This is a genomic window from Sulfuritalea sp., from assembly GCF_017302275.1.
Lineage (GTDB): Bacteria > Pseudomonadota > Gammaproteobacteria > Burkholderiales > Rhodocyclaceae > Sulfuritalea.
In genome coordinates this window covers 1-57,671 of the sequence record NZ_JAFLDR010000012.1, presented here as the reverse complement: position 1 = coordinate 57,671, position 57,671 = coordinate 1, and the positions used below count along the sequence as shown (strand labels likewise).

Here is a 57,671-nt window from a genome sequence, read left to right as displayed (position 1 = left end):
CTTGCGCGCCGGCCAAGGCCTGGTCGCCGCGGACCTCGGGCAGCAGCGCGGCGACCTCGCCGACCTGCCGGCCGACGTGCTGACCGACCCGGCACAGGCGATCGGCAAGACCCTTGCCGTGTCCCTGCCGGCCGACCGCCCCCTGCGCGCCGACATACTGCGCCAGCCGACAGTGGTAAGGCAGGGGCAAAACATCAAGGTGATCGCCGGCGGAACCGGATTCCAGGTGTCCGGCGAGGGCCGGGCCATGGCCAACGCACTGGCCGGGCAGGTGGTTCAGGTCCGCCTCGCTTCGGGCCAGGTGATCAGCGGCATCGCGCAAAGCGATGGGTCGGTGGCCGTTGCGCATTGAATCCTCGAACACTCGTGGCAGCCAGAACCACGCTCCTATGATGAATCGGGCCAAACGCCGAAGATAGGCCCGCCGCTCCTACCTCGCGAGGCGGCGATTTGCCGGTTCGCCGCCCGCGATGGTCGCCCCGAGGCCAACAAGGCTATCCCATTACACGGGTTGCTGAGTCCCTCGCCGGTCGCCCCGGCTGGCGATGGTGCTTCCGGTTCTTCGCGCCGCCTGACGTTTTTTCGCGATTCAGGGCGAGATAAATCCGCTTTTCATCGAAAACCTGTCATTTCTGACAGGTGTATTTATTTGTCCGAACTGATACCGTCGAGATACCCAAAATGAAAGTCGGCGCTGGCGCGGCGGCAGCAAATGACACAACCTGGAGGCGCTCAGCATGAAACGACCAAACATAATTTTACGGTGGCTGATCACTGCCATTGCGGTGGTGGTGTTGGCGGGCTGCGCCAATGCTCAGGAACTCGTTAGCCACGGCTTCGCATTTGATTTCATCGACGACAGTCCGGACGCAGAACTAATTGATTATCGATATGGCACCTCCTACTACGGCAGGTCTGAGCGGGCGAGTTTGGGCAGGGTGGGGCAGCAGAGTGGCATCTTCGGAGAAATACGGAGAGGCGATGACCTATATGTCAAATGGCGATTGAAAGCAACGGGGGCGGTATTCGAGGAAACCGTTGACCTGAAGAGTCGCCTTCCGACCGACATCAAGGGTAGCCGAATCTATTTCATGGTTCGCGGGCCGCAACTTTTCGTCTACCTAATCACCCCCGAGAAACGCGCCAAGGACGAACCACCCAATGGGCCCGCGCGTACTCAGTATCTCAAGACCCTGACGATCTATCCAGACACCCCCAAGAACTGATTGCCGCCGAGGAGAACTCATTATGCAGACCATTGAATTGAACCCATCGCAACTTCAGGATATCTACGACACCAACATGCAGCGCGCGCAAGCGATTGCGTCAAACGCGCAGCAAGTGAGCAACGACCAGTTCATCTTCTTTGCCGCGTTCGATGGCACCACTAACGATAAGAACAATGCGCCTACTGGCGAGCAGAGTACCAATGTGTGGCAGTTATTCAATCAAGTAATCCCATCCGATAGCTTGAAAAGAGGCTACTACCCCGGCCCCGGCACCTCGGCGGCGTTGCGGCATTCCTCCTGGCTACCGTCTGCGGTAACACAACAAGTCATCAATGCGGCGGAACAGGCTTACAAGGAGTTTGCTGAATTCGCTTCCGAATGGGTTAAAGCCAACCCCAACAAACCCGTCTCTATTGCCCTGACCTCATTCAGCCGAGGCGCCGCCTCCGCAGCGATCTTCAGCCAGCTGGTGTACGAGCGGGGGGTGATCGATCCCAACGACGGAACTGTGCTGGTTCCGCCGGGCCAAGTTCAGATAGCCGGCGGCGTGATCTTCGACCCCGTCACCACCGGGGTGAACGGCAACCTGGCCTTTGCACCGAACGTACAGAACGTCGTGGTCGTTAAGGCACTGAACGAGTATCGCAACCTGTTTAGCAGCTCGGATTTCTCACAAGCCGGCGTAAGCACCATTGGCATGTATGGCAACCACGGCGATATCGGCGGCGGTTATCAAGCGGACTCCAATGTTCCCGAAGGCATAGGCGCGATAACCCTGGAAGCGGCGACCCGATACTTCCAGAATACCGGACTGAACATTGGCAACGTTCCAGCCGAGCGCGCATTCGTTCCGCCGACCGACGAACAGACGTTGCTTGCGACAATTCGAATTCACACCGAGGCTTACGACAACTACGCCAATCAGCAATGGAGCGTAACGAACACCAACGGCTTCGCCTTTGAGCATGCCGTTGAGGGTCAGCGTCTGCGCGATACTTCGTTCATATGCAACCCGGCCAGTCCCGGCAACCCATTCACCCTCTACAACGGCGACAAAGTCACCGTTACCGACACTGGCAACGGCACCGAGACCGTCGCGCGGCTCAAGACCAATGCCGACGGTAGCACGCTGAAAGAAACACTCCGTTACGCCTGGATCGGAGATGCGAACCACCCGGACAAAATCGTCGACCGCGTAACGGTGGAAATCGGTTCGGACGGAACCACCGCCAACATCAAGGTCGTTGCCTATGTCGGAAACCATCAAATCGGCATTTCGGTTCCCGACGGGGTTACATCCGCCGCAATAGACGTACAAGCGGCGGACGGAATCGATCCGGCCACGATTTCCACATCCATTCACAGCGTGGATGGGACGCCAACCAGCATTGCCAAGACAGGCGTCGGCAGTGACATCTATTACGCCGAAGTTAACGACACCATCCGCGACGCTGACGGCAAGGGGACGGTGTACCTCAACGGCAAGCAACTCAGCTTCGCCACCCGCAAGAAAGGCGAAACCACCTGGACCGACAGCGCCGGCAACACCTACGCCCTGACCAACGGCCGCCTCGAAATCAACGATCCCCTGGTCATCGAAGGCTTCGACAACGGCGAACTGGGCATTTATCTTGATGAAGAAGAAGACCCCGACGATCCCGTCAAACCGCCGCCCTACAACCCCAACAGCTCAACCCGATTTTTCAGCAGCCCGCTGGCGCTCGACCTCAACGACAACGGCGTGATCGACGATGTCAGTCTGGCCAATTCCACGGTCTACTTCGACCTCACCGACGACGGCATCGCAGAGAAGACCGGCTGGCTCGCCCCCGGCGACGGGCTGCTCGGGATGGACGTCAACGGCAATGGCGTCATCGACGACCGCGGCGAACTGTTCGGCACCACGCCCGACCTCACCGCCTTCGACCGCATGCGCGAGGTGGTCGATACCAATGGCGATGGATTCATCAACGCCAACGACCCGCTCTTTGGCGCCCTGCGCGTCTGGCAGGACGCCAACCAGGACGGCATCAGCCAGGCCGGCGAACTCAAGACCCTCGACGAACTCGGCATCACCTCGATTGACGCCAACGCCACGCGGATTCAAGAGGCCACCGCCAACGGCAACAACCTCGTCGCGACCGCCGGTTTCACCCGCAACGGCGAGCTCAAGACCATTGTCGACATCGAATTCGCCAGCAACACTGCGCTGACCAATGCCAACCCCAACCGACCGCTCGACTTGCCGCCCAGTCTGGATAGCGCGGTGTTCCAGCTCCCCTGGCTGCGAGGCTTCGGCCTCGTCAAGAGCTTGCCGCTGGCCTATCAGGAAAGCCCGGCACTGCGCCAAGCGGTGACATCCCGCAGCCGCACGTCTATGCCTTTCGTCGGATTGACGGGCTGCCATGACAAACGTATCGCCGGAACGGAAGATTGGCGCCGGCCGCGGACGGAGAGATGTAGTCGGCGTCGGCGACATGGCGAAATGAAAGTCGGCGCTGGCGTGATGGCGAATGATGGGATGTGGAGGGGCGCAGCATGAAACGAGCAAACATATTTTTACGGTGGCTAATCGCTGCCATTGCAATGGTGGTATTGACGGGTTGTGCTAGCACTGCTGGCATTGTGGACCATTCGTTTAGCTTCGATACGTTGAAGGATGGTCAAGATGCGGAGGTCATCGACTATCGGTACGGCAGTTCAAGACTTCCAGTTCGTGCGCCAGAGTGGGCGGTTAAGGAAGGCAAGACATTTACTTTTAATAGCGTCAGTGGCCCGATGCTGCGGGGAGAGTTTCTCTATGTGAAATGGCGCCTGAAAAGTACCGGCCAAATCTATGAAGACAACGTTGATCTGCGTCAGCGCTTGCCAACCGACATCAAGGATCACCGCATTCACTTTGCAATCAACGGCACACAGCTTTACATCTATTTGATCGCGCCCGAGCGGCGAGCCAAAGATATGCCGGCGATTGGGCCAGAAATGTACCGCTATCGCAAAACCACCATGATTTATCCAGATCAATCGAAACCGTAGTCACCCATTCTTGTGGAGATAGTCCATGACCACCACCGTGCAACTGAGTGATGAGAAATATCAAGAGGCGCTGCAATTCAACCAGCAAATGGCGCAGTCGATCATTGGCGAAGCCGAATCGACCATATCGACCAATGGGTTTGTGTTCTTTGCAGCTTTCGATGGCACGAACAACGACAAAAATCAACCCGAAGATCCCTATCAAACCAACGTTGGACAACTTTGGGACCAGTATCAGAGTGCCCGTGCGGGGCATTCGAATCTTGGCGGCAACTACTATGCGGGCGTAGGAACCGAGGGGACACTCGCCTTTTCTACGTGGTTTCCCCCGCAAGTGACGCAGCAGATAGTCATCACGGCGCAGCGGGCCTACGACGAGTTCTGTGATCAGGCATCCAATTGGCTAGCGAACCCTGAAAACAGCGGGAAATCGGTGACGGTCGCTCTCGCCGCATTCAGTCGTGGAAACGCTTCCGCCGCAATATTCAGCCAGATGCTCTATGAAAAGGGCCTGATAGACCCCAACGACAACAACATGTTGCTGATTCCTCCCGGCCAGATTGGTGTTTCAACAGGTGTGTTGTTCGACCCCGTGATGACAAATGTCGATGGCAATCTGGCCTTCGCACCCAATGTCCGGAATCTGATCGACATCGAGGCTTTGAACGAATATCGGAATCTCTTCAAAGGAGCGGACTATAGAAATCATCCGGGCATCACCACCATCGGCCTGTACGGAAATCACTGCGATATCGGCGGCGGCTACGACAACGGGATAGGCTCGCTGTCCCTTCAAGCAGCGACGGGTTTTTTGCAGAATTCCGGACTCATCATATCTGGCGTGCCATCTGATCGCACGTATGCATCGAATGCCTTTGGTATTCACAGCGAGCAATACGACAACAACGGACAGAAGATATGGGATGTGACAAATGAAGTCGGCTTTAGCGATACATATTTCCGAGATCTGGTTATTGTGGGAACCCCCGCAAGTCCCGGCAGCCAATTCACCCTCTACAACGGCGACAAAATCACCGTTACCGACACTGGCAACGGCACCGAGACCGTCGCGCGGCTCAAGACCAATGCCGACGGTAGCACGCTGAAAGAAACCACCCGTTACGCCTGGATCGGAGATGCGAGCCACCCGGACAAAATCGTCGACCGCGTAACGGTGGAAATCGGTTCGGACGGAACCACCGCCAACATCAAGGTCGTTGCCTATGTCGGAAACCATCAAATCGGCATTTCGGTTCCCGACGGGGTTACATCCGCCGCAATAGACGTACAAGCGGCGGACGGAATCGATCCGGCCACGATTTCCACATCCATTCACAGCGTGGATGGGACGCCAACCAGCATTGCCAAGACAGGCGTCGGCAGTGACATCTATTACGCCGAAGTTAACGACACCATCCGCGACGCTGACGGCAAGGGGACGGTGTACCTCAACGGCAAGCAACTCAGCTTCGCCACCCGCAAGAAAGGCGAAACCACCTGGACCGACAGCGCCGGCAACACCTACGCCCTGACCAACGGCCGCCTCGAAATCAACGATCCCCTGGTCATCGAAGGCTTCGACAACGGCGAACTGGGCATTTATCTTGATGAAGAAGAAGACCCCGACGATCCCGTCAAACCGCCGCCCTACAACCCCAACAGCTCAACCCGATTTTTCAGCAGCCCGCTGGCGCTCGACCTCAACGACAACGGCGTGATCGACGATGTCAGTCTGGCCAATTCCACGGTCTACTTCGACCTCACCGACGACGGCATCGCAGAGAAGACCGGCTGGCTCGCCCCCGGCGACGGGCTGCTCGGGATGGACGTCAACGGCAATGGCGTCATCGACGACCGCGGCGAACTGTTCGGCACCACGCCCGACCTCACCGCCTTCGACCGCATGCGCGAGGTGGTCGATACCAATGGCGATGGATTCATCAACGCCAACGACCCGCTCTTTGGCGCCCTGCGCGTCTGGCAGGACGCCAACCAGGACGGCATCAGCCAGGCCGGCGAACTCAAGACCCTCGACGAACTCGGCATCACCTCGATTGACGCCAACGCCACGCGGATTCAAGAGGCCACCGCCAACGGCAACAACCTCGTCGCGACCGCCGGTTTCACCCGCAACGGCGAGCTCAAGACCATTGTCGACATCGAATTCGCCAGCAACACTGCGCTGACCAATGCCAACCCCAACCGACCGCTCGACTTGCCGCCCAGTCTGGATAGCGCGGTGTTCCAGCTCCCCTGGCTGCGAGGCTTCGGCCTCGTCAAGAGCTTGCCGCTGGCCTATCAGGAAAGCCCGGCACTGCAGCAGGCGGCCAGCGACCTGATCGCCCAGGGATGGGACGGCATTGTGGCCAATTTTGATGGCTTCATGGCGAAATGGACCGGGCTTGCCGCCGCGCACGAAGCCAGGGGCGTCACGCGAACGTACCTGACCACCGAAGACAAGGTGTGGATGCTCGAAAGCCTGACCGGAACCGATGTGCGAAAGAGTGCGATTGAGGCGGCAAGTTTTGGGGCGCAAAGCTTTCCAGGCCTGCAGGTATGGGATCAGGCATATATCACCAGCCAGTGGCAAGGCTTCGTGCAACGCGAGGCGCAGGCGTTTGCAGCGCAGGCCATGGGCAAGGACTGGCTCAAGGGCGTTTATTACTCGCTCAATCAGGACCGTTTTGTTGCTACCGATGCAGTAGGCCTGCAAGCCAGCCTGCTGCAAAGAATGAATGGCGCGACCAACGGTGCTGTTGCGGCTGCCGCCGCTCGGGTCGTTGCTCAGTTGCGATTGAGCGGCGTTGCGCTCGATCTTGCGGCGCTTGAAGACGGACTGATCGATACGCCGTACAAGACTGTCTTTCAACTGGTGCTCGATGGGGTGCCGAGCAATGGCAAGGTAATGGTAGGCGATGCCCTTGCAAACCAGCTCGTCGGCGAAGGCAACGCCGACATTCTTGACGGCGGTAGCGGCAACGACTATCTGGAGGGTAGCGCCGGCAACGATATCTATGTTTTCGGCAATGGCTACGGACAGGATACGGTCAGCGATTCCGACTGGGGGGCTGGCAACGTTGACACGGTTCGCATGGCGGAAGGAGTTGTGCCAGGCGACGTAACGCTGACACGGGATTATTCGAATTTATATGTCAGCCTGAACAACGGTGCGGATCGATTGACGCTGCAGAACTGGTTCTCCGGCGACGCTTACAAGATCGAGCGACTGGTGTTTGCCGACGGAACGATTTGGAATGCGGCGGAGTTGTCCAGTCGTGTTGTGATCAGTCCGGCAACGGAGGGCGCTGATGCCCTTTTCGGGAACGATGTTGCTGACACGATCAGTGGTTTGGGCGGAAATGACCAAATTGCCGGCCTCGGTGGGGACGATACGCTGCTCGGTGGCGAGGGGAATGACAACCTCCATGGGGGCGCTGGGAACGACTCGCTGGACGGTGGCGCCGACAATGATGCACTTGACGGTGGCGCTGGCAACGACACCAATCTGTTCGGCCGAGGTGATGGTCAGGACACGATAGCGAGTTACGACGGGAACCCAACCAAGCAGGACGCGATCCAGTTCAAGGAAGGCGTCGTACCGGCGGATGTGTTGGTGAGCCGGTACGGTGACAACCTGATTCTGAAGATTGCCGGCACGGCGGACCAACTGACGGTGCAGAACTACTTCTCTTACGAGGGGAGCTTCAACCCATACGGCGTCGAGGCAATCCGGTTTGCCGACAACACGAGTTGGAACTATGCGGCGATCAAGGCGAAATCGCTGGAGGCGACGGCAGGTAACGACTGGCTTATCGGCAGTGGCGGTGACGATGCCCTGAACGGATTGGCGGGCGACGACCGCATTGAGGGGCGCGCTGGCAACGACACCCTCGACGGCGGTAGCGGCAACGATGCGCTCGACGCTGGAGTCGGCAACGACACCTACCTGTTTGGGCTGGGTGACGGCCAGGACACGATAGCGAGCTACGACGGATGCGCGACCAAGCAGGACGCAATCCAGTTCAAGGAAGGCGTCGCGCCGGCGGATGTGTTGGTGAGCCGGTATGGGGACAACCTGATCCTGAAGATTGCCGGCACGCCGGACCATCTGACGGTGCAGAACTACTTCTGGAACGAAGGCGCCCAGATGTCGTATGCCGTCGAGGCAATCCGCTTTGCCGACGACACGAGTTGGGACTATGCCGCGATCAAGGCGAAATCGCTGGAGGCGACGGCGGGTAACGACTGGCTGATTGGTGGTGGCGGTGACGACGCCTTGAACGGATTGGGCGGCGATGACCGCCTTGAGGGGCGTGCCGGAGTTGATGTGCTGGATGGTGGTACAGGTAACGACACATTGTTTGGGCAGGAAGGCCACGACACCCTGAATGGCGGCGCCGGAAATGACAATCTTCAAGGCGGTGTTGGCAACGACAGCTTGGACGGCGGCAGCGGAAACGACGGGCTCTATGGAGAAGCCGGCAACGACACCTACGTCTTCGGCAACGGCTCGGGTCAGGACTATGTCTACGACCATGACAGCACGTCAGGCAACATCGATACCGTGCGCCTGGCGACCGGGATCGGAGCGGAGCAGGTCACGGTCACGCGCGACCCGTCCCACTTGTATCTGAGCCTGAACAATGGCACCGACCGGCTGACGCTGTCGAACTGGTTCAGTGGCAACGCGTATCAGATCGAACGGGTCGAGTTCGCCGATGGCACGGCATGGGGCACCGAGGAACTTCTGGCGCGAATCCCCGGGGCCAAGGAGGGCAACGATGTCCTGGTGGGCACGACGGGCGACGACACGATCAATGGGCTGGCGGGGGATGACACGCTCTACGGTCTGGCCGGCGACGACACCCTGACTGGCAACGCCGGAAATGACAATCTTCTAGGCGGTGCTGGCGACGACAGCTTGGACGGCAGCAGTGGAAACGACGGGCTCTTTGGAGAAGCTGGCAACGACACCTACCTCTTCGGCAATGGCTCGGGACAGGACTATGTCTCTGACTATGACAGCACGGCAGGCAACATCGACATCGTGCGCTTGGCGGCGGGGATCGGACCGGAGCACGTCACGGTCACGCGCGATCTTTACAGCCTGTACCTGAGCCTCAACAACGGCGCGGATCGGCTGACGCTGTCGAACTGGTTTAGTGGCAACGCGTACCAGGTCGAACGGGTCGAGTTTGCCGATGGCACGGTATGGGGCGCGGAGGAACTCGCGGCGCGAATACCAGGCGCGACGGAAGGAAACGATGTCCTCGTTGGAGGGGCCGGTGACGATGCGATCAATGGCCTGGGCGGTATCGATACCATCTACGGGCAGGCCGGCAACGACAGCCTGGATGGCGGAGGTGGCGATGACGCACTTATCGGCTATGTAGGCAATGACGTTCTCGACGGCGGAGCCGGCAACGACGGGCTTCAAGGGGGCGCCGGCAACGACACCTACCTGTTTGGCAATGGTTCGGGGCAGGACGTCATCCACGACTACGATTCCACAGTGGGCAACTTCGACATGGTGCGCATGGCGACGGGCGTCAGCGCGGCTGATGTCCAAGTCGCACGCGACCCGTCGAATCTCTACCTGAGCTTGAGTGGCGGCGCGGATCGATTGACGTTGTCGAACTGGTTCAGCGGCGATGCCCACAAGGTTGAGCAGGTGGAGTTCGCCGACGGGACGACATGGAGCGTCCACGACCTGGTGGCCATGACCGACCATGTCGGTTCGGAGGGCTACGATTTCATTCGGGGACATGGAAGGCTTTTTGGTCTTGGCGGCAATGACAATCTCGGTGGCGCGGAGGGCAATGACTTGCTGGATGGCGGACCCGGAGACGACTATCTTAGCGGCGGCCCCGGCTCCGACACGCTGGATGGCGGTACCGGAAACGACGTGATGCAAGGGGATGAGGGCGACGACGTCTATCTATTCGGCAACGGATCGGGCCACGACGAAATTGGCGAATACGACATCACGGTGGGAAACATCGATACGGTCAGATTCGATGACGGAGTTTCGGCGGCGGACGTTCGGATAACTCGGTACTACAGCCAGCTCACCCTGAATCTCAACGATGGCACGGACACTCTGCGGTTCAGCGACGGATTGATTGAGCGCGTGGAATTCGCGGACGGCACCGTCTGGAACGCGGCCGACATGAGGACGATGATCAGCTTCGTGGTCGATGAGAACGACAACTACCTTGAAGGATCTTCGGGCAATGACGTAATGGACGGGCTAGGCGGTAACGACGGCCTGTTCGGCATGGCCGGCGCCGACGTGCTGAATGGTGGAGCCGGGAATGACTACCTCGATGGCGGGATCGGAAACGACGTCTATCTCTTCGGCTATGGTTCGGGCCAGGACATGATGTACGACTACGACGCGACGGTGGGCAACATCGACACCATACGCATGGCGGCAGGAGTGACCCCCGATGCCGTGACAGCTACCCGCGACTCGACTTTTTACTTGCGTCTGAACGGGAGTACCGACCAGTTGGCAATACCAGATTTCTTCAGCAATGACCCTGCCTTCGAGATCGAACGGGTCGAGTTCGCGGATGGCACCGTCTGGAACACTGCCGACTTGAGGGCGTTGATCAGTTACGTGGCCGATGAGAACGACAACTACCTGGAAGGATCGACAGCCGACGACGCGCTCGATGGCCTTGGCGGTAATGACCAGCTATTTGGACTGGAGGGCAACGACACTCTGAATGGTGGAGCGGGAGACGACTCACTCGAAGGCGGTTTCGGTGACGACATCTACCTTTTTGGCCACGGCGCGGGGAAAGACATCGCGACCGATTGGGACAGTTCGCCCGGAAACATCGACACCATACGAATGGCCGACGATGTAACCCCGGATCAGGTGACATTCGCCATCGACAATGGTAACAATCTTCTGCTTGGTCTCAACCAGTGGGCCGACCGACTTATCCTGAACAACTGGCTCTATGATGATTACAGGTTCGAGCGTATCGAGTTCGCCGATGGAACGGTCTGGGGCGCCGATGAACTCCTGGCGGCACCGCCCTATCTTGAAGGTGACGACTGGTTGTACGGATCTCCCTACCAGGACGACCTGTTGTCCGGTTCTGGTGGCAACGATTTCTTGGCTGGGTACGAAGGCAATGACACGCTGGACGGTGGAACAGGAAATGACACGCTTGAGGGAGGGATCGGCGAAGACATCTACCTATTCGGCAATGGATACGGTCAGGACACTGCGATTGAGACCGACTACAGTTACGACATCGACACGGTTCGCCTTGTCGGCGATGTCACTCCCGACCAAGTGGTGGTGACGAGCGACACCGGGTCTATCTATTTGAACTTGAACGATGGCGCGGACCGACTGACGTTGGGAAACTGGTACGCAGACGAAGCCGTCCAGATCGATCGGGTGGAATTTGGCGACGGCACAGTCTGGTCGCTCAGGGATTTCCAGAATCTGCCGTTTGGCGGGACCTATGGCGACGACGTCTTATCGGGATCGGAGTTCGACAGTTCGCTGATGGGGTTTGGTGGCAACGACCAACTCGTCGGCTTGACCGGCAACGACACGCTGGATGGCGGCGCGGGCGATGATTCGCTGGAGGGCGGCGCGGGTGACGACACATACAAGTTCTCGATCGGCGGCGGAGCAGATACCGTCGTCGATGCAGAGGGTAACGACCGGGTAAGCTTTGGCGTGGGCATCGTTGCGTCAGGAGTGACGGCAAGCCGTTCGGGTTCGCGAGTGACGCTCTCCGTTTCGGCGACGGAAAGCATCTCGTTCGACGAGATCGCGCCGGGACAGTACGCGGTGGAAAGTGTCGCGTTTGCCGATGACAGTGTTTGGCAAGCGAGCGATATACGGCAATTGGTGAATTCCGCGCCGAGTGGAGAAGTCGGCGCTGGCGGCACGGCGACTCAGGGTCAGATCCTGACCGCCAGCAACACCCTGGCCGATGCCGACGGCCTGGGCAGCATCGGCTATCAATGGCAGACTTCCGCCGACTCTGGCACGACTTGGAGCGACATTGCCGGCGCCACGTCTGAGCGTCTCACGTTGGTCGAAGCACAGGTGGGTCAGCAAGTGCGCGTCACCGCCAGTTACACCGATGGCCACGGCACTCTGGAGACGGTCGCCAGCGTGGCGACCGCAACGATCAACAACCTTAACGACGCCCCCACCGGAGAAGTCGGCGCTGGCGGCACGGCGATCGAGGGGCAAACCCTGACCGCCAGCAACACCCTGGCCGATGCCGACGGTCTGGGCAGCATTGGCTATCAATGGCAATCGTCCGGCGACGCCGGCGCGACCTGGAGCGACATAGCCGGCGCCACGTCTGAGAGCTTCACGTTGGTCGAAGCACAGGTGGGCAAGCAGGTACGGGTCACCGCGAGTTACACCGATGGCCACGGCACCGTCGAATCGGTCGCCAGCACAGCAACAGCGATGGTCATCAACTCAAACAAGGCACCGACGCTTGCCATCGGCCTTACCGACCAATTGGCCACGGAAGACTCTCTCTTCACCTACGTCATTCCCGCCGGCAGCTTTGTCGATATCGACGCCGGCGATGCGCTGACCTACACCGCGACGCTGGGCAGCGGCGCGGCCTTGCCATCCTGGCTTGGCTTCGATGCCGTCACGCAAACGTTCAGCGGTATACCGACGTCGACCGCGGCGGCACTGCTGAATGTGCGTGTAACCGCCAGCGACAATGCGGGCGCAAGCATCTCCGACGACTTCGTGCTGGATATCGCCAACCATATTGTTGGTACCGGCGCGATCGATGCACTCGTCGGCACGGCGTTGCGCGACGTCATTGAGGGCCTGGCCGGCAACGACACGCTGAATGGCGGTGCAGGTGCCGATACGCTGATCGGCGGGCTAGGCAACGACCGCTACACGATCGATAACATCGGCGACATGGTGGTCGAAAACCCCGGCGAAGGAACCGACACGGTTCAGAGCTCGATTGTCTACACCCTGGGGTTTGACCTGGAATACCTGACACTGACCGGCACGGCGGCCATCAATGGCACGGGCAACGAGCTCAACAACGCGCTTACCGGCAACGCAGCGGCCAACACCCTTTCCGGCGGCGCCGGCAACGACACGCTGAGCGGTGGTGCGGGTGCCGATACCCTGGTCGGCGGACTCGGCAACGACAGCTACACGGTCGACAACATCGGCGACGTGGTGGTCGAGAATTCGGGCGAAGGCACGGATATCGTCAACAGTTCGGTGGCCTACGGCTTGTCGGCCGACGTGGAGAACTTGACGCTCACCGGCACGGCGGCCCTCAACGGCACGGGCAACGACCTCAACAACGTGCTCACCGGCAACGCGGCGGCCAACATCCTTTCCGGCGGCTCCGGCAACGACACGCTGAATGGCGGCACGGGCGCCGACACCTTGATCGGCGGGCTCGGCAACGACAGCTACACGGTCGACAACATCGGCGACGTGGTGGTCGAGAATTCCGGCGAAGGCACGGACATCGTCAATAGTTCGGTGACCTACACCTTGTCGGCCGACGTGGAGAACTTGACGCTCACCGGCACGACTGGCATTAACGGCACGGGCAATGCCCTGGCCAATGTACTGACGGGAAATAGCGGCGCGAATGTTCTTGTGGGCGATGCCGGCAACGACACGCTGAATGGTGGAACGGGTGCCGACACCTTGACTGGCGGATTGGGTGACGATGTTTATTTCGTCGACAATGCCGCCGACGCAATTGTGGAGAACGCTGCGGAGGGGACGGATACTGTCCAGAGTTCGATCGCATGGACGCTGGGTGCCGCCCTGGAAAATCTGACCCTCACCGGCACGGCGGTAATCAACGGCACCGGCAATGCTCTGAACAACGTCATTGCCGGCAACAGCGCTGCCAACGTGCTGGCCGGCCTGGAAGGCAACGACTGGCTTGACGGTGGCTCAGGGAACGACACCCTGGTTGGCGGAACTGGCGACGACACCTACGTTGTCGCTCAAAGTGCGGATGTCGTCACCGAGAACGCTGATGAAGGCACCGACACGGTACGCAGTTCGATCACCTGGACGCTCGGCGCCAATCTGGAGAACCTGGTGCTCACCGGAGCAAGCGCCATCAATGGCACTGGCAACACCCTGGACAACGTCATCACCGGGAACGGCGCCAACAATACGCTCAACGGCGGCGCAGGAGCCGACACCCTGATCGGCGGCCAGGGCAATGACATTTACACGGTCGACAACATCGGCGACGTGGTGATCGAGATTGGCCGCGAAGGCACGGATACCGTCAATAGCTCGGTGACTTACACCTTGTCGGTGGATGTGGAGAAGCTGACCCTGACCGGAACAACGGCGATCAACGGCACCGGCAATGAACTCGACAACGTGCTGACGGGCAACACCGGCGCCAATACGCTGTCGGGCGGCGCTGGTAACGACACGCTCAACGGCGGCACCGGAGCGGACACCATGATCGGTGGGACGGGGGACGACAGCTATACCGTGGACAACGCCGGGGACATCGTGACCGAAGCCGCGGACGAGGGTATCGACACCGTAAATTCGTCGACAACCCATGCGTTGGGCGCAAATGTCGAAAACCTGATTCTGACCGGCACCGGGAGCATAAGCGGAACAGGCAACGCCGGCGACAACGTCATCACCGGCACAACCGGCAATAACACGCTCACCGGCAACGCCGGCAACGACAATCTGGATGGCAGGGGCGGCACGGACGTGCTGGTCGGCGGCACCGGCAACGACACCTACCTGTTTGGCGCTGGCTATGGCAGCGACACGGTGCGCGAGAACGACGCCACTGCTGGGATAGTCGATGAGGCGCGGTTCCTGGCCGGCATCGCCGCCGACCAGATCTGGCTGCGGCACGTCGGCAACCATCTGGAAGCCAGCATCATCGGCACCACGGACAAGTTGACGCTGGAGAACTGGTATCTCGGTTCCAACTACCACGTCGAGCAGTTCAAGACCGCCGACGGCAAGTTGCTGCTCGACAGCCAGGTCGAAAACCTGGTGCAGGCCATGGCGGCGTTCGCGCCCCCCGCGCCGGGGCAGACCAGTTTGCCGACTCACTATCAGGAGGTGCTGTCGCCCGTGATAGCAGCGAACTGGCAATAGACTGATCCAAAAAAGCCGCCCTTCCTGCGTCAGAGTGTGCAAAGGACACAGGGAAGGGGCGTCTGATTTCTCATTGTCGATCTGTGCTCGATGATTCTCCCGACGCCAAATCAGTCATTTCGCGTTAAAGTTCTGCCTGCCGGGGCCGTTATGTCACGCAAGCCCCGAACCGATAGCAGGTGTACACCATGAAAATCGACTCCTCGATCCCCTCGTCGCTCTCTCTGCCCAAGACACAGCCCAAGAAGGCGGCGGGCTCCCCTGCGGGCGTGCCGGCCAATGCAGCCAACGTCGGCGACACATCGGGTGTCCGTTCCGCCGAGCCGGCGACCGCACCGTTCGACAGCAAGCGCGTCGCCGAAATTCGTCAGGCCATCGCCGATGGCCGCCTGCAAATCGACGCCGACAAGATCGCCGGCCGCCTGCTGGACGGCGTGCAGGAACTCCTGGCGAAAAACCGACCGGCAGCGTGATCGCCCAGACTCCTTGGCTGCCATTGCAAACCTGCTGGACCAGACAATCGGCGCATTGAAGGAGTTTCTCGCCGCCGTCGCCGACGAGCGGCATTGCCTGGTCAAGGGCGACACCAGCCAACTACTTGCCATCGCCGAAAAAAAGTCGGCGCTGGCGACACGGCTTTCCGACCTGGATACCCGACGCGACGCGGCGCTTGGCGCCGCCGGTCTTGGCATCGGCCGTGCCGGGGTCGAAGCCTGGATCGCCGCCCGCCCCGTCGGCATGCGACCGGCGGCGCACAAATCCTGGCAGATCTACATGGACCTGGCGACCGACGCCAGGGACGAAAACGAACTAAATGGCAAGTTGATCGCGGCCCACCTGCAGCAGAACCAGCAGGCCCTCGAAGCGCTGCTTGGAAGTTCCGCCGCAGGCGGCACCTACGGCGCCGATGGCCAGCGCAGCATGGCCGCCAGCAGGCGGCCACTGGGCAGTGCCTGATCCGGGCGCGAAGGCACCGGACTACCCGCCCAGCGGCAATTCGACCTTGTTGTCGGGCAATCTCGACTCGATCGTGATGGCGACCCGGCGATTGCTCTGCCGCCCCTCTCCCGTGGCGTTGTCTGCAACCGGCCGCTGATCGGCATGGCCGGTCGCGGTCAGGCGACGCGGGTCCATGCCGGTGTCGATGAACAGGCGAACCACGCTGGCCGCGCGGGCGGCGGAAAGCTCCCAGTTCGAGGGGAACAGCGGTGTGCTGATCGGAATGTTGTCGGTGTGTCCCTCGACCACGACCGGAAAGTCGGCTGCCGCCAGGACACGGCCCACGGTGCCCAGTGCCCGCACCGCGCCAAGGTCCAGTCGCGCCTCGCCGGGCGCAAACAGCGCGCTGGCGCTGATATCGACGGTCAGGCCAAACGCACCTTCGCTCACCCTGACCTTGCCCTGCGCCATCAGCGGCGCAAGGGCCTGGTTGAGGTCCCGGGCCAGGTTGCGCAGGTGTTCCTTCTTCATCGACTGCGTTTCGTCCGTCCTTGCCTTGGGCTGGATGCGCCGGATCGGCAGCGGCATCTGGATCTGCTCGGTCGCGCGCTGCGACACCGCGGCACCCGGCGCCGTGCCCGGATCGGCGCGAAAGGCGTACACGATCGAGTCGGACATGACCCGGTACTTGCCCTCGTTGATCGAGGAAATTCCGTACATCACGACGAAGAAGGCGAACAGCAGGGTGATGAAATCGGCATAAGACACCAGCCAGCGCTCGTGGTTCTCCGGATCGTCTTCCTCCCGCCGGCGACGGCGGCGCTTGAAGTGGGCCATCAGACGAAGTAGCCCTGCAAGCGGCTTTCGAGCACGCGGGGGTTGTCGCCGTTGGCGATCCCGACCAGGCCATCCACCAGCATTTCGCGCAGAGTCACCACGCGCGCGATGTTCGCCATCAGCTTTTTCGCGACCGGAAGGAAGACCAGGTTGGCCGCGCCGACGCCGTAGATCGTGGCGACGAAAGCGACCGCGATCCCGCTGCCCAGCTTCGAGGGATCGGACAGGTTCTCCATGACATGGATCAGCCCCATCACGGCGCCGATGATCCCTATGGTCGGTGAATAACCACCCGCCGATTCCCATACCTTGGCCGCAGCCTTGAGGCTGTGTTCCCAGGCACTGATCTCGACTTCCAGCACTTCGCGCAGGCGCTCCGGTTCGGCGCCGTCTACCAGCAGCTGCAAACCCTTGGCCGCGAACGGATCGCGCACGGCCTGGATTTGCGCCTCCAGCGCCAGCAATCCCTCTTTGCGCGAGATCTGGCTCCAGCGGGATATTTCAGCGATATGCTTCTGCGGCTCTACCAGCGGCGGGTACAAAACCCAGACCCCCATTTTCATGCCTTGGCGGAACACGCTGAGCGGGCTTTGCAGCATGACGGCGCCCAGGGTGCCGCCGACGACGATGAAGAACGCGGTCGGCTGCAACAGCGAAGCGAGATGGCCGCCCTCCAGGACCTGTCCGCCAATGATCGCGGCAAGACCCAGCAGCAGGCCGGCGATGCTGATCTTGTCCATCCGCTTCAGGCTCCAGCCCTTGCCGCGGAACGGCCGCGCACTCCGGACCCCGCCGGCTTCACGGCCCCCGTCAGGACCGCGCGCAGGCGGGCCACCGCCTGGCTGTGCAACTGGCAAACACGCGATTCGGTGACGCCCAGGACTTCCCCGATTTCACGCAGGTTCAGGTCCTGCTCGTAATAGAGCGCCATCATCAGCTTTTCGCGCTCGGGCAGCGCCTCGATCGCTGCCGCCAGCGCGCTGCGGGTGCCTTCCTCTTCGAGCAATCCCAGCGGATCACGACTGGTCTCCGAAACGTGGCGCTCAAGGTAGTCGTCCCCGCTGCCTTCGGTAATATCCTCGATATAGACAAGTTGGTGGCCTCGGGCATCGAGCAGGAGCTTCTGGTAGTCCGCCAGGGACAGGCCCAGGGCATCGGCGAGTTCCTTTTCCGACGGTGCCCGGCCGCGTTCGTGTTCCAGGGTGCGGATGGCCTCCTCGACGCGCCGCATCTCGCGCCGCACGCTGCGCGGCATCCAGTCGTTCTCCCGCAAGCCATCGAGCATGGCGCCACGAATGCGCTGGACGGCATAGGTTTCGAATTGCGCGCCCAGCCCCTCTTCAAAACGCTCGAGGGCATCGAGAAGGCCGATCAGCCCGTTCTGTATCAGGTCGTCGACGTCGACGCTGGCCGGAAGCCGGGCCATCAGGAGATACGCTATGCGCCGCACCAGCGGCATGTAGTGCGCAATCTGCTGGTCCTTGGCAAGGACGCCCTGGGCTGTGTACATTTTTAGCGCGAAGCCGAAGGATAGGTCGCTGGCGCCATCGACCGCAGGGAGCCGGCCAATAGCTCCGCCCTGGGGCGGGGATTGGGGTGGGGGGCGACCAATTTGCCCTTGCGATGGTTCATGCCCAGGTGTGTGTCGTCTTCGATGATGAGCTTCGGCGCCGGACGCCTAGCCGTGATTGCCCATCAGCGGATCACCAGCTTGATGGTGCCGAGCAGTTCGTCGGCGGTGGCGGGCTTCACCAGCCAGCCCGAAGCACCGGCGGCCTTGGCTTCGAGGCGCTTGGATTGCTGCGATTCGGTGGTGAGGAAGAGGATGGGCATGAACTTGTAGTTGGGCAGGGTGCGCACCTCCTTGATGAACTCGATGCCGTTCATGCCCGGCATGTTCAGGTCGGTGATCAGCAGGTCCACCTTCATCCCGCTCTTGAACTTGGCCAGTCCCTCGGCGGCGTTGCCGGCTTTCTCGACCGCGTATCCCGCCTTGGTCAGGATGTTCGATATCGACAGCAGGATCGTTGCCGAATCGTCCACCAACATGATCGTGTTCATAGTGCCGTTCCCTGAGATGAACCCACGTGTCTTTTCATTCCGCCATGAATGGACGCCTTGCTGCCCTTGCGCTCGTGCAGGCAGTTTCTCAAAGCCGCAACATTTTGTTTATCCGTGAATTACGCGGCAAACTGCGGAATCTACGTAGCCGTGATACGGCGAACTATTGCCCGATTGTCCGCCCCCTGCCGAATGCGCAGTGATCCACTGAACGCGTAGCGCTCAGGATGACCGGACGAGCGTGGCCCCGGCCGGCGATGGCAAAAAATTTCCCTTCGCGGTTGGCAGGAAACCGAACCAGTCTCCCGTGCCGACCGACTGGGACAGGCTGCCCTGCAAGGCATCGGCAAGATGGTCCACGCTGGGCACACGGGCGCTGCCCAGGTAATCGAGGCGCACCCCGAGATGCTCCTGCGCCGTCTGGCGCATGTTGTGGAAAATCGAGAGGGCCTCCCTATCGCTCCCGGCCCGGGTGATCGCGACCTGGAATCCCTCGCGCCCGCGTTGCTGAACCAATCGCTTGACCAGCGCGTAGGCCGTGGTTATCGCCGTGCCCTGTGCCGCAACGACGACCGCCATCTGCGGCGCCGCCAGCGCCAGCGGCGAAAGATGTTGCCCCTTCCCTGCAGCGCAATCGATCAGGACATAGGAACTGCCTTCCTGCAATTGCCGGAACGCGGTATTCAGGTGCGCCGCGGTCGAGGCATCGACCTGCGGCACGGCCGCGACGAAACCGGCGGCGGAGAGAACGCTGAGGCGCGCGGCGACCGGTTGCACCAGGCTTTGCAGGGGTTGGCCGCGCTGGATCAGATCGAGCAGGTCGTGCCGCGCCTTGAGACCGAAGACCCGATGCACGTTGTCCGGGCCCGGATTCTCGTCGACGATCACCACCGACTCTCCCGCTCCGGCCAGGGCAACCGCCGTGTGCACCAGCAGCGTGGTTCGGCCGCAGGATTCGCGGCCGGAGACAAAGGCCACCGCACGCGCCGGTCGCGCCCTGAACATGCGCCGCAAACCTGCAGCCTGATCCGCGGCCGGTCCGGCGTGCCAGTCAAGCAATTCGTACTCCCAGCTTCGCATCCTGGGACGGCGGGAAGGACAGGGCGATCTCCTCGTTGCGCAGGCTGTGCGCCGTCTCGCCCGACGGCAGCTTGAAGGCGCGATGCAGCAGGTATTGGCGGTTGGGCAGGTGCAAATCCTCGGGCACGCGCTGGCCGTTGCCGACATAGCTCAGGGTCAGGCCGTGGCGAACGATGCAATCCAGCGCCGGCGCAAGGGCGGTCGCTTCATCCACCTTGGTCAGAATGCAACCGGCCAAATCCTCGCCGCCATACGCACGCACCACGTCATCCAGGGTATCGCCGCGACTTCCCGCATTGAGCAGCAGCAGGCGATTGACCTCGCCGGAGCGGGTCAGCATCGCCGCCTGCTCGGCCACCATCCGGTCGCGCTGGCTCATGCCAACGGTATCAATCAGCACCATGTGCTTGTCGCGCAGGTCCGCCAGGGTGCGGCGCAGGTCCTCGCCGTCGCGGACCACGAATACCGGCACGCCAAGTATCCGGCCATAGATGCGCAATTGCTCGTGGGCGCCGATCCGGTAACCATCGGTGGTCAGCAGCGCAAGCCGTTCCGCGCCATAGCGCACCACGCAGCGGGCGGCCAGCTTGGCGGTCGTGGTGGTCTTGCCGACCCCGGTCGGCCCGACCAGTGCATAGACACCGCCGCGATCGATGAAGTCAGCGTCCGACGACAAGGTGCGCAGGCGCCTGTTGACCGCTGCGGTAAGCCACTTGCGGCCTTCATCCTGGGTGAGGTCGGCCGCCATTTCCTGGATCAACCGACGCGTCAGGCCGCCCGAAAACCCCGCTGCCAGCATTTCGCCGAGAAGTTGCGCCCGGGTCGGTGCCTCGCGCGCCATTTCGCCCCAGGCAAAGCCGGCGAGCTGGCGTTCGAGCAGGTTCTTGATGAGCCGCATTTCGTCGACCAGTTGCGCGGTCTGGACCGGGCTTTCCACAACAGGGCGATCCGCGATCTTCCTGCCGGTCGGGGCATCGTGATGCTTGGGGTCCCCGCACTGGGGCATGGGGTCCGCATGCGTCGCGGCGACCGGCACCCCGGGGGAATAGTGCACTCGCGCGTCCGGCACGCACGAATGCGCGGGCTCGGCTTTTCGTTCGGCCGGAGCAACCGTCGGGGTGCTTGCCGCAGCGGATTTCCCATAAGTAATCCAGGGCTGCACCACCGGCGGCTCGGAGTTCTGTCTGCTGGCACGAATGCGCGCCGATGCCAGCGAAACGGTGTAATCCTCATCCGCCTGGGGCATCGATCGCGAAGGCGGAAGCGGAGCCGGCGATGGCGTGACGGCGGCGGCTGGACGCACATTCTGCGAGATGGCATCCAGACTCTCGGGCGACATGGCGACGATCTCGACGCCGTTTGGCACCGCCTTGTTCGAGATGACCACCGCATCAGGACCCAGCACTTCCTTTGCCCGCCGCAGGCAGTCGCGCGCGGTGGCGCCGACGAAGCGTTTCGCTGTCATTTTCTAGCTCCGATGATGGATGTCACCTTGATGATCTTCGAATCGGGAACCTCGCCATTCGAGATCACCCGGAGTTGCTGCACCGCGCGCCGCAGAAAGCGCGACAGAAGCCAGCGCAAATTTGGAGGTACCAGCAATACCGCCGGCAGGCCGAGGTCTTCCTGGTGCTGGGCGGCAACTGCGGTTTCCCGCAACAGCGTATCGGCCAGTCCCGGCTCGATGCCGCCGGCATCGCCCCCGCCCTGCAGGGCCTGCCCCAGCAACCGCTCGAGGCCGGGATCCAGGGCCATCACCTGCATCTCGTTGCCGGTCGGATAGAGCTGCTGGACGATGGCGCGGCCGAGGGCGATCCGCACCTGCGAAGTCAGCTCGATCGGGTCCTGCACGCGGGGCACCAGCTCGGCCAGGGTTTCGATGATGGTGCGCATGTCGCGAATATTGACGCCCTCATCGAGCAGGTTCTGCAATACCCGCTGCAGCGCGCCGAGCGCGATCTGCTTGGGCACCAGGTCTTCCACCAGCTTGGGTGATTCCGTGGCGAGATGGTCGAGCAAGGCCTGCGTTTCCTGGCGCCCGAGCAATTCGGTGGCATGCGAAAGGATCACGTGGTTGAGGTGTGTCGCGATTACCGTGCTGGCATCCACCACGGTATAGCCGAACACATGCGCCTGCTCGCGCAGGCTGGCATCGATCCAGATTGCCGGCAGGCCGAAGGCGGGATCCTTTGTCGCGGCCCCCGCGAGTTGGCCGGACACCCGCCCCGGGTTGATCGCCAGGTATTGGCCGGGGAAGGCTTCGCCTTCGCCGATCGGCACCCCCTTGAGACTCAGGCGATACACGTTCGGCCGCAGTTCGAGGTTGTCCCGGATGTGCACCTGCGCCGGCAGGAAGCCGATTTCCTGCGCAAATTTCTTGCGCAGGCCGCGTATCCTCTTCAGCAATTCGCCGGCTTGCCCGCGGTCGACCAGCGGAATCAGCCGATACCCGACTTCCAGTCCGAGCATGTCGACCGGAACCACGTCCGACCAGCTCGCCTCGACGCTTTCGGCAACCGGTGCCGCGGGCTGAGCCGCCTCCACTGAACGCTCCTTCGCGGCCGCGATCGGGCTCTTGAACTGCCGCCAGGCCAGATAGCCGAGGACCGATGCAAGCAGGAGGAACACAAGATTCGGCATGCCGGGAATCAAGCCCAGTATCCCGAGGATGCCGGCCGTCAGGGCCAGTACCATCGGGTTGCCGAACAATTGCGCCACCAATTGCTGGCCGACATCTTGTTCGGTGGCAACGCGCGTTACCACCAGGCCCGCTGCCGTGGAAATGATCAGCGCCGGAATCTGCGCCACCAGGCCATCGCCGATCGTCAGCAGGGTATAGACCTTGGCCGCATCGCCGGCGCTCATGTCGTGCTGCAGGACGCCGACGATCAGGCCGCCGATGATGTTGATGAACAGGATCAGGATGCCTGCCACGGCATCGCCGCGCACGAACTTCGAGGCGCCGTCCATCGACCCGTAGAAATCCGCCTCCAGCGCCACGTTGGAGCGACGCTTGCGCGCTTCGTCCTCGCCGATCAGGCCGGCATTGAGGTCAGCATCGATCGCCATCTGCTTGCCCGGCATGGCGTCGAGCGTGAAGCGGGCGGAGACCTCGGCGATGCGCCCGGCGCCCTTGGTGATGACGATGAAATTGATCAGGGTGAGGATGATGAACACCACGATGCCCACCGCGTAATTGCCGCCCACCAGGAAATGACCGAAGGCCTCGATCACCTTGCCGGCGGCATCCGGCCCGGTATGGCCATGCAGCAGCACCACGCGCGTCGACGCAACGTTCAGGGACAGGCGCAAGAGCGTCGTTACCAGCAGCACCGTGGGGAAGATCGCGAAATCGAGCGGCTTCATGGTGTACATCGCCACCAGCAGCACCATGATGGAAATCGCGATGTTGAAGGTGAAGAACACGTCGAGGGCGAAGGCCGGCAACGGCAGCACCATCATCGACAGGATCAGCACGATGAGCAGCGGCGCCAGCATCTGGCGCAGGTTCAGGCGACCGGCGATTCCCTGCTGGGCCAGGCTATCGTTCATGCCGGCGTCCCCGGGTCGAGACCATCGGGCACGGCGATCAGCGTCGGCGCCATGGGCAGGGCCTTCGCCGCGACATCAGCCGCATGGTCGTTCAGCTGATAAACCCAGGCCATCACTTCCGCCACCGCCGAATAGAGCGCGGCAGGAATCGCGTCGCCCACTTCGCCGTGGCGATACAGGGCGCGCGCCAATGGCGGTGCCTCGAGCAAGGGCACCCGGTTCTCCGTGGCCAGTTCGCGGATGCGATCCGCCACGAGATTCATCCCCTTGGCCACCACCACCGGCGCCGCCATGGAATCGCCGTCGTATTTGAGCGCCACCGCGAAGTGCGTCGGATTGGTCACCACCACGTCCGCTTTCGGCACTTCGGCCATCATGCGACCGCGCGCGATCTCGCGTTGCTGGCTGCGGATGCGTGCCTTGAGTTGCGGGTCGCCCTCGCTTTCCTTGTGTTCCTGGCGCAACTCCTCGCGGGTCATCTTCAGCCGGTCGTGGTATTGCCATAGCTGGAAAGGCACGTCGATCGCGGCAATGATCGCCAGGCCGGCGATCAGGGCGACGAAGCTGAAGAACAGCAGTTGCGAGAACGAGGCGAGACCGACTTCGATCGGCTGCGTGATCAGGCTGAACAGGCGATCCTGCTCGTGCCTGACGATCCACCAGAGAATTCCACCCACCAGCAGCGCCTTGAGCACGGCCTTGAGCAATTCCGCAACACTATGCCAGGAGAACATGCGGCCGAGGCCCTTGACCGGATCCAGGCGGGTGAGGTCGAGCTGGAACGCCTTGGCCGACATTGCCGGGCCACCCATGATGTAGGGCGTGGCGATGACGGCTGCGATGATCACAAGGAAGATCGGCCCAGCCAGGCGGAAGGCATCGATGGTCAGGACCAGCGCGCTCTCGTTCATTACCGACGTATCGAAGGCCGCGCCGCGACTGAAACTCAGGCCGTCGCGCACCAGACTGGCGGCGGCACCGGCAATCCAGCCGCCAAGCACCCAGAAGGTCCCGGCGCCCGCGGCAAGCACCATGAAGGCCATGAGCTCGCGGGATTGCGGAACATTGCCCTCCTCGCGCGCCTGTTCCAGCCGGCGCGCGGAGGCGGGTTCGGTTTTTTCGAGGTCGCTGTCCTCAGCCACGGCCATTGTCTCTCATGCCGGGAATTATTGCCGGCGGGGGCAATCGGGAGGACCCGAACAAACGCCGAAACCGGTACCTATTTCAGCAAGCGCCGACCTGTTCCCGTTTCATCTGCTCCGGGAAAGCCGAATCCCAATCATTTCAAGGCGCTGCGCGGTAGTCCGGACCAATGCCATGGACATCTTTCAAGGCGTCTACGGTCCATTGGCCGGGATATCCCGCCAGGCAATAAACGCCGGTTGCGAGGCGAGCGCACACCGACGAATCATGCCCCGCGCCGGGCAAGGCCAAGGCGCCGGTCGCCGCCGGAACCGGTCGCCGCCCGGTCCGCGATCGTTGCAGAGAGGAACCCCGCCTCAGCCCAGTTCGCGTGCCTTGCGCTCGCGTTCGATCTTGATGATGTAGCGCTGGATCACCGTCGTCTTGACGCGCGGCAGATCGACAAACGCAAAGCCGGCCCGCTTGGCGCGAATGCCGCTGCGGCTGACGGTTTCGTTCTGCCAGCAAGGCCGCAGGGTGGCAACGATGGGGCCGCCGTCCGGCAGGTCGATGCTGCAATCCTGAAATGTCATGTCCGACTCGAGGGGCAGATCGATGGGTAAACCGGCCAGGGAAACCCCGCCGAGACTGATATCGACCACATGGACCCGGAGCATGGAGCTTTCCCCGGCCGCCCCCGGCACACGAAACCGACAAATGACCGGATTGGCGATCGGCGTTCCAAGCCGGAAACACTCGCGCCGCTGCAGGCGCAGGATGCTGTCCGGCAGGGACGCATGAAACGCGGCGCGCCCGTTGAATTCGACCTGGTCGACGCCACGGAGGATGAACTGGATTTCGACGCGGTCGAGTTGCGCCGTGCAAAACAGCTTTTCCGCCTGCAGCGCCTTGCGGTTCATCTCGGCGGTAGCACCCAGGTCGAACACCAGCCCGTCGCTACCCCAGCTGACCAGGCTGGTCAGCACCATGTCCTGACCTTCGTTGAAGATCATGCTGACCTGCGACACGTGCTCCGCCAGACCCCGGCAGATAGCAAACATTTCGGCCTGCGACGTCAGCAGGTACTGGCTGTATTCGTCGCTGGGCAGGATTTTCGCCACCGGCCGTTTTGGCGATGCGGCGGCGGGATCATCGGCGGGAGTCGTCATTTCCGGAGGAGGCAGCGAAAGATTCGCGTTTAATTCTAGCTTGCTTTGCCCTCGCCGACGGGCAGGGAAAGCACCGGTGGCTCGCCGCGTTCGACCTGATACAGCCAGGCCAGCAACTCGGCCACCGCCAGATACAGCGCCGGTGGGATGTGCTGGTCAAGATCCAGTTGCGCGAGGAGCGCGACCAGCACCGGCGATTCATGGACGTAGACCCCGCTCTCTTTCGCCCGCGCGACTATTTCGTCGGCGATCAGCCCGCGCCCCTTCGCCACCACGGTCGGCGCGGAATCGCCGCCGGCGTACTTCAGCGCCACGGCAAGCGTGCGCTGGGACGCGGGATCAGGCTTGTCCATGGCTGGTCCTGGCATCAAGGAGATCCAGGCCGGCGGCGGCCAGCGCCTGCCGTAGCGACGGCAAGGCCAGGCGAAGGTCGGCTTCGCTGTTCGCCTTGCCGGTCTGCAGGTCAAGCCGCAGGGTCTGTCCGCTGAGTTGCACGCGAACTTCGATCTCACCCAATCGCGGCAAGGTCAGGCGCAGGTTGGTGTTCCAGGAAGGCTCACCAGCACTCGCGTCGTCCCGCTGCGGAGCGTCGCGCCGGATCTCCCAGTCCATCTCCTGCCTGGGCCAAATCTCGCCATGCCATGCCAGCCGTTGGGTTGCGGCAGCTTCGAGTTGCTGCTGCACCAAGGGGCGCAAGTCCTCGGGAATCATCCGCGTGGCGGACTGGCTCACCTGCTGGCTGGCCTCTTCAACGGCGGTGGCGGCCGCTGTCGCGCCGCCGCCGAAAAGGGTTTGGAGCAAGGTCGGGGCGGATTGGCCGGAATTCGTGTTGGGACGCCGTGCCGCCAGCGCCGACTCTTGCGGGGACGCCTCCTCGGACGACGGCACCCATCCGGCACGCGCGCCGTCACGCGAATATTCACCCTGGGGTTCGGTGAGAAGCCTGGAGCGCGGCCACTGACCAAGCACCCATTGAACCTGATGTGCTTCGTAGAACAAGCCACTGGAACCGACCGCCTGTGCCAGCTGCGCCGGCAGCATACGCGCCATCTCCGTCGCGCTGGCCGGAACCTGAGCCAGCACCGGACGGCCACGGGTCAACGCGACCGGCACCGCCGTGTCGCCCTCGCGCGGCAATAGGGCGGCAATCAGTTGTCCCGTAGACGATAGCCTCGCCTGCTGATAGGGCTCGCCCGGCGCCGCCGTACCCGCCGGGACGGACTGCGCAACGATGGCACGCGGCGTCCGGTCGACAACGACAAGTTCAAGCGTGTCGCCGGGCTTGGCGCCCTCGGGCAGCGAAAGCGTCAGCGAACGCCCCGCCACCAGAGCCTTGTAGGTGTTTTCCGGGAGCGCTTCCTGGATGCGGGCGCGGAATACCTGCCCCTGCTGCAGCTCCGGCAAGTCGGCGGGAATCTCGGCGATTGCTCGCACCGGCCCAAGTCCCGGCTCGGTCTGGGCGCGTACCTGAACGCCGACATCGGTGGGAATCATCACCATGGGGCGCCCTCACATTCGATGAAAAAGTCGGTCGACCTCACTCCCGGGCGAAACCTACCGACCGCCTCATGCCCGCGAAACGCTGTCGAAACCTGGATCCGGACTATCCGTTGCCCCATAAGCCTGTTGTACCCGGCGGCGACGGCCATGGTCGCCCAGCAGTTTGCGCACATGCTCCATCCAGGGTTCCGTGTGGCGCCGTATTTCCGCATCGTCATCAAGGAGTTGCTGGATCAAGCCGCGCTTGCGGGCGATCTCAGGAGCGACCAACCTTTCCTCGGGGGATGCCTCCGATTCGGCCATCATCCCGTCGCGCAAGGCCGCAACCCGGGCTTCCAGCGCGATCAGAAGATCCCACTCGCCGGATCGGGCGGCACGCACCATCCGTGCGGACAGGGCGCAGGCTTCTTCGTAGCGGTCGATGTGGCTGGGCATCGACAGCATGGTAAGTCTCAGGCTGCGGCTTTGCTCGTCGAAAGTACCGCGGGATCGTCTGCTATTTCTTCCCAGGCAGACTTGATCTCGCCCAGCAAACGGCCGACCTCCTGCAAGGCGCCGAGGTCGTTCTTCAGATTGGCATGGACCAGACGCAGGCCCATGTAGTCATAGAGGCCAGCCAACCTGCCTGCCAGTTCGTCGCCTGCCGAGAAGTCCAGGCTGGCCCGCAGGCCGTTGGCGATGATGTCGATTGCGCGCGAAACGGCCTCGCCTTTCTCGGCAATCATGCCCTGGCCCATGAAGCCTTCGGCCTTGGCGATGGCGAGCAAGGCCCCATCGAAGAGCATCACGATCAATTGGTGGGAATCTGCGGCGGCGACAGCGGTTTCGACGCCCACCTTTGCATAGGTCTGGGCGGAATTGCTGGAAGCGAAGGACATGATGTCTCCTTTTATGAGATCGATGGGAGGCTGGACAACTGCTGGGTCAGGTATTGGCTGGTCCGGTTCATGCTGCTGGCGAGTCCGTCCATCGCCGTAAACTGTGCGCGGTAACGGGCCTCGATCCCCACCAAGCGCACATTCAGCGCCTCACGGGCTCGGTCGATGTCCTTCAGCGAAGCCGTGATGCCGTCGGTTCGCCCGGCAATCAGGCCGTCGAAGGCGACCAGAGCCCGCGTCGAGGTCTTGAACTTCACCGCGATACCTTCATTGCCTTCGGTAGTCTGCGTAAACAAGGCGCTGACATCCTTGGTCGAATCGGCCAGCGCGGCGGCGAGTTTGGTGCTATCGACCGAAAGCTTGCCGTCGGTCTGCACCGAGATACCGATGCTGGACAGCGTCGCGATGCCTCCGGCGACACCCGTGACGGTGGTCTGCACCAGGCTGCTCAGTTCCGCCTGGATCGAGCGCACGGTACCTTCGGCATTGAGGATTGCGCCCTTTCTGGTCGCCGCATCGTAAGCCGAATTGGTCTTCAGCATGCTGACGATTGCGTTGTAGGCGCTGACGAAACTGTCGACGGCGGTTGTTGTTGCCGCGGTGTTCTTTGCGATGCTCAGGGTCGAGTTTCCAGGCGCAAGCGCAGTGCCCTTGTTGAGCGTTAGGGTGACCCCTTCGATGGCGTCACTGATCGTATTGGAGGAACGGCTGATGGACAGGCCATTGATGGTCAGCAAAGCGTTGTCTGCCGCCTGCGTCTGCACCAGCGCGGCGGAGTCCAGCCCGGCCAGCGCATGCGTGCCGCCGCTTCCCGAATCGGTGGCCGTGACGGTTATCGCACCCACCGCGCCGCTGGTGGACGAACTCAGCATCAGGCGATTGGTGGTTCCGTCGTTCACTATGGTTGCGGTAACGCCAGCGTTGGCATCATTGATTGCCTGGCGGATTCCGCCCAGCGTGTTGTTGAGGCCGTTGATCGGCACATCCACGGCAAGGCCGCCCCCGATCGAAATCGCCAGGTTGCCTGTATTGAAGGTGTCCGTCGTCGCGCCGTAATTGGTGTTGCTGCGCAGCGTGTGGTTTTTGGCCAACTGGGTGACGCTGATGCTGTAGTTGCCGGCGACCGCCGTGGTCGATGCCGCAGCTGCGAGGACCGTCGAATCGGAGACCGAGGCCGACTTGGCGGCAAACGTGGCGGTATCCGCCAGGGTGGTTGCCGCCGTTTGCAGCGTCGACAGGGCGCTTTTTACCGAACCATAGGCAGTTATCTTGGCCTGATAGTTACTCTCCTTGGTCGACAGCTTGGTCAGCGGCTGCCGCTCGAGCTCCATCAGCTTCGCGATGATCCCGTTGACGTCCAGCCCGGTCGCAAGCCCCGGTGATGAGATGGTTGGCATGGTGGTTCACTCCAGTATGGGAACTATATCGGAATCGTCCGGGAAATCTTGAGGACGAAAATACAGATCGATTCGTCGCCAGGCTGGATCGAGGCCGAGCCCGGCTTTCCATCCCTTCAGGAACAGCGAAGTCCATCCGGGCCGGGCCTCCATATACAAGGAAAGGAAAACCGTCCGGCGGAGGCATCCACGAAAATCCCTAAAGTTTTCCTGCGATCGCCCGTTAAGGCTTCCAACTGCGGTTACCAAGCCTCACCAAAGCGGGGCAAACCGAAGCGGATGGCAACCAAGCCGTCGATGAAACCAGCTAAGGAGAACCACCATGGCACAAGTAATCAACACCAACGTTGCCTCGCTGTTCGGCCAACAGGCCCTGAACAAGTCCGCCAGTGGCCTGCAAACCGCCATGCAACGCCTGTCCTCCGGCCTGCGCATCAACAGCGCCAAGGACGACCCCACCGGCATGGTCACCGCCGCCGGCTACGACAGCCAGGTGCGCGGCGCCAACCAGGCCATGCGCAACGCCAACGACGGCATCTCGACCGCCCAGATCAACGACGGTTACCACCAGCAAGTCCTCGAGAACCTGCAGCGCCAGCGTGAAATCGCCGTGCAGCTCGGCGGCACCGCCGCCGGTTCCGAGGCAACGGCGCTGGTCGCGGAAAACACCCGCATCCTGGCCCTGGCAGGCAACACCGGCACGGTCGTGGTGAATTCCAACGGCGGCACCTTCACCGGTGCCGGCACCAAGGCCACCATCGCCGCCGGCTTGGCCATCACCCAGATCGACGCCGCGATCACCGCCGTCACCACCGCCCGCGCCACCTACGGCGCCGACATGGCCACCTTCTCGTCCGCCGTCGCCAACCTCGGCGTGCAGTCGGTGAATACCGCGGCTGCCTACAGCCGGGTGATGGACACCGACTACGCCGTCGAAACCACCAACATGATCCGCAACCAGATCCTGCAACAGGCGGGTACGGCCATGCTGGCGCAAGCCAACCAGATTCCGAACAGCGTGCTCAGCTTGCTGCGCTAATAACGGAACGGTGGTCAGTCATAGGGATTGGTGACGATTCCGTGAACTCCGGGGAGTGGATGGCAACCGCTACCCCGGATTTCGGCCAAGCGGAAAAGCAGCTAAGTAGGTGACTGATCAGTACTAATGGAAACAACGCGGCTCCCGGCTGGAATTGCTCTGGAGCCGGCAAACGGTGCGAAGGAGATTCATCATGACCATCTCGCCTGCCAACGGGCCGAACCTGGATCCCCAGGTCGGCACGCGCGCCAGGGATGAGGGAGCGAGGGGAATACCCGCCGCGGGTGGCACGCGACCAGTGCGCGCCCCCGCTGCCGTCGAATCCTCGCAAACTGCCACCGTCGTGGAAGTGGCACGCCCACCAACGCCCGAGCAACTGAAGGAAGCCGTCCGGGAGATCAACAAGGTGATGCGGCAGTCCAACCGGAATCTGGAGTTCAGCATGGATGACGACACCCACCGGCTTGTCGTCCGACTGACCGATACCGAGACCGGGGAACTGATTCGACAGATACCGTCCGACGAGACCCTTGCGATCTCGCGCTCGATCGGGGAGTTCCAACAGGGCTTTCTGCTCAAGCAGAAAGCCTGAGCCTCAGGCCAGACTGCCTGGCCTATGCAGCACTTCAGCGAAATGCCGCAGCGCGGCGTTTCGCCGCATCTTGCCGCTTACCGTGCCCCCATGCCGAGCCGCCGCAATCAAGCCATCCGGATGAACAGGGCGCCGCCCATGGTGAATGCCGTTTCGACTTCGCTCCCGCGCTCGGCGAGGAAAGCATCCCCTGCCCTGCGCGGTCCATCGCCAAAGGGCCACATATAGTCGTCGAGTACGATCCAGCCACCCCTCGCCACCAGCCCGCTCCAGGCCGCGACATCGGCATTGACCGCCGCTTGCGCGTGGTTGCCGTCGATGTGCAGCAACGCGATGCGGCCTTCGTAGGCCACGCTGCCGAAACGTGGCGTCGTCACGCACCGCCGGCTCCGATAATACGTCGCGCCATCAGTCGACGGCAGGCGCAGATAGTTCACGTGGTTTGCGCTGTAGGGCAACAGATTCATCTCGAACACGGCCAGCGCCTCGCCGGCATCGACCATCGCCGAACCACTGTCGACGATGCCGGTCGCGTCGTCCTGCACCAGGTGCTCGTTCGACCATGGATCGACGCAGAGCAGATTGCCGATGTCGTAGAGCCTGGCCAGCCGCGCCAGAAGGAATGCCGACTTGCCCCACCAACTGCCGATTTCAACCAGGTCGCCGGCGACGCAATGGCGCGCGATCTCGTGCAGTGCGCAGGACTTCTCGCGGTCGCACATTCCGGGAATGACCTCGGCGTGGCGAAACATCGCGGCCAGTTCGACTTCGTCCACGGCGGGCTTGCCTGGCCGGTCAACAGTTACCGGCAGCGGGTGGTCGAGCAGTTCGCGTGCCCTCGCTCGCGCGGCGCGGAAACCGGCCAGCGCATCGTCGATCGGCGAATCGTTGACCAGGCGGACGCCCGGCGCCAGGGTATCGAGGACGGCGTGGAGGTGATTCCATACCACCGGATTCGGCGAATAGATGCCCCCGACGCCAAGCTCCCGTATTGCCTTGGCCAGCGCCGCGTCGAACTCCGGGTGATTGACATAGGGCAGTTGTATCCAGTTCGGATACTGCGTGCTGGCGACATCGTAATCGAGCGACGACGCGCCTATCGCCGCTACGCCCTCGCTGCGGCATTTCCGCAGGTAGTCGAGCGAGCGTGGCATGCCACCGGGAAAGATCAGCACGGGTTTGCCACCGGTATCCCTTTCCACGTCAGGCATCTCCGCGCTCGCAGACCAGGAAGATGCTGGCGCAAAGGTCCGGATGGTCGAGGCCCAGCGCATAGCAGCCGTCGAGATACTCGCGCGAGATGATGTCGGTGCGCAACAACCGGTCCCACTGGAAGTTCGCCAGGGCTTTGAAGAAAATCCCCGAGCGGTGCACCACATTGAGTCCGGCGGCGACCGCATCCTGCTCCAGCGTGCCGAGCGAGTAGGTGCGATGGTGGCCGTGTTGCCGCTCTGCGTCGGTGACCGCCGAGTTGTGCGCGATCAGCCCCATCCTGACCGCGATCTGGCGCGAGGCCGCGTTCGCGTTCGGACACGCCAGGAAGAATCGTCCGCCGGGAGCCAGCCATTCCGCATTGACGCGGCGCAGGACCGCGACCGGATCGGTGACATGTTCCAGGACATGGGTCATCAGGATGTTGTCGTAGAGCGCCGGCAGCGTCACTTGCTCGAACGTCGAATGCAGCAGTTCGACGCCATCGCCGAGTGCCGCCCGCGCCTTGACCAGCGACTCGGCCGATGCCTCGACGCAGGTAATGTGGTCGAACAGTGGCCGCAGCCTCCGCGTGAACGCGCCCTCGTGGCAGCCCAGTTCAAGCAGGTTTCCGGGCCGGAAAAAGTCCTCGAAGGCACGGATCATGTAGGGATGCATCACGTCGAGGTCAAAGCCATAGGCATAGCTGCCGCCCGCTGTGTCGGCGGCCGCAGAATCCGGCAGGCCGTGCTCGATACTCATTTGCGTCCGGCGCAAGGAAAAGCGCGCGGCAATGACAAGGATGGGGCTGACGTCGGCACGAACTAATCCCAGTAACGAGTCTGCTCGACCAGCTCGAAATAGTCCTTGCGCGTGATGCCTACCATGATCCGGTCCCAATAGCGTCCCTTGCGGTAGTACCAGCCTCGCTGTCGGCCCTCCTCTTTCCAGCCCAGCTTGCCGCAGTAGAAGCCGTAGGAACCCTCGTTGTACTCGATGATCGAACCGTCGAGGCGCTCGAGGTGCATTTCCTCGAAGGCATAGCGCATGGTGGTCATCACCGCTTCGGCGCCGTAACCCTTGCCGCGGATGTCGGCGTCGCCCAGCATCACGCCGTGCCAGGCATGGTTGTTGCGCCAGTCGATGTTGATGATGCTGGTGATGCCGATGATCCCCAACTTTGGCGCATCGATCGCCAGGCGCTGGTTGAGCGGGTCGCTCTTCAGGTTCTGGAACCAGGTCCGGTGGAAGTCCATCGAGCTCGGGAAATGCACGTTGCCGATCACATCCTGGGTCTCGCTGTCATTCGCCCAGCGGTGCAGGGTGACCAGGTCGCTTTCCTCGATCGCCCGCAGGATCAGGCTTTTGCCCTTGATGTTCATTTCACTCCTCCGATCTTGACCAGTGTCATGCCTTGCCGTATCGCCGGCGCCGACATTTGCATCAAGCCTCGCCTTCGAGAACCGCCAGGCCGAAACCACAGCGTCCGAACTCGTTACCGTTGTAAAGCATGTACAGCCGTCCCGCATGGTGGAAGACATGAGGATAGCAAAGCATTTCCGAATCCCAGCCGTCCGGCGATGCCGCCAATCCGCCCTCGTCGTCATCTCGCCGCCACGACACCATGTCAGCCGACGACGCGTGGCCGATACGGTAGCCGCGCGCCGGGTTGTTCCGGAAATCCGTCGCGTGCCGGTAGCAGAACCACATGTGATAACGGTCGCCAAGGCGCACAACTGTAGGCAGGGCCTGGCATTCGTCAGGTCCGAGGCGGTCGGTGACCAGTGCCTGGCCCGACCGCGTCCAGTCGATGCAGTCCACGGAACTGGCGTGCGCGATCTTGTACACCCGCTCCGGTTGGTCGCCGGGCGAGGCCTGTATCCACTTCGTGCCATGGATGTACCACATGTGGAACCGGTCGTCGAAATGGGCAACGAAGGCGTCACCGACAAGGAAGGGTTGCTCGAGCGACGCGGCAAGGATCGGGCCTGCGCCGAACTTCTCGAAGCTGCGGCCGCCATCGTGGCTGCGCGCCCAGCCGATCGCGGCATCAACTGCGACCGAGCGCCGCCGGCTCCATCCGGTGGTGAAGGCATGGATCTCGTCGCCCACGCGCAACACGTTCATGGGAAAGATTCCGTGCTCGTCGAAGCTGCCCAGCGGCCCGAGGCGGATCACGGGGCCGCGCGAGTGGTCGACGACCCGGCTCAGGCCCGGATCGAAATCGACATAGGCGACGTGGGATACGAACATGCCGTGGTGATCGCGGACCCGCGTCGAAAAGTAGATGCGCACGAAACCGTCGCAGACCAGCGCCTGTGGCGACTGCGCATAACCGCACTGCCCTTCGATCAGGGGTAACGATTCAGGATCGAATATGCGGCCAAGGCGACGCCATTTCATCGGCAAGCCGTCCCCCTATGCCTGCAGTCGAGCAAGGCCGAAACCGTATCGGCCGACTTGGTTGCCGAGGTAGAACAGGTAGGTGCTGCCGTCCAGCGCGAGGACATGGGGATAGGCGACCGATTGGTCATCCCAGCCCGACGCCGAAATATCGAGCCCGGCTTGCGTGTCGTCCCGCTGCCAGTGCAGCAGGTCGTCGGACACCGCATGTCCGATCCGGTAGCCGCGGTCGTTGTTCCTGAAATCGAGGCTGTGCTTGAAGCAGAACAGCATGTGGTAGCGTCCCGCGTGGAAGAAGACATCCGGACTTGCCTGGCATTCGTCGGCTTCCAGCCGGCTTTCCAGAAGGTCCTTTCCCGTTCGTGACCAGTTCAGGCCGTCGGTCGAGGTGGCCATCCGTATCTTGTACACCGCTTCCGGCCTGCCCCCGTTTTCAAGCCAGGCGGTACCGGCGACGTACCACAGGTACCAGCGCCCGCCGAAGCGGCGGACCTTGGGCCCGCTGAGCACAAACGGGTCGCGCGGATTGCTCGCCAGCAGGGGGCCCTTGCCGAGCCGGGAAAAGCTGACACCCTGGTCATGGCTTTCGGCGACGCCGATCGCCACCGTGAACGGAATCGATACGCAGCGGGTCCAGCCGCCGTAGTAGGCCAGCACCCGATCCCCGTCGCGAATCACCGACACCGGGTACACGCCGAATTCGTCGAACGCTCCGCGCTCACCGAGGCCCAGGATCGGCGCGTCGGCCACGCGGACGATGCGCGTCAGGTCCGACCGGTCCAGATCGACGAAGGCGGAATAGCTGACATACTGGCCCGCACTGTCGGCCGCCGGGCGGCAGGAAAAATACACCCGCACAAAATCGTCGATAACCAGGGTCGCCGGCGCCTGGGCGAACTCCTTCAGCCACGGCCGCCCGGTCACCGCGGTCGGATCGAAAACCTTTCCCAGCTTTTCCCAGTTGAATGTCACGCCGTGCGCCGCCGTGCAATCAGTAGTGCTTCTTCGCGGCGATCGCCAGCAGGCAGGCACAGTATTCGGGAATATCCTCGCCGAGCAGGTGGAAGGCCCTGACGACCTCATCCCCCAGTTCGATCATCTGCTTTTCCGACAGCGGCTTCAGGTAAAGGCCTTTCATCTGCATCACGCGCAGGCCCGCCTGATCGCAGTGGTCTGCCAGCATGCGCGTCGTGTACAGGCGTCGATGTCCCACCCGCAGATCCTTCGGCGCCAGCGTGTCGTAACTGGCCAGCAAACCCATGTGGTACCCGGCACGCCGGTTGAGCGACATGCAGTTGGGCGCGGAAATGAAGATGGCGCCTTCGTCGCGCAGCAGGGCCGCACACTGCTGGAGCGCGGCCACCGGATCTTCGACGTGTTCGATGACATTCAGGAAAAAAACGTAATCGAACTTCCGGCTGGCCCGGAAATCCTCCAACAGCACGTTGTGGCAAGGCACGGCGGGCAGCCGCTGGCGCAGCAATGCGATATTGCCCTGCGAGGGCTCGATCACTTCGAGGTCCGGGAAGATCGCCGCCAACTTCTGCGTCGAATAGCCGTCGCCGCAACCGACTTCTAGCACGGCCTTGTTTTCGGTCGCGCAAAAGCGCCTGGCGATGTCCATTTCGCGGTCGATCAACAGCCGGTCCATGGGGTCGCCTTCCTCGTAGAAGGGCGTAATCGACTCCAGGTGCCGGATTTCCTTTTCGCTCATTGCTCGTCCTCAAGCCAGCCCATGGTCCGTTCCCGAAGCCCGCCGGCATGCCGGCGTGGACCGCCTAGACCAAGTCAAAATTGCCTCGAATCGCAGCTACCACGGCATCCCGCGGGTTGAACATCATCACGTCGAGTATGGACAGCCACGGCACGAAGTCCTTGCCGAACTGATGATATTCGAAAGGTCGCGACTTGATGAATCGGAGGTCGATGCCGCGATCGCGAAAAGCGTCCGGCGAATACAGTTCTGTGCCGCCGATGGCATTCACGTAGGTGGTGGCGCCCGCCGCCTGACACAGGGCGAGGACCTTGTCCTGCGCCTTCAGTCCGTGGTCGATGGCGAACGCGGAGGAAACTGCCACTTCCGTACAGAGGCCCAGATGCCGGCAAGTAGCGACGATCGAATGATGGAGAAAGCCGAAAAGATTCCTGTCCGCGTGGCCGCAAATGCGCTCGACCAGTGGCAGTGTCTCCTCGAACCCGGGCGCCGACCGGTAGGCACCCGTAATCTGCCGCACCAGCTTGCGCGCATCGAAGTCTGCCGCGAGTTGCCGTTCGTGGACATGCAGCGAGTCGGCTCCCGCCTTGAGCGGCAGCGAGATCAAGGCTTCGTGTCCGTCGCACAGGATGCGATTGCGGTTGATCCAGCCTTTCTTGGTGTACTTGACGTTGTCGTACACGATGAACAGATCGACTGCCGCGATCAGCTGAAAGTAGCCGATGTAAGGCATGAAGTAGGGTTGCATGATCGCTACGCGGCGCATCGGCCTTCACCCCGCGATCAGCCCCGCGATGAAATCCGCCTGCTCGTCGCTCAGTTCCGGATGGATGGGCAGGCAGATCACCTGGTCCGCGACCTTCCTCGCTACCGGAAGGTTGGCGTGGGCCGCCGAGGGCATCCCGCGGTACATTGGAAAGTCGGTGATCAGCGGATAGAAATAGCGTCGCGCAAACACGTTTCGCCGGCGCATTTTTTCGAACAGCTCGTCGCGACCCAGCGGATAGTCCGCTTGCACCAGGATCGGGAAATAGGCGTGGTTCGCCCCTGCCCGGTCGGCGCTGAGGACGCATTGGATGCCCGGCGTCGACGCCAGCGCGGAACTGTAACGCGCGGCAATGACTTTGCGCCTTGCCAGCGCCGCGTCTATGCCCTTGAGCTGAAGCAGGCCGAAGGCCGCATTGATTTCGCTCATCTTGCCGTTGATGCCGGGTGCGACGACGGTGACCTCATCGACGAAGCCGAAGTTCTTCAGGTGGTCCACGCGCTGCTTGGTCTTCGCATCGTGGCAGACGATGGCGCCGCCCTCGAAGGTATTGAACACTTTCGTCGCATGGAAGCTCAGCACGGACAGATCGCCGTGGTTCAGCACGCTGGAGCCCTCGTGCTGAACGCCAAAAGCGTGCGCCGCGTCATAGATCACCTTCAGGCCATAGATGTCCGCGATATGTTCGATGCGCGCGACGTCGCAGGGCTCGCCATAGCAATGCACCGGCATGATCGCCGTGGTCTGGGGCGTGATGGCCGCCTCGATGCGGGACGGATCGAGATTGAGCGTGACCGGATCGATGTCGACGAACACCGGTTTGATGCCGTTCCATAGCAAGGAATGCGCCGTGGCGACGAAGGTGTAGGGCGTCGTGATGACTTCGCCGACGATGCGCAGTGTCTGCAGCGCCGTGATCAGGGCCACGGTCCCGCTGGTGAACAGGGCCACATGGCGGACGCCGAGATACTCCGCAAGCGCCTGTTCCAGCTGGTGGTGGAAAGGTCCGTTGTTGGTCAGCCACTTGCTGTCCCAGATCTGCCGCAGATAGGGCAGGAACTCTTCCAGGGGCGGCAGCAGCGGCCGCGTCACATAAATCGGGGCATCCTTTTCCGGTTCGTTCATTTCACAGCTCCCCGCGCAATGCCTTGCAAATCTTCGCGACGTATCTCGAAGGACTCCGCCGGCAGTCCGGCGCACCAGCGCCGCCACATCACGCGCAGCGCGCCGTCCAGCGCGGCGGCGATCAGCTCCGGCTGCCCGGGCGCCGATGCTGCGAAGCGTGCGCGCAAGCCCGCACGAATCGCGGCCAGCTCCGGCAAGCGGCCGGCCCAGGACAGCCCCATGGCCACATAGGCGTCTGCGTCGCTCGCGACAAAATCATCGAGGCCGAGATGTCCAAGAATCGCGGCGCCGGTTTGCCCGGCTGCCATGTGTCCGGCCAGGTTGATTGTCGGCACGCCCATCCAGAGCGCGTGCAGCGTCGTCGTGGCGCCATTGTAGGGAAAGGTATCCAGACACAGATCGACTCGATGATGCAGCGCGAGGTAGCTCTCCATGGCGCATCGTGGATGGAATGCAAGTCGTTCACGCGCGATGCCTTCCGCGGCGAACCAGTCGGCCACTATTCGGCTCTCGTCGGCGTCGCGCATGGCGCCCAGCAGCATGCGCGAATCCGGCAGCGCGCGCAGTATTCGCGCCCACAAGCCGATGACCGGCGCACCAAGCTTGTTCAGGCGATTGAAACTGCCGAAGGTCAGCTGTCCGCCATCCAGGGCTGGCAATGGACTGACCGGGGGCGCGTCTTCACTCGGCAGGAAGGGCGCGTTGGCGGGCAGGCGCACGATCTTTTCGGTGAACTGGTCGTCGAATCTCCCTTGCGGCAGATACAACCGATCGGCAAGATAGTAATCCATGGCCCGCAGGCCCGTGGTTCCCGGATACCCCATCCAACTCACCTGAACCGGCGCCGGCTTGCGGGCGAAAACCATCAGGCGATTTTTCGCCGTGTGTCCCGAAAGGTCGATCAGGATGTCGATACCATCGGCGGCGACCAGCTGCGCCAGGGCCTCATCGGGCACCTTGTGCACCGTGCGCCATTGCACGAAGTACTGCATGAGGCGTTTGGTGGTCGCATCCTCGACGGCGGAATTGGAGTAGGCATGCAGCGAAAGCCGCGGGTGACGCACCAGGGCCGCCAACACGGGTTCCACGTAAGAGGCTACAACATGATTGCGCAGATCGCCGGAAACAAGGCCTACGCGCAATGCACGCTCAGGATCGCGCGTCGCGGAAAACTGCGGCCAGTGATCACGCAGCGGCGCCTCGCAAAGCTCTCCGAAGCGGCAGTGCTCCTCAAAAAGGCACGGTGCATCGATATCGGCGATCAGGCTCAGGCAGTGCAGCATGTTGCTGCGCGCATGGTCGTTCATGGGGTCGATTGCCAGAGCGCGCCGATAACTGGCCACGGCCTCCTCCAGGCGGCCAAGGTGGCAAAGGATCGTACCCAGATTGCCATGCATGCCTGCGGCATTGGGCGCGATGGCGAGGGCGTGGCGCATTTGCGCTTCTGCCTCATCAGGCCGCTCCAGTTCGAGCAGCACGACGCCGAGGATGTTGCGCGCTTCGGCGCTCCCGGGCAACACCTCCAGTGCCTTGCGCAGCCATGCCTCCGCCTGCTCCGGAAAACCGGTATCCGCTAACGTGACTCCCAGGTTGCAGTTGGCATGAAAGTCGTCCGGCCGCAGCTCCAGCGCGCGCCGGTAGCTGGCCTGCGATTCGCCCATGGCGCCCTGCTTGTACTTGATGTCACCAAGTTTGCGGTGCGCGTCAGCGGAATGCGGGGCGAGCTCGACGACCCGCAAGGCATACGACTCTGCCTCCGGCATCCGATTCATTGCCGCCAGGGTGGCAGCCAGGCAGCTCAACGCCTTGACGGATTCCGGCGATACCTCCAGCGCCTTCCGCACGGTCGCTTCGGATTCCGCATGCAGGCCCAGATCCTTCAAGACGTTGCCCAGGTTGCACAGAGCCTCCACATTTTCCGATTCGAGCTCCAGCACCCGCCGAAAGCTGGCTGCCGCCTCGTCAAGACGATTCAGGTCATGGAGAATGGCGCCCAGATTGCCATGCGCCCTGGCATAATTCGGATCGATCTTCAGTGCCTGGCGATAACTGGCCTCGGCTTCGTCCAGCCGTCCGAGTTCATGCAGGCTGGCGCCCAGATTGCCATGGGCGAGGACAAGCAGGGGATCGAGGTTCAGCGCCTGTCGATAACTGGCGACCGACTCTTCCAGCCGCCCCAGTTCCTTGAGCACGATGCCCAGGTTGACGCGTGCCTCGGCATCGCCGGGTGTCAGCTCCACAGCCCTTCGCATCGCGGGCAGCGCCTCGGCATTGTTACCCATCCGCTGCAATACCACGCCCAGCATCTTCCATCCGAACCAGTTACCAGGAAACGCACCTGTCATTGCCCGGGCCCGGTTCGCGGCCTCGCCAAGACGCCCGCGATTGAACAGGGAGAGCAGGCCGTCAATCTCGCCGGGGGCAGGCGCATGCCCGGCACCTGATACCGGGTCCGGGTCCGGCAACGGGATTTTCCGACCGGTATTGGCGATCGGCAGCGGGATTTCCAGGCGCTGCGCGAGCGCATCCACCGCGCCTCCCCGCAAGCCCTGCTGTCGCGCCAGCGCAAGCACCTGGCGCGCATCGTCATCCCGTCCGGCCTGGCACAGGGCATCGATGTAGCTCAGCCAGTACTGCGCCTGCGTCGGATCGGCCTCGATCGCGGCGAGGAAGCACGGCAAGGCCTCCGCCGGCTGCGATAGTTGTACCGCGATGACTCCGAGATTGTGGTTGGCGACCGCGTGGGTCGGTTCCGCCTGCAGCACCGTGCGGTACATCCGCCGGGCCGCGTCCAGGCGCCCGGCCTGATGTTCGGCGACCGCCCAATGGAAGGCCTGTTCGATGTCCGTCACTGGCTTGGGCGGAACGGGCATGGCGTCATCCATCATGGACACCTCGCCGTCGATTCTGCTTCGCCTTGCGCAAGAGATCGCAACAAGTCGGCCAGAACTTCACCTGCATCCCGACTTTCATAAAGGAAAGAGCAGTTGTCGCGAACTCTTGTCACGAGCCTTTCCCGCAGTCGCGGATCGTTGGCTACCGCAACTGCAATGCGGACATACTCGTCCGGCCGGTTTGCGATGCAGTCCTCGGCGCCCAGCATCCTGCAGTAGTGCGCGCCGACCCGGCCGCGCATGAATGCGCCGGCCAGCGTGACCAGCGGCGTGCCGGCCGCCGCGATCACGGCAGCCGTGGACCCCAGGCCAAAATGGAACGGATCGAGCACCACGTCGGCGGCGGCAACGGCACTAAAGAACGTATCCGTGTCCTTCAGCCATGGCAGGAAGAGGATGCGCTGCCGCCGCCCGGCCTCGATCGTGCGCTCGAAACGCCCGACCAGCGCATCCTTCCAGTAAAAATGCACGTCGTCCTCGAACAGCACGACGACGCCCTTGTCATCGAGCCCGAGGATTTCGGAGATCGCCTCGTCAAAGTCCGGATGGATTTTCTGCAACTTCATCGGACACATGTAGATGTGCCGATCCTCCGGGAGCCCCAGTTCCGCCCGCGTCCGAAGCCTGGTCGGAACCGTCGGGCGCTCGAAGTAGGCCAGCGGCATGGGCAGGCGTATCAGCCGCTCGCTGTAATGGTCATCGGCATCGGCCGGCTCCATCGACGCCACGGACACGAAATGGTCGACATTGGCGACACCGGTCGTCACCGGATGCCCGCCGAGCACGCACTGTTCGCGCGCCAGGCGGGAAAAGGCCAGGAAATAGCCAAGCGGCTCCATCCCGATGTCGAGGTACACGAGGACATCGAGTTCCAGCGCGGCGATCGATCGCCGAGCCCGCTCAAGGTCATGCTGAATACGCAGGGTTCGGCCGGCAAAGCGGGGATAAAGCGCCGCATCCACCGCTTCGCTGGAAATCAGGCTGACCTCGAATCCATCATCCATCGACAGGCTTTCGATGATCCTGCTGAAACACAGGGATACGGAATGCCGGTAGAGAAACTTCGACAGGAAGCCGACCCGGACTTTTTCGCCCGGCCGAGGCGCCGGCCCTGCGCAGTGTTCGGCGACATACAGCAGTGACGGGCAAGCCTGACCGTAGAACTGCGCCAGCCTGACCTGCAGATCCCGGTCGCTCAATCCTTGGTATGCCAGATAGAAACTGGTCTCGCCTATGTTCCGCAGCGGATCGACTATCGAGGCCCGATCCGCGATCAGCTGCTCCAGGTTGCGCTCGAAGCGGGCGCGAATTTCGAGCACCTCCTGCCGCGTGCCCATGATGGCCGGCAAGATCAACTCCGCCTTGACGCGCGAATCGCCCAAGCCCAGCCGATGGGCCTCGCGGAAGCTTTCTGCCGCTTCGTCCAGGCGTCCCAGCGATTTCAGCGTGTTGCCCAGGTCGTGATGCGCCTCGGCGAGATTCGGCGCCAACCTGAGTGCATGCCGATAGCACGCGGCGGCCTCCTCCGCGCGTCCCTGATTGTGGAGGATGGCACCCAGATTGGAATGTACCGCGGCCTGATCCGGATCGATCGCCAGCAGACGGCGATAGCAGTCTTCGGCTTCAGCGACCCTGCCGAGCTCGTGAAGCACCACGCCGAGGTTGCCGAGCGGCTTGATTGACATGGGCGCGATGCCCAGTGCAGAGCGGAAGGCAGCCTCGGCCTCGTCAAGGCCACCCCATGCCCTGAGCAGCATGCCCAAGTTGTTCCAGGCGTCGGCGTGATCCGGACGGATCGCCAGTGCCGCACGATAGCTGAGCTGTGCCTCATCCGGACGCCGCAGCGCCTCGAGCGTCACACCCCGGTTGAAATGCACGTCGGCCAGATTCGGCGCGATTTCCAGCGCCTTGCGATAGCTTGCCTCCGCTTCTTCCAGGCGCCCGAGATCGTGCAGTGCGGCGCCGAGGTTGTTGTGCGCCTCGGCATCTCGCGGCGCCAGCGCCACCGCCTGCTGCATGGATTGCAGCGCTTCCTCGCGCCGTCCCATGTTCTTCAATGCGGAGCCCAGCACTTTCCAGCCGAAGAAATGGGTCGGAAAGCGCCGGGTCATGGTCCGCGCGTGAATAGCCGCCTCGGCGAAGGATCCGGCATCGAACAGGCGCACCGTGGCATGGATGTCGTCCACGGGCGGTTGTCCGTGCGAGGGCTGCCGGCCGCGCGTCGCCTCGTTCGCCACCCGTTCAGCGCAGCGCGACGCAAGCGCTTCGATATCGTCCCCGTGCAGACCATGCTGCCGCCCGAATTCCAATGTATCGCGCGCCTCGTCGGCGCGGCCGGCACGAATCAGCGCATCGATGTAACTGACCCAGTACCGACCGTGGGTCGGCTCCGCTTCAAGCGCCGCGAGGAAATGTGGCAACGCGGCGACCACTCCTTGCTTGCGCAGCAACAGATCCCCAAGGTTATGGTTGGCAACCGGATTGCCGGGCTCGTCCTGCAGCACCGATCGATAGAGTCGCTCCGCCTCTTGCAGCCGCTCCTGGCGATGATGCGTCACCGCTTCCCGCAAATCGCGGCCGGCGGTGGTCAGAGCGGACTGCCGAGGCGGCATCGATTCGGTCATGGGCCGCGCCGGCACGCGCCGTGTCCGACAACAATCGGCCACCGACGCAAGGCGATCACTCGAAAAGCATGCATCTGGATTGTGGGCGACGGACAGACATGGGCGGGAAGTCTATTCTGTTTTGTCAACAGAGACGCAATCACGCTTGCCGCGGGTGCGCTGAAGCGGCCATGAGAATTCGGCGCCCCTTGAATTGCCGACCGAACCTGCTACATTCCAGAACTCATACCTCGCCCGGTTCCCCGGTCGCACGATGAACGAACAGCCGCTACCCGAAGCCGAATCCTGGCTGGCCGTTTTCGGCCAGGCGGAGTTGCCTGTGCTGCGGCACTCGGTCAGCGAAATCGAGCGACTGCGGCTGGATGAAGACAATACCAATGCGCGGGTGCTGGCGGCGGTCATCCTGCATGATCCGCTGCTGACTCTGCGCGTGCTGGACTACATCGACGTCCATCGCCGACAGCGCCAGATCACCGACATCACCACCATAGACCGGGCAATCATGATGATCGGCATTTCGCCGTTCTTCCGCGATTTCCAGAACCTTCCGATCGTCGAGGATCGCCTGCACGACCACCCGCAGGCGCTGCTCGGCCTGCTCAAGACCATCAACCGCGCGCGGCGCGCGGCGCACTGGGCGCACGAGTGGGCGGTGCTGCGCCGCGACATGGATGTCGACGAGATCGCGCTGGCCACGCTGCTCAACGACGTAGCCGAGCTGTTGATGTGGCTTTACGTGCCTGGGATGGCGGTCCGCGTTCGCGATGCGCAACGTGCGGAACCGAACAGGCGATCGGCCATCATCCAGGAAGAGATCTATGGCATCCCGCTGTTTCGCCTCAAGCTGGCGCTAACCGACGCCTGGCGCTTGCCGGCCCTGCTGGCACAGTTGCTGGACCATCGCCAGGAGGAAAATCCTCGCGTGCGCAACGTCAAACTCGCCGTCGATCTGGCACGGCATTCCGAAAACGGCTGGAACGACGCGGCCCTGCCCGATGATTTCAAGGCCTTGCGCGAACTCCTCCACATCAACCAGGAAACTCTGGTGCGCCGCCTGGACCTCGACGAGGCTACTTCCGAGGCACTATTGCGGCACGCCGGGTCAGACTGAAGGCGACAGGTCGCGGCGGTTCCGCGCGCGGCCTGCCCGTCACCCTCATCAGGGCGCCTTGCGACCCTTCATCGAAACCAGCACGCTCTCGGCGATCCCGAGTTCCTTCAGCTTGCCGCGCGCCGCATCGGCTTCGGCGCGGGTGGCAAACGGCCCGATGCGCACCCTCGTCTCGATGGTCACAGGAATGCCTTGCTTCTCGAGCTTGGCACGCAATTCCTCCGCGTTCGCGGTGTTGTTGAACACGCCGACCTGCACCGCGAATGGACGTTCGGCGGTCTGGCTCAGAGGACGGAAGGGTCGATCCCGCGCCGCCTCGGGACGAAGTTCGGGCGCCGCGGGCGGCACCGTCGGCTGCAGGCTGGCCGTCCGTGCCGCGGCAGGGCGGGTCAATGGCTTTTCTGCAGGTAGCGGCGGCATGGCGGCGGGCTCGACTGCGGCACTGCGCTCCGGCACGCTTTCGGCAGAACCGGGCACCGGCTCCCTGGGCGCCTCCGGAGTTGCCATCGAAACCGGTGGCGCAGCGACCGGCGACGAGGCAGGCGGCGCGGCGACCGCCAGTTTTTCCGGCTCCGGATCCGGCGCATTGAGCCGATCGAAGATCGCCAGGCTGCCTATCAGGCCGGCGAGCAGAACCAGTGTCAGTGCGGTGCGCTTGAGCAAGCGCTTCTTGAGGTCGTCCTCTGTCGCCTGGGGATTTTCCATTCCGTCATCCATGGTCGTGTCAGTTGTCAGTGTAACGGCCGCCATCGGCCTCATCGAATCCGGCGCCGGTCTTGCCGCGCGCCAGCGCGGCAACCAGTTCCGCCTCGCCAAGCGAAATATCGCAGCGTGCCGCGATTCCGTCCGGCGACTCCCCTTGAAGCGCCAACGTCATGGCTTCGGAATACTGTGGCGACACATTGCGGGCTGCCCGCATGACGGAAACCTCCTCGGACAGTCGCGCCATGTCTGCCCGCACCTGATCCATCTCCTGCCGCAAGCGCCTGATTTCCAGATCGCGACTGGACGCCGCCAGTTCGCGCGAAAAATCGTCCGCGCCCCCCCCGCGCCCGTCGTCGCCAGGCACCGACTGCGGCGCGAACCGGGCGAACCGGGACTCGTCGCGCGGCTCATCGCCCGGCAGGGCGGGCGCTTCGGATAGCGCCGTGGTCGGACCCGCGCCCGGCGGTTCCGGGGTCCCGGCGCGACGCTTGCCAAGGATGCGCAGCAAGGGCGGCAGCGACAGCAGGAGATAGCCCCCGACCAGAACCGCGGCAATCAGGAGGTAGTCGCGCAGGCCCAGCGCACCAAGATCGATCACTGCCTGGCTCCTGCCCGCTGCCCGCCAGTGGCGAGCCTCCGAACGCGAGCCCGGCGGCCTGTGGGCTTGCGGCGAAACGGAAACGGCGAGGGACAATGAAGGCGCATGGCGCAATACTAACAAACGCCCCCGGCAGGCGGGGCCATGGGCGGACAGGGAAGGACACGAACAGGCGGCGTTTCGGATTGCTTCTCCAGCGGCCGTCCGAAGCGTCGCGGAGGCTAGGGGCTCGCCGGCTTGCCGCCGCTGCCGGAAACGCGCTTGACGGCGGTCACCATGATGAACACGTCATCGGCGGACATGTCCGGAAATCGCTCGTGCAAGGCACGGTAGGCCAGGTGCTCGTGCGTCTTGCCGCCCCAGGTGGTGGCCGGATCGAAGAAAGGCGCGAGCAGTTCGTAGGCTTCGACGAAGACGGCTCGCAGATGAGGATTGGCACGGCGTTCGGCGCCGCTGGCGGGATCGGTCATGGGGGCTCCGGTTATCTGCGGGCGCGGGGTGGCATGCATCTGTTCCGGATCAGCGCGGCGCTGCGCCGGCGGCCTGCGGCGCGAGCGCTCCCGCGTCGAGTTCCTGCGCGCCCTCGATCTCCGTCACCTTGCCGTCGGCGAGAATCGCCTCTTCCGTGCGCTTGTTCATGATCACGATGCTGATGCGTCGATTGATCGGGTTATAGGCGTCCTGCTTGTCGTACAGCACGGTCGACGCCTGGCCGACGACGCGCATCACCTTCTGGTCCACCATGCCGCCGGCCACCAGTTCGCGACGCGAGGCATTGGCGCGATTGGTCGACAATTCCCAGTTGCTGAAGTCCCTGCCGCCGCCGGCGAACGGCGTGGCGTCGGTATGGCCCGACAGGCTGATGTGGTTCTCGACATTGTTCAGCGTCTTGCCGATTTCACGCAGGATGACACGCGTATAGGGTTTCACCTCGGAGCTGGCCGAATCGAACATCGGACGGTTCCTCTCGTCGACGATCTGGATGCGCAGGCCTTCGCTGGTCAGGTCGAGCAGCAACTGGCTCTTGAACTGCTTGAGCGTCGGATTGGCGTCGATCATGGTTTCCAGTTCGGCCTTCAGCCCGGCCAGGCGCTCCCGCTCCGCCTTTTCGAACTCCGCCTTCAATTTCTGCAGGTTGATGGCCTTGCGCGGGGCCTCGATGTCGCCGGCCTTGACCTGACCGACCGTGGCGGTCAGGTCCTTGCCCCCGCCCTGGATCAGGGAAGACGAGTCGCCGGAACCGGAACCGCCCGCCATCGATACTTTCAGGGGATTCTGAAAATAGTCGGCGATACCCTGCAGGTCGCCCTTGGTGGTCGACCCGAGCAGCCACATCAGCATGAAGAAGGCCATCATCGCGGTGACGAAGTCGGCATAGGCGATCTTCCAGGCGCCGCCATGGGCGCCCTCGCCACCCTTCTTGATCTTCTTGACGACTATCGGTTGCTGGGTATCGTCGCTCATGCGATGGCCTCACCGGAAAGGGGCAAGTGCATCACTTTCCCTTGCGCGCCTTCAGGTCTTCTTCCAGCTCGATGAATCGCGGGCGATCACCGGAATACAGCACCTTGCGACCGAATTCGACGGCCACCTGGGGCGCGTAGCCGTTCATGCTGGCGAGCAGGACGGTCTTGATGACCTGGAATATCTTGCCCTCTTCCTCCACCTTCTGCCCGAGTTGGCCAGCCACCGGTGAAATGAATCCGTAGGCCAGCAGAATGCCAAGGAAGGTGCCGACCAAGGCGCCGCCGATCATTTTGCCCAGCACCGCCGGGGGCGCGCCGACCGACCCCATCACGTTCACCACGCCCATCACCGCGACGATGATGCCGAAGGCGGGCGTGGCGTCGGCCAGCTTGGCGATGGCGTGCACGGGCACGTGGGCTTCCTGGTGGTGGGTCTCGATCTCGATGTCCATCAGGTTCTCGATCTCGAAGGCGTTCAGGTTGCCGCCCACCATCATGCGCAGGTAATCGCAGATGAATTCCATCACGTGGTGGTCGGCAGCGATGGCCGGATACCTGGTGAAAATCGGGCTCTCGTGCGGGTTCTCGATGTCGTTCTCGATCGACATCAGGCCTTCCTTGCGCACCTTGGCCAGCACCTCGAACAACATCGCCAGCAGGTCCATGTACACAGTCTTGTTCAGGTGCGAACCCTTGAAGACCTTGGGCAAGGCGCCGATCGTCGCCTTGACGGTCTTCATGCCGTTGCCGGCGACGAAACCACCCAATGCCAGACCGAAAATCGCGATGTACTCCATCGGCACCCAGAGCGCGGCAAGGCTGCCGTGGACCGCGTAGGTTCCCAGCGAAGCCGCCAGAATGATGACGTAGCCGATTATCAGAAGCATGTTGATCCCATCCTGAGTCGCGCACGTGGCATCGAGACCGCCCCGCGCGCTGCGATAGGTCGCAATCATAACGGCAAACCGGCGCGCCACGGGAGCCCGCCGTGGCCAGCAACCCGGCATCGATGCGGCCCGGCAGGAAACCGGAAAGGCCCTGCCAATCGCCGGAAACCAAGGTGGCGAAAGGCTTTGCGGCCCCGGCTGCCGCACCGCAACCGTCGCGGTCGGGTCGCTGCCACGGCAACCGGCTACGTAGATTCCGCAGTTTGTCGCGTAATTCACGGATAAACAAGCGCCGCCCCCTTTGAGATGATTCTTGCGGGTAAATCTGCCGCGCGGATTGGGTAAACAAGCCGGAATCCACGGCCTCACTACAAGGACAGACGCTATGAGCACAATCATGTTGGTGGACGATTCGGCAACGATCCTGCTGTCGATATCGAACATCCTGACCAAGGCGGGATACGCGGTCGAGAAAGCCGGCAACGCCGCCGAGGGACTGGCCAAGTTCAAGAGCGGGATGAAGGTGGACCTGCTGATCACCGACCTGAACATGCCGGGCATGAACGGCATCGAGTTCATCAAGGAGGTGCGCACCCTGCCCAACTACAAGTTCATGCCCATCCTCTTCCTCACCACCGAATCGCAGCAATCCAAGCGCCTCGAAGCCAAGGCCGCCGGTGCTTCGGGCTGGCTGGTGAAGCCCGCCACCGCCGACGAACTGCTCGGCACCATCAAGCTGGTGATCCGCTGATGGACGCCCAACTCATCACGCGCCGTGCGCTGCAAGCCACTGCCGCGGTCGGCTTCGCCGCCGCCCTCCTCGTCTTCCTCGCCCACGACTGGTATCGCGCCACCCTGCTGCCGGGGATGGGCATCTCCCCCGCGCTGGGCGCCAGCCTGGGCACCCTGTTCATCGTCCTGGCCGCCGTCTTCGCCTTGCGCCAGACGGCCACGGCGTTCTACGGGGACTGGCTGTTCGGCATGGAAAAACTTCGTACCCAGGCCGTCGACCGCAGTGCGACGCTTACCGGCGCCGCCGATCAGGTTGCGGGCGAACTGCGCGGCGTGGAAGGATTCAACAACGTGGTGCGCGGCCAGTTGAATGGCGTCGTATCCGAAACGGAGAAGGCCGCCTTCGACATCGCCAGCCGACTGCAGAACATCGACGAAATCATCACCCGGCTGGCGGCCTACGTCGAATCCACCACCGCGGAATCGAACCGGCTGCTGACTGCCTCCGAAGAGCGCATCAGCCGCAACCGGCAACTGATCGGCACCCTGGAAAACTACATCCAGCAACGCGCCGCCACGGCCGCCGAAGATCGCGAACGCATCATGCAGGTGGTTCGCGAAGCCCGCTCGCTCGGTACCCTGGTGGACCTGATCAAGCACATCTCCGGGCAAACCAACCTGCTGGCGCTGAACGCCGCGATCGAAGCCGCCCGCGCCGGAGAAGCTGGCCGCGGTTTCGCGGTGGTCGCCGACGAAGTGCGCAAGCTCTCGGGCGAAACGGACAAGGCCGTCGGCAAGATCAGCAACGGCATCCAGACCGTCGCCAACTCGATCGAGTCGCAGTTCGAGGACAAGCTGGCCCAGGACAACGCCGCTTCCGAGCGCGAGGCGCTGGAAAGTTTCGCCGTGCAACTCGACGAACTGGGCAAGAGCTATCACGAAGTCACCGAACACGAAGCCTCGGTGATGGCCACCATCACCGACAGCAGCCAGCAGCTGGCCAGCATGTTCATGTCGGCACTGGCCAGCGTGCAGTTCCAGGATGTCACGCGGCAGCAGATCGAGCAGGTGATCGACGCCCTCAACCGCCTGGACAACCATTCCACGCTGCTGGCCGACCGCCTCAACCAGTTCGAGAACCCCGATTTCACCATGCAGCCTCTGTCGGCGCACCTCGACCAGATCTACAGCAATTACGTCATGGATTCACAGCGCGACACGCACCACAACGCCACCAACAGCGGCGCGGCGGCCATCAAGGCCGGGCCGAAGATCGAATTGTTCTGACCGGGAGACAAAAACATGGAATTCACCACCCAAGCCGCGGCCGACGGGGCCATGCGCATGGCCATCGACGGTGACCTGAACATCTATCACGCCGACGAAATCAAGCGGCGCCTGATCGATGGCATACGGGGCAACGCGGTGCTCGAACTCGATCTCTCGCGAGTCGGCGAAATGGACAGCGCCGGATTCCAGTTGCTGGCCCTGGCCAAACAGGAAGGCAACCAGCTCGACCATGCGCTGCGCATCGTCGGGCATGGCCCCGCGGTGCGCGAAGTCATCGAGTTTTTCAACATGGCGGCATTTTTCGGCGATCCGCTGGTGATTCCCGCCGGCGAACAGGCCTGAGGCGGAGACGACAATGGACGAAGTTCTGAATGTGTTTTCGGTCGAGGCGCGCGAACAGCTCGAGGCCATGGAAGCCGGCCTGCTGCAACTCGAGGCGGGCGACCGCGATCCCGAAACCATCAACGGCGTCTTCCGCGCCGCACACACCATCAAGGGCGGAGCCGGCGTGGTCGAGATCCACACCGTCGAAAAGTTTACCCATGTCCTGGAAAATGTCCTGGATCGCCTGCGCAACGGCGAAATCGAGGTCAACGGCGACATGATTTCCGCACTGCTGCTCGGTTGCGACCACATCGGCACCCTGCTCGACATGGTTGCCCGCGGGCAAACCGAGGCGGACGACGGCGTGCAACGCGCCGGTGACGAAATCGCCGAGCAGCTGCGGCCCTTCCTCGGCGGCAAGGCGGCGGCGACCAAGGCGAGCGGAGTCACCGTGGCCGACGGCACTGTCCAGCGCAGCGACCGCGAAGGTCGCATCAACGACTGCTGGCACATCTCCATCCGTTTCGGCCGCAATGTCTTCAAGAACGGCATGGACCCGCTGGCCTTCCTGCGCTACCTGCTGAACCTCGGCGAAATCGCCCACATCACGACACTGACCGATGCCATGCCCGAGGCCGACGTGATGGATCCCGAGCTGTGCTACCTGGGCTTCGAAATCGCGTTCCGCAGCCACGCCAGCAAGGAAGACATCGAGCGCGTCTTCGCGTTCTGCCGCGACGAGTGCGAGCTGCACATCCTGCCGCCCGACAGCAAGCTCGAAGAGTACCTGCTGCTGATCGACGCGCTGCCCGAGGAAACCATGCGCCTGGGCGAGATTCTGGTCAAGAGCGGCGCCCTGACCCGCGAGGAACTCGACGCCGGACTGCGCCGCCAGTCGGGCGAAAAAGTCGGCGCCGGCGACACGGCAGGCGCGCCGCAACTGGGCAACATCCTGATCCAGCAGCATAGCGTGCAGCCGGAACTGGTGGAGGCGGCGGCCATCAAGCAGAAGGCCGTCTCCGAAAAGAAGGCCGCCGAATCCAGCCTGATCCGCGTCCATGCCGACAAGCTCGACCAGCTCATCGACCTGGTCGGCGAACTGGTGATCGCCGGCGCCTCGGCCAACCTGCTGGCGAAGAAGAGCGGCGAAGCCGCCCTGACCGAGGCCACCTCGGTGCTCTCGCGCCTGGTCGAAAGCATCCGCGATTCCGCCCTGCAACTGCGCATGGTTCAGATCGGGGAAACCTTCAACCGCTTCCACCGCGTCGCCCGCGACGTGTCCAAGGATCTGCACAAGGAAATCGAGCTGGTGATCAGCGGCGCCGAAACCGAACTCGACAAGTCCGTGGTCGAAAAGATCGGCGATCCTTTGATGCACCTCGTCAGGAACGCCATGGACCACGGCATCGAGTCTCCCGCCGCGCGCGCCGCCGCCGGCAAGCCGACCGCCGGCCGTGTCGAACTCAATGCCTTCCACGACTCGGGCAGCATCGTGATCGAGGTGGTGGACGACGGCGGCGGCCTCAACAAGGACCGCATCCAGGCCAAGGCCATCGAAAAAGGCGTCATTCAGGAAGGCGAAACGCTCTCCGACCAGGAAGTCGTCAACCTTATCTTCGAACCCGGCTTTTCGACGGTCGAGAAAGTCACCAACCTGTCCGGCCGCGGCGTCGGCATGGATGTGGTGCGCAAGAACATTACCGCCCTGCGCGGCAGCGTCGACGTCAAGACCGAGCTGGGCGCCGGCTCGCGCTTCACCATTCGCCTGCCGCTGACCCTTGCCATCATCGACGGCTTCCTCACCAGCGTCGGCAAGGCGTCCTACGTGATCCCGCTCGACATGGTGGTGGAATGCATCGAACTGGCCGACACCAGCATCGAACGCGACTACATCAACCTGCGTGGCGAGGTGCTGCCCTTCGTGCGCCTGCGCGAGCTGTTCGAAGTGCCGGGCAAGCAGCCGGCGCGTGAAAACATCGTGGTGGTGCAGTATGCCGGACGGAAGGCCGGCATCGTGGTGGACCAGCTGCTTGGCGAGTTCCAGACCGTGATCAAGCCCCTGGGCTCCCTTTTCCGCAACATGCGCGGCATCGGCGGCTCGACCATCCTTGGCACCGGCGAAGTGGCGCTGATCCTCGACGTGCAGGCCCTGGTCGGCCAGTGCGCGGCGACCGAGGAACTGCAGGCGCGCGGCCGCCATGGCGCGCGGCGCGTCGAAGCCCACGGCGCGGCCGCGTGACAACCCCTCCATCCAATTTCCGCGCGACGGCGCACAGCGACTGAATCGAGAGAGACACACATATGCGCAACAACCAGCCCGTCACCTCCGTCGAGCGCCATCTGGCGGAAGGCCAGTACATCGTCTCCAAGACCGACCTGAAGGGACGCATCACCTACGTCAACCGTCCCTTCATGGAAATCAGCGGCTTCAGCGCCACCGAACTGCTCGGTGCGCCACACAACGTGGTGCGCCATCCGGACATGCCGCCGGCCGCCTTCGACGACCTGTGGCGCACCCTGAAGGCCGGCAAGCCCTGGCGCGGCATGGTCAAGAACCGCTGCAAGAACGGTGATTTTTACTGGGTCGATGCCAGCGCCAATCCCATATGGGAAAAAGGCGCCGTCACGGGCTACATGTCGCTGCGCAAGAAGCCCACGCGTGCCGACGTCGATGCCGCGGAACACCTCTATCGCAAGCTGCGCGAGGGTAGCGCCGGCAGCATCGCCCTGCGCGAAGGAAAGGTGGTTCGCACCGGCCTGCTGGGCAGCTTGGCGGGTCTTGCGCGCCTTGCACCGGGCACCCGAACCGTGCTCGCCTGCGGCATTGCCGCGGCGGTGATTGCCACCCTGGGTGGCTCGCTGCTGTTTGGCGGCGACGCCTCGCGCCTGCCCGGCGGCAACGGCTGGATCACCGGGCTTCTCACCACCGCCGGAATCGCCGCGGCGACGTGGTTCTGGTGGTCCGTCCATCGCGCGCAGCGCGCCTTGGACGACGCCATCCGCGCCTGCCAGACCATCGCTGCCGGCAATACGCTGGAATTGGAATCGGCCCGCAACGGTGGCGACTCCGATGCGCTGAGCCACGCCATCCACACCATGGCCGGCAACATCGCGAGCATCGTCGCCGACGTGCGCGGCCTCGCCCAATCGGTGACCACCGCCTCGAAGGAAATCTCCAGCACCGCCCACCTGCTCTCGCAGGCCGCCTGCTCGCAGGCCGCATCCGTCGAGGAAACCTCCTCCAGCATCGAGCAGATGACCGCCTCCATCGCCCACAACACGGAGAACGCCAAGCTCACCGACGACATGGCCACCAAGTCCGCCGGCGAGGCCGCCGAAGGCGGCGCGGCGGTGAAGGATACCGTCGAAGCCATGAAGTCCATCGCCGGCAAGATCGGCATCATCGACGATATCGCCTACCAGACCAACCTGCTGGCACTGAACGCCGCCATCGAAGCCGCGCGCGCCGGCGAACACGGCAAGGGCTTCGCGGTCGTGGCGGCCGAAGTCAGGAAGCTGGCCGAGCGCAGCCAGGTCGCCGCCCAGGAGATCGGGCAACTGGCCGGCTCCAGCGTAAGAAAGGCGGAACAGGCTGGCAAGCTGCTCGACGCCATGGTGCCCAGCATCAGGAAGACCTCCGACCTGGTGCAGGAAATCGCCACCGCCAGCGAGGAACAAAGTGCCGGTGTGGGCCAGATCAACGGCGCCATGGGGCAACTGAACCAGGCCACGCAGCAGAACGCTTCCGCCTCCGAGGAACTCGCCGCCACCGCCGAGGAAATGGGCGGCCAGGCCGGCGAACTGCTGGGACTGATGAGTTTCTTCCATACCGAGCTGCAGGCCGCCGGGGCGGGTACCGGCGCCCGCCGCGCCACGGCCGCGCCTTCGCGCGGAAATGCCGCCAAGCCGCGCACCCGGGCCACCGCAGCGAGATCCGCCCTCGACACGCACGCCAGCGACTTCGAGCGTTTCTGAGCACGCCAGGAGAGATGACCATGGGCAACGTCGTTCAACAATCCGCCGGCACCACGAACCGTGCCGGCGGCAAGCCGCCGGTGCCGGCCAATGCGCCGGACATCCAGCAGTACCTGACCTTCCAGCTCGCGGGCGAGATGTACGCGGTGGGCATCCTCAACGTCAAGGAGATCATCGAGTACGGGCAGCTCACCGAGATTCCGATGATGCCGGCCTTCATCCGCGGCGTGATCAACCTGCGCGGCAGCGTGGTGCCGGTGATCGACCTCGCGGCGCGCTTCGGCGGCAGCCAGAGCGAGCAGTCGCGCCGCACCTGCATCGTCATCATCGAGCTGGTGACCGATGACGAGCGCCACGACATCGGCATCGTGGTCGATGCCGTGTCCGAAGTGCTGGAAGTGTCCGACGTCGACATCGAGCCGCCACCGGCATTCGGCGCCAAGATCCGCGCCGACTTCATCGCCGGCATGGGCAAGATCGGCGGCAAGTTCGTGATCATCCTCGATATACGGAAGGTGCTCTCGGTCGATGAGATCGCCAACCTCGCGGCGATCAAGGCCGAGGACGCATGAGTTATCCATTTTTCATCCGCCCGGCAATCGCCGGACACAACACCCAAGCAGGTTATTCAACCAAGGAGATAGCAACATGAAACAGCAAATCGCAGCGGCACTTATCGGATTGACCCTCGGCACGGCGGCCTTTGCGGCAGCCGACTACGGCGTCGCCAAGGATGCCGAAGTCATGGTACAGAAGGCGGTAAAGCACTTCGCGGCCGTTGGCAAGGACAAGGCCTTCGCCGATTTCGCCACCCCGGCCTGGGTGGACCGCGATCTCTACATCGTGGTTCTGGATTTCGCCGGCCATGTCGTCGCCCACGGCACCAATCCCAAGCTGGTCGGCAAGGACATGTCCGCCGCGCGCGATCCCGACGGCGTTGCCTTTACCAACCTGATGGTGGATTCGGCCAAGGTCAAGGGCAAGGGCTGGACCGACTACAAGTTCACCGACCCGGTATCCAAGAAGGTGTTGCCGAAGGCCTCGTATTGCGAAAAGCAGGGCGAATATGCGGTTTGTGCCGGCATCTACAAGCGCTGATCCGGTATCCAAGAAGGTGCTACCGAAGGCCTCGTATTGCGAACGATCCGGCGAAAGCACCGTTTGCGCTGGCATCTACAAGCGCTGAATCTGACCGGGCCCTCGTGCCCGGTCGCCCCAACCAAGGACGACCCGACATGAAACTCCTCTACAAGATACTGATGGCACCCGCTGTGGGCGTCCTGCTGCTGATCGCGGTGGGTGCGCTGATGCTGCTCGCCATGAGCGATCAGCGCGCGGCGCTCGACAACGTCGTGGGCGAACGCTTCGAGATGTTCGAGTCCAGCGTCAATGTCCGCTCCTCGCTGGATGGCGCGCATACCCGCACCTATCGCCTGTTCACCAGCATCGGCGCCCTCGACGAGGCCACGGTCAAGGCCAGGACCGACGAGATCCTGGCCCAGGTCGACACCGCGATCAAGCTTGCCGATGCCCAGTCCAAGCGTGAGAGCCGTGCCGAGACAACCGCCGTCCTCACCTCCATCCTCAATGAGCTCAAGGGTTATCGGAAGACGGTGATCGACGCCATCGACGTCGGCCAGGCCGACGTCAATGCGGCGGCGGCGATGATGCAGGCCGCCGACAAGGCCTATCTGGCCATCAACGACAAGGTCACCACCCTGGTCAAGGGCGAGAAGGCGGAGATGTCGGCGGTCTACGTCGACGCCAAGGCGCGCGCGCAGAGCAAGCAATGGACCGCGGTCGCCCTGCTCTGCCTGGCCGTGGTGATCAGCCTCGCGATCAGCCTGGTGATGGCACGCCGTATCGTCACGCCGCTACGCGCGGCGGCAGCGGCGGCGGCAAGCATCGCCGATGGCGACCTCACGGTGGCGATCGATTCCAGCGGCAAGGACGAAGTCGCGCAAATGATGCAAGCCTTGCACAACATGGTCGCGAAGCTGGGGCAGATCATCGGCGAAGTACGCGGCGCCGCCGACAACCTGTCCAACGCCTCCGGCCAGGTCTCCGCCACCGCCCAGTCACTGTCCCAATCCTCCAGCGAGCAGGCCGCCAGCGTCGAAGAAACCACCGCCAGCATCGAACAGATGACCGCCAGCATCACCCAGAACACCGAGAACGCCAAGGTCACCGACAACATGGCCACCAAGAGCTCGTCCGAAGCCGAACAGGGCGGCAAGGCGGTCAAGGACACGGTCGAAGCCATGAAGTCCATCGCCGGCAAGATCGGCATCA

Annotated in this window: 47 protein-coding genes and 1 pseudogene (1 of these 48 running past the window's edge); 18 read left to right on the top strand and 30 right to left on the bottom strand. The window is 62.9% G+C overall.

Annotation, left to right across the window (positions count from 1 at the left end; all coding sequences use genetic code 11):
- From flgA to J0M27_RS08620, 7 genes are all read left to right on the top strand, one after another.
- Positions 1–352, top strand: the 3' portion of a protein-coding gene (flgA, locus tag J0M27_RS08650; RefSeq protein ID WP_294989975.1) for a flagellar basal body P-ring formation chaperone FlgA. It extends 314 nt beyond the left edge of the window; only the last 352 of its 666 coding nucleotides appear in the window; the start codon falls outside the window, past its left edge; the stop codon is at positions 350–352.
- A gap of 385 nt (positions 353–737) precedes the next feature.
- Complete coding sequence (locus J0M27_RS08645; RefSeq protein WP_294989972.1) at positions 738–1,226, top strand: hypothetical protein; 489 nt, start codon at positions 738–740, stop codon at positions 1,224–1,226.
- A gap of 22 nt (positions 1,227–1,248) precedes the next feature.
- Positions 1,249–3,771, top strand: coding sequence for a DUF2235 domain-containing protein (locus J0M27_RS08640; RefSeq protein ID WP_294989969.1), 2,523 nt, complete (start codon positions 1,249–1,251; stop codon positions 3,769–3,771).
- Entirely contained in the window at positions 3,768–4,265 is a 498-nt protein-coding gene (locus tag J0M27_RS08635; protein ID WP_294989967.1) for a hypothetical protein, read from the top strand. The genes J0M27_RS08640 and J0M27_RS08635 overlap by 4 nt, the downstream gene beginning before the upstream one ends.
- Positions 4,266–4,290: 25 nt before the next feature.
- Positions 4,291–15,408, top strand: a complete 11,118-nt coding sequence (locus J0M27_RS08630) for a calcium-binding protein (RefSeq protein WP_294989964.1) — start codon at positions 4,291–4,293, stop codon at positions 15,406–15,408.
- Between the two features lie 188 nt (positions 15,409–15,596).
- A complete protein-coding gene (gene flgM / locus J0M27_RS08625; RefSeq protein ID WP_294989960.1) occupies positions 15,597–15,881 on the top strand; it encodes a flagellar biosynthesis anti-sigma factor FlgM in 285 nt (94 codons plus the stop codon).
- A 13-nt stretch (positions 15,882–15,894) separates the two neighbouring features.
- On the top strand, positions 15,895–16,365 hold the full coding sequence (locus J0M27_RS08620; RefSeq protein WP_294989957.1) for a flagellar protein FlgN: 471 nt from the start codon (positions 15,895–15,897) through the stop codon (positions 16,363–16,365).
- Positions 16,366–16,386: 21 nt separating this feature from the next.
- Here J0M27_RS08620 and motD read toward each other — a convergent pair whose 3' ends face one another.
- From motD to fliD, 14 genes are all read right to left on the bottom strand, one after another.
- Complete coding sequence (gene motD, locus J0M27_RS08615; RefSeq protein WP_294989954.1) at positions 16,387–17,184, bottom strand: flagellar motor protein MotD; 798 nt, start codon at positions 17,182–17,184, stop codon at positions 16,387–16,389.
- Positions 17,184–17,924, bottom strand: coding sequence for a flagellar motor protein (locus J0M27_RS08610; RefSeq protein WP_294989952.1), 741 nt, complete (start codon positions 17,922–17,924; stop codon positions 17,184–17,186). The genes motD and J0M27_RS08610 overlap by 1 nt, the downstream gene beginning before the upstream one ends.
- Positions 17,925–17,929: 5 nt before the next feature.
- A complete protein-coding gene (locus tag J0M27_RS08605; RefSeq protein WP_294989949.1) occupies positions 17,930–18,694 on the bottom strand; it encodes an RNA polymerase sigma factor FliA in 765 nt (254 codons plus the stop codon).
- A 185-nt stretch (positions 18,695–18,879) separates the two neighbouring features.
- Entirely contained in the window at positions 18,880–19,245 is a 366-nt protein-coding gene (locus tag J0M27_RS08600; protein WP_294989946.1) for a response regulator, read from the bottom strand.
- Between the two features lie 222 nt (positions 19,246–19,467).
- Entirely contained in the window at positions 19,468–20,304 is an 837-nt protein-coding gene (locus J0M27_RS08595; RefSeq protein ID WP_294989943.1) for a hypothetical protein, read from the bottom strand.
- Positions 20,297–21,790, bottom strand: a complete 1,494-nt coding sequence (flhF, locus tag J0M27_RS08590) for a flagellar biosynthesis protein FlhF (RefSeq protein WP_294989941.1) — start codon at positions 21,788–21,790, stop codon at positions 20,297–20,299. The genes J0M27_RS08595 and flhF overlap by 8 nt, the downstream gene beginning before the upstream one ends.
- Positions 21,787–23,877, bottom strand: a complete 2,091-nt coding sequence (gene flhA / locus J0M27_RS08585; protein ID WP_294989939.1) for a flagellar biosynthesis protein FlhA — start codon at positions 23,875–23,877, stop codon at positions 21,787–21,789. Before flhA ends, flhF begins: the two co-directional genes overlap by 4 nt.
- Positions 23,874–25,019 carry a flagellar biosynthesis protein FlhB gene (gene flhB, locus J0M27_RS08580; RefSeq protein ID WP_294989937.1) on the bottom strand — a complete coding sequence of 382 codons (1,146 nt, stop codon included), beginning with the start codon at positions 25,017–25,019 and terminating at the stop codon, positions 23,874–23,876. Before flhB ends, flhA begins: the two co-directional genes overlap by 4 nt.
- A gap of 357 nt (positions 25,020–25,376) precedes the next feature.
- Positions 25,377–26,168 (bottom strand): flagellar brake protein, encoded by a 792-nt coding sequence (locus J0M27_RS08575; protein WP_294989935.1) that lies wholly within the window; start codon positions 26,166–26,168, stop codon positions 25,377–25,379.
- Between the two features lie 35 nt (positions 26,169–26,203).
- Complete coding sequence (locus J0M27_RS08570; protein ID WP_294989932.1) at positions 26,204–26,521, bottom strand: EscU/YscU/HrcU family type III secretion system export apparatus switch protein; 318 nt, start codon at positions 26,519–26,521, stop codon at positions 26,204–26,206.
- A complete protein-coding gene (locus J0M27_RS08565; protein ID WP_294989929.1) occupies positions 26,508–27,662 on the bottom strand; it encodes a flagellar hook-length control protein FliK in 1,155 nt (384 codons plus the stop codon). Before J0M27_RS08565 ends, J0M27_RS08570 begins: the two co-directional genes overlap by 14 nt.
- Before the next feature lie 72 nt (positions 27,663–27,734).
- Complete coding sequence (locus J0M27_RS08560; protein WP_294989926.1) at positions 27,735–28,112, bottom strand: flagellar protein FliT; 378 nt, start codon at positions 28,110–28,112, stop codon at positions 27,735–27,737.
- An 8-nt stretch (positions 28,113–28,120) separates the two neighbouring features.
- Positions 28,121–28,546, bottom strand: a complete 426-nt coding sequence (gene fliS, locus J0M27_RS08555; protein WP_294989923.1) for a flagellar export chaperone FliS — start codon at positions 28,544–28,546, stop codon at positions 28,121–28,123.
- A gap of 11 nt (positions 28,547–28,557) precedes the next feature.
- Positions 28,558–29,943 (bottom strand): flagellar filament capping protein FliD, encoded by a 1,386-nt coding sequence (fliD, locus tag J0M27_RS08550; protein ID WP_294989920.1) that lies wholly within the window; start codon positions 29,941–29,943, stop codon positions 28,558–28,560.
- Between the two features lie 322 nt (positions 29,944–30,265).
- Here fliD and J0M27_RS08545 point away from each other — a divergent pair, with 322 nt between their 5' ends.
- Together J0M27_RS08545 and J0M27_RS08540 are read left to right on the top strand one after the other, a co-directional pair.
- Complete coding sequence (locus tag J0M27_RS08545; RefSeq protein WP_294989916.1) at positions 30,266–30,982, top strand: flagellin; 717 nt, start codon at positions 30,266–30,268, stop codon at positions 30,980–30,982.
- 193 nt (positions 30,983–31,175) lie between these two features.
- Positions 31,176–31,574 (top strand): flagellar protein FlaG, encoded by a 399-nt coding sequence (locus tag J0M27_RS08540; RefSeq protein ID WP_294989913.1) that lies wholly within the window; start codon positions 31,176–31,178, stop codon positions 31,572–31,574.
- A gap of 107 nt (positions 31,575–31,681) precedes the next feature.
- Here J0M27_RS08540 and J0M27_RS08535 read toward each other — a convergent pair whose 3' ends face one another.
- The 11 genes and pseudogenes from J0M27_RS08535 to J0M27_RS08490 form a co-directional block, all read right to left on the bottom strand.
- Positions 31,682–32,776 carry a class I SAM-dependent methyltransferase gene (locus J0M27_RS08535; protein ID WP_294989910.1) on the bottom strand — a complete coding sequence of 365 codons (1,095 nt, stop codon included), beginning with the start codon at positions 32,774–32,776 and terminating at the stop codon, positions 31,682–31,684.
- A 1-nt stretch (position 32,777) separates the two neighbouring features.
- Complete coding sequence (locus J0M27_RS08530) at positions 32,778–33,527, bottom strand: class I SAM-dependent methyltransferase (RefSeq protein ID WP_294989907.1); 750 nt, start codon at positions 33,525–33,527, stop codon at positions 32,778–32,780.
- 62 nt (positions 33,528–33,589) lie between these two features.
- Positions 33,590–34,147 carry a GNAT family protein gene (locus J0M27_RS08525; RefSeq protein WP_294989904.1) on the bottom strand — a complete coding sequence of 186 codons (558 nt, stop codon included), beginning with the start codon at positions 34,145–34,147 and terminating at the stop codon, positions 33,590–33,592.
- A gap of 61 nt (positions 34,148–34,208) precedes the next feature.
- The gene (locus J0M27_RS08520) at positions 34,209–35,168 is read right to left on the bottom strand and encodes a hypothetical protein (protein WP_294989901.1); all 960 of its coding nucleotides are present in this window, start codon (positions 35,166–35,168) and stop codon (positions 34,209–34,211) included.
- 15 nt (positions 35,169–35,183) lie between these two features.
- Positions 35,184–36,140, bottom strand: coding sequence for a hypothetical protein (locus J0M27_RS08515; RefSeq protein ID WP_294989898.1), 957 nt, complete (start codon positions 36,138–36,140; stop codon positions 35,184–35,186).
- A gap of 19 nt (positions 36,141–36,159) precedes the next feature.
- Positions 36,160–36,882, bottom strand: a complete 723-nt coding sequence (locus J0M27_RS08510; protein WP_294989896.1) for a class I SAM-dependent methyltransferase — start codon at positions 36,880–36,882, stop codon at positions 36,160–36,162.
- Positions 36,883–36,946: 64 nt separating this feature from the next.
- On the bottom strand, positions 36,947–37,648 hold the full coding sequence (locus J0M27_RS08505; RefSeq protein ID WP_294989895.1) for a WbqC family protein: 702 nt from the start codon (positions 37,646–37,648) through the stop codon (positions 36,947–36,949).
- 6 nt (positions 37,649–37,654) lie between these two features.
- Positions 37,655–38,773, bottom strand: a complete 1,119-nt coding sequence (locus J0M27_RS08500; protein WP_294989893.1) for a DegT/DnrJ/EryC1/StrS family aminotransferase — start codon at positions 38,771–38,773, stop codon at positions 37,655–37,657.
- Positions 38,770–41,304 carry a tetratricopeptide repeat protein gene (locus J0M27_RS08495; RefSeq protein ID WP_294989892.1) on the bottom strand — a complete coding sequence of 845 codons (2,535 nt, stop codon included), beginning with the start codon at positions 41,302–41,304 and terminating at the stop codon, positions 38,770–38,772. The genes J0M27_RS08500 and J0M27_RS08495 overlap by 4 nt, the downstream gene beginning before the upstream one ends.
- A gap of 36 nt (positions 41,305–41,340) precedes the next feature.
- A pseudogene (locus J0M27_RS21355) lies at positions 41,341–41,646 on the bottom strand (tetratricopeptide repeat protein); the annotation flags it as partial.
- An 11-nt stretch (positions 41,647–41,657) separates the two neighbouring features.
- Entirely contained in the window at positions 41,658–44,291 is a 2,634-nt protein-coding gene (locus J0M27_RS08490; RefSeq protein WP_294989891.1) for a tetratricopeptide repeat protein, read from the bottom strand.
- Positions 44,292–44,544: 253 nt separating this feature from the next.
- Here J0M27_RS08490 and J0M27_RS08485 point away from each other — a divergent pair, with 253 nt between their 5' ends.
- Entirely contained in the window at positions 44,545–45,402 is an 858-nt protein-coding gene (locus J0M27_RS08485; protein ID WP_294989889.1) for an HDOD domain-containing protein, read from the top strand.
- A gap of 48 nt (positions 45,403–45,450) precedes the next feature.
- Here the strand turns inward: J0M27_RS08485 and J0M27_RS08480 are convergent, their stop codons facing one another.
- The 5 genes from J0M27_RS08480 to motA all read right to left on the bottom strand — a co-directional run bounded on the left by J0M27_RS08480 (position 45,451) and on the right by motA (position 49,058).
- Positions 45,451–46,107 (bottom strand): SPOR domain-containing protein, encoded by a 657-nt coding sequence (locus J0M27_RS08480; RefSeq protein ID WP_294989887.1) that lies wholly within the window; start codon positions 46,105–46,107, stop codon positions 45,451–45,453.
- A gap of 19 nt (positions 46,108–46,126) precedes the next feature.
- Complete coding sequence (locus tag J0M27_RS08475) at positions 46,127–46,705, bottom strand: DUF2802 domain-containing protein (RefSeq protein ID WP_294989886.1); 579 nt, start codon at positions 46,703–46,705, stop codon at positions 46,127–46,129.
- 221 nt (positions 46,706–46,926) lie between these two features.
- The gene (locus tag J0M27_RS08470) at positions 46,927–47,175 is read right to left on the bottom strand and encodes a hypothetical protein (RefSeq protein ID WP_294989884.1); all 249 of its coding nucleotides are present in this window, start codon (positions 47,173–47,175) and stop codon (positions 46,927–46,929) included.
- A gap of 49 nt (positions 47,176–47,224) precedes the next feature.
- Positions 47,225–48,169, bottom strand: coding sequence for a flagellar motor protein MotB (motB, locus tag J0M27_RS08465; protein WP_294989882.1), 945 nt, complete (start codon positions 48,167–48,169; stop codon positions 47,225–47,227).
- A 31-nt stretch (positions 48,170–48,200) separates the two neighbouring features.
- Positions 48,201–49,058 (bottom strand): flagellar motor stator protein MotA, encoded by an 858-nt coding sequence (motA, locus tag J0M27_RS08460; protein ID WP_294989881.1) that lies wholly within the window; start codon positions 49,056–49,058, stop codon positions 48,201–48,203.
- 385 nt (positions 49,059–49,443) lie between these two features.
- Here motA and J0M27_RS08455 point away from each other — a divergent pair, with 385 nt between their 5' ends.
- The 8 genes from J0M27_RS08455 to J0M27_RS08420 all read left to right on the top strand — a co-directional run.
- Positions 49,444–49,809, top strand: coding sequence for a response regulator (locus tag J0M27_RS08455; protein WP_294989879.1), 366 nt, complete (start codon positions 49,444–49,446; stop codon positions 49,807–49,809).
- A complete protein-coding gene (locus tag J0M27_RS08450) occupies positions 49,809–51,077 on the top strand; it encodes a methyl-accepting chemotaxis protein (protein WP_294989877.1) in 1,269 nt (422 codons plus the stop codon). Before J0M27_RS08455 ends, J0M27_RS08450 begins: the two co-directional genes overlap by 1 nt.
- Positions 51,078–51,092: 15 nt before the next feature.
- Complete coding sequence (locus tag J0M27_RS08445) at positions 51,093–51,422, top strand: STAS domain-containing protein (RefSeq protein ID WP_294989875.1); 330 nt, start codon at positions 51,093–51,095, stop codon at positions 51,420–51,422.
- A gap of 13 nt (positions 51,423–51,435) precedes the next feature.
- Positions 51,436–53,643: a chemotaxis protein CheA gene (locus tag J0M27_RS08440; RefSeq protein WP_294989873.1), complete on the top strand. Its 2,208-nt coding sequence runs from the start codon at positions 51,436–51,438 to the stop codon at positions 53,641–53,643.
- Positions 53,644–53,705: 62 nt separating this feature from the next.
- Positions 53,706–55,379 carry a PAS domain-containing methyl-accepting chemotaxis protein gene (locus J0M27_RS08435; protein WP_294989871.1) on the top strand — a complete coding sequence of 558 codons (1,674 nt, stop codon included), beginning with the start codon at positions 53,706–53,708 and terminating at the stop codon, positions 55,377–55,379.
- 20 nt (positions 55,380–55,399) lie between these two features.
- The gene (locus tag J0M27_RS08430) at positions 55,400–55,951 is read left to right on the top strand and encodes a chemotaxis protein CheW (RefSeq protein WP_294989869.1); all 552 of its coding nucleotides are present in this window, start codon (positions 55,400–55,402) and stop codon (positions 55,949–55,951) included.
- A gap of 76 nt (positions 55,952–56,027) precedes the next feature.
- Positions 56,028–56,477, top strand: a complete 450-nt coding sequence (locus J0M27_RS08425; protein ID WP_294989866.1) for a cache domain-containing protein — start codon at positions 56,028–56,030, stop codon at positions 56,475–56,477.
- 137 nt (positions 56,478–56,614) lie between these two features.
- Positions 56,615–57,671 (top strand): HAMP domain-containing protein (locus J0M27_RS08420; RefSeq protein WP_294989863.1); only part of this gene is annotated, 1,057 nt, incomplete at its 3' end.

Excerpts from the sequence above, each read along its gene's own strand:
- J0M27_RS08635 (WP_294989967.1), top strand. The coding sequence starts at position 3,768 with ATGAAACGAGCAAACATATTTTTACGGTGGCTAATCGCTGCCATTGCA.
- J0M27_RS08640 (WP_294989969.1), top strand. The coding sequence starts at position 1,249 with ATGCAGACCATTGAATTGAACCCATCGCAACTTCAGGATATCTACGAC.
- J0M27_RS08575 (WP_294989935.1), bottom strand. The coding sequence starts at position 26,168 with ATGACGACTCCCGCCGATGATCCCGCCGCCGCATCGCCAAAACGGCCG.
- J0M27_RS08525 (WP_294989904.1), bottom strand. The coding sequence starts at position 34,147 with ATGAACATCAAGGGCAAAAGCCTGATCCTGCGGGCGATCGAGGAAAGC.
- J0M27_RS08565 (WP_294989929.1), bottom strand. The coding sequence starts at position 27,662 with ATGATTCCCACCGATGTCGGCGTTCAGGTACGCGCCCAGACCGAGCCG.
- J0M27_RS08560 (WP_294989926.1), bottom strand. The coding sequence starts at position 28,112 with ATGCTGTCGATGCCCAGCCACATCGACCGCTACGAAGAAGCCTGCGCC.
- J0M27_RS08520 (WP_294989901.1), bottom strand. The coding sequence starts at position 35,168 with ATGAAATGGCGTCGCCTTGGCCGCATATTCGATCCTGAATCGTTACCC.
- fliS (WP_294989923.1), bottom strand. The coding sequence starts at position 28,546 with ATGTCCTTCGCTTCCAGCAATTCCGCCCAGACCTATGCAAAGGTGGGC.
- J0M27_RS08610 (WP_294989952.1), bottom strand. The coding sequence starts at position 17,924 with ATGGACAAGATCAGCATCGCCGGCCTGCTGCTGGGTCTTGCCGCGATC.
- J0M27_RS08490 (WP_294989891.1), bottom strand. The coding sequence starts at position 44,291 with ATGACCGAATCGATGCCGCCTCGGCAGTCCGCTCTGACCACCGCCGGC.
- J0M27_RS08530 (WP_294989907.1), bottom strand. The coding sequence starts at position 33,527 with ATGAGTATCGAGCACGGCCTGCCGGATTCTGCGGCCGCCGACACAGCG.
- fliD (WP_294989920.1), bottom strand. The coding sequence starts at position 29,943 with ATGCCAACCATCTCATCACCGGGGCTTGCGACCGGGCTGGACGTCAAC.
- J0M27_RS08485 (WP_294989889.1), top strand. The coding sequence starts at position 44,545 with ATGAACGAACAGCCGCTACCCGAAGCCGAATCCTGGCTGGCCGTTTTC.
- J0M27_RS08450 (WP_294989877.1), top strand. The coding sequence starts at position 49,809 with ATGGACGCCCAACTCATCACGCGCCGTGCGCTGCAAGCCACTGCCGCG.
- J0M27_RS08500 (WP_294989893.1), bottom strand. The coding sequence starts at position 38,773 with ATGAACGAACCGGAAAAGGATGCCCCGATTTATGTGACGCGGCCGCTG.
- J0M27_RS08545 (WP_294989916.1), top strand. The coding sequence starts at position 30,266 with ATGGCACAAGTAATCAACACCAACGTTGCCTCGCTGTTCGGCCAACAG.
- J0M27_RS08510 (WP_294989896.1), bottom strand. The coding sequence starts at position 36,882 with ATGAGCGAAAAGGAAATCCGGCACCTGGAGTCGATTACGCCCTTCTAC.
- flhA (WP_294989939.1), bottom strand. The coding sequence starts at position 23,877 with ATGAACGATAGCCTGGCCCAGCAGGGAATCGCCGGTCGCCTGAACCTG.
- J0M27_RS08645 (WP_294989972.1), top strand. The coding sequence starts at position 738 with ATGAAACGACCAAACATAATTTTACGGTGGCTGATCACTGCCATTGCG.
- J0M27_RS08630 (WP_294989964.1), top strand. The coding sequence starts at position 4,291 with ATGACCACCACCGTGCAACTGAGTGATGAGAAATATCAAGAGGCGCTG.
- J0M27_RS08445 (WP_294989875.1), top strand. The coding sequence starts at position 51,093 with ATGGAATTCACCACCCAAGCCGCGGCCGACGGGGCCATGCGCATGGCC.
- motA (WP_294989881.1), bottom strand. The coding sequence starts at position 49,058 with ATGCTTCTGATAATCGGCTACGTCATCATTCTGGCGGCTTCGCTGGGA.
- flgM (WP_294989960.1), top strand. The coding sequence starts at position 15,597 with ATGAAAATCGACTCCTCGATCCCCTCGTCGCTCTCTCTGCCCAAGACA.
- J0M27_RS08435 (WP_294989871.1), top strand. The coding sequence starts at position 53,706 with ATGCGCAACAACCAGCCCGTCACCTCCGTCGAGCGCCATCTGGCGGAA.
- J0M27_RS08570 (WP_294989932.1), bottom strand. The coding sequence starts at position 26,521 with ATGGACAAGCCTGATCCCGCGTCCCAGCGCACGCTTGCCGTGGCGCTG.
- J0M27_RS08540 (WP_294989913.1), top strand. The coding sequence starts at position 31,176 with ATGACCATCTCGCCTGCCAACGGGCCGAACCTGGATCCCCAGGTCGGC.
- motB (WP_294989882.1), bottom strand. The coding sequence starts at position 48,169 with ATGAGCGACGATACCCAGCAACCGATAGTCGTCAAGAAGATCAAGAAG.
- J0M27_RS08425 (WP_294989866.1), top strand. The coding sequence starts at position 56,028 with ATGAAACAGCAAATCGCAGCGGCACTTATCGGATTGACCCTCGGCACG.
- J0M27_RS08430 (WP_294989869.1), top strand. The coding sequence starts at position 55,400 with ATGGGCAACGTCGTTCAACAATCCGCCGGCACCACGAACCGTGCCGGC.
- J0M27_RS08480 (WP_294989887.1), bottom strand. The coding sequence starts at position 46,107 with ATGGAAAATCCCCAGGCGACAGAGGACGACCTCAAGAAGCGCTTGCTC.
- J0M27_RS08600 (WP_294989946.1), bottom strand. The coding sequence starts at position 19,245 with ATGAACACGATCATGTTGGTGGACGATTCGGCAACGATCCTGCTGTCG.
- J0M27_RS08505 (WP_294989895.1), bottom strand. The coding sequence starts at position 37,648 with ATGCGCCGCGTAGCGATCATGCAACCCTACTTCATGCCTTACATCGGC.
- J0M27_RS08605 (WP_294989949.1), bottom strand. The coding sequence starts at position 18,694 with ATGTACACAGCCCAGGGCGTCCTTGCCAAGGACCAGCAGATTGCGCAC.
- J0M27_RS08440 (WP_294989873.1), top strand. The coding sequence starts at position 51,436 with ATGGACGAAGTTCTGAATGTGTTTTCGGTCGAGGCGCGCGAACAGCTC.
- J0M27_RS08455 (WP_294989879.1), top strand. The coding sequence starts at position 49,444 with ATGAGCACAATCATGTTGGTGGACGATTCGGCAACGATCCTGCTGTCG.
- J0M27_RS08470 (WP_294989884.1), bottom strand. The coding sequence starts at position 47,175 with ATGACCGATCCCGCCAGCGGCGCCGAACGCCGTGCCAATCCTCATCTG.
- motD (WP_294989954.1), bottom strand. The coding sequence starts at position 17,184 with ATGGCCCACTTCAAGCGCCGCCGTCGCCGGCGGGAGGAAGACGATCCG.
- flhF (WP_294989941.1), bottom strand. The coding sequence starts at position 21,790 with ATGACAGCGAAACGCTTCGTCGGCGCCACCGCGCGCGACTGCCTGCGG.